This is a genomic window from Mitsuokella jalaludinii DSM 13811 (genome assembly GCF_000702905.1).
In the GTDB taxonomy this organism is placed as follows: domain Bacteria; phylum Bacillota; class Negativicutes; order Selenomonadales; family Selenomonadaceae; genus Mitsuokella; species Mitsuokella jalaludinii.
Map to the genome: position 1 here is coordinate 1 of NZ_JNKR01000008.1, position 56,925 is coordinate 56,925.

59 protein-coding genes (1 of these 59 only partly in view) are annotated in these 56,925 nt (G+C 56.6%); 7 read left to right on the forward strand and 52 right to left on the reverse strand.

Translation table 11 applies throughout. The features are described 5' to 3' along the window. Positions 1-280, forward strand: a 280-nt coding sequence (locus T518_RS11580) for a nucleotidyltransferase domain-containing protein (protein WP_428829226.1), incomplete at its 5' end; no start/stop codon positions are given. Positions 281-416: 136 nt separating this feature from the next. On the opposite strand, the gene T518_RS05715 is transcribed toward T518_RS11580, so the two are convergent. From T518_RS05715 to dgt, 6 genes are all read right to left on the reverse strand, one after another. Further along, positions 417-1,073 carry an acetyltransferase gene (locus tag T518_RS05715; protein ID WP_036376608.1) on the reverse strand — a complete coding sequence of 219 codons (657 nt, stop codon included), beginning with the start codon at positions 1,071-1,073 and terminating at the stop codon, positions 417-419. After that, complete coding sequence (locus T518_RS05720; RefSeq protein WP_155948082.1) at positions 1,064-1,654, reverse strand: hypothetical protein; 591 nt, start codon at positions 1,652-1,654, stop codon at positions 1,064-1,066. Before T518_RS05720 ends, T518_RS05715 begins: the two co-directional genes overlap by 10 nt. Next, on the reverse strand, positions 1,635-2,918 hold the full coding sequence (locus tag T518_RS05725; RefSeq protein ID WP_036376611.1) for an AAA family ATPase: 1,284 nt from the start codon (positions 2,916-2,918) through the stop codon (positions 1,635-1,637). The genes T518_RS05720 and T518_RS05725 overlap by 20 nt, the downstream gene beginning before the upstream one ends. Positions 2,919-2,959: 41 nt before the next feature. Beyond that, a complete protein-coding gene (locus T518_RS05730; protein WP_036376614.1) occupies positions 2,960-4,411 on the reverse strand; it encodes a lipopolysaccharide biosynthesis protein in 1,452 nt (483 codons plus the stop codon). 19 nt (positions 4,412-4,430) lie between these two features. After that, positions 4,431-5,372, reverse strand: a complete 942-nt coding sequence (locus T518_RS11975; RefSeq protein ID WP_072003577.1) for a hypothetical protein — start codon at positions 5,370-5,372, stop codon at positions 4,431-4,433. Between the two features lie 82 nt (positions 5,373-5,454). Further along, positions 5,455-6,738, reverse strand: coding sequence for a dGTP triphosphohydrolase (gene dgt / locus T518_RS11380; protein WP_051652212.1), 1,284 nt, complete (start codon positions 6,736-6,738; stop codon positions 5,455-5,457). A 782-nt stretch (positions 6,739-7,520) separates the two neighbouring features. On the opposite strand from dgt, the gene T518_RS05745 reads away from it, so the two are divergent. The 6 genes from T518_RS05745 (at position 7,521) to T518_RS11590 (ending at position 10,309) form a co-directional block, all read left to right on the forward strand. Next, entirely contained in the window at positions 7,521-7,958 is a 438-nt protein-coding gene (locus T518_RS05745) for a hypothetical protein (protein ID WP_036376619.1), read from the forward strand. Further along, a complete protein-coding gene (locus tag T518_RS05750) occupies positions 7,915-8,550 on the forward strand; it encodes a hypothetical protein (protein WP_036376622.1) in 636 nt (211 codons plus the stop codon). The genes T518_RS05745 and T518_RS05750 overlap by 44 nt, the downstream gene beginning before the upstream one ends. A gap of 101 nt (positions 8,551-8,651) precedes the next feature. Then, complete coding sequence (locus T518_RS11385) at positions 8,652-9,290, forward strand: N-acetylmuramoyl-L-alanine amidase family protein (protein WP_051652213.1); 639 nt, start codon at positions 8,652-8,654, stop codon at positions 9,288-9,290. Between the two features lie 191 nt (positions 9,291-9,481). Further along, complete coding sequence (locus T518_RS05760) at positions 9,482-9,706, forward strand: DUF1659 domain-containing protein (protein WP_036376625.1); 225 nt, start codon at positions 9,482-9,484, stop codon at positions 9,704-9,706. A 106-nt stretch (positions 9,707-9,812) separates the two neighbouring features. Then, complete coding sequence (locus tag T518_RS05765; protein WP_036376628.1) at positions 9,813-10,025, forward strand: DUF2922 domain-containing protein; 213 nt, start codon at positions 9,813-9,815, stop codon at positions 10,023-10,025. Between the two features lie 125 nt (positions 10,026-10,150). Further along, the gene (locus T518_RS11590; protein ID WP_072003578.1) at positions 10,151-10,309 is read left to right on the forward strand and encodes a YvrJ family protein; all 159 of its coding nucleotides are present in this window, start codon (positions 10,151-10,153) and stop codon (positions 10,307-10,309) included. Between the two features lie 109 nt (positions 10,310-10,418). Here T518_RS11590 and rfbA read toward each other — a convergent pair whose 3' ends face one another. From rfbA to aroQ, 46 genes are all read right to left on the reverse strand, one after another. Beyond that, on the reverse strand, positions 10,419-11,282 hold the full coding sequence (rfbA, locus tag T518_RS05770) for a glucose-1-phosphate thymidylyltransferase RfbA (RefSeq protein WP_036376631.1): 864 nt from the start codon (positions 11,280-11,282) through the stop codon (positions 10,419-10,421). 96 nt (positions 11,283-11,378) lie between these two features. Continuing rightward, entirely contained in the window at positions 11,379-11,948 is a 570-nt protein-coding gene (gene rfbC / locus T518_RS05775) for a dTDP-4-dehydrorhamnose 3,5-epimerase (RefSeq protein ID WP_036376634.1), read from the reverse strand. 58 nt (positions 11,949-12,006) lie between these two features. Then, a complete protein-coding gene (gene galU / locus T518_RS05780; RefSeq protein WP_036376636.1) occupies positions 12,007-12,885 on the reverse strand; it encodes a UTP--glucose-1-phosphate uridylyltransferase GalU in 879 nt (292 codons plus the stop codon). A 52-nt stretch (positions 12,886-12,937) separates the two neighbouring features. After that, entirely contained in the window at positions 12,938-13,237 is a 300-nt protein-coding gene (locus T518_RS05785) for a hypothetical protein (RefSeq protein ID WP_036376638.1), read from the reverse strand. Positions 13,238-13,335: 98 nt separating this feature from the next. Continuing rightward, positions 13,336-14,295, reverse strand: a complete 960-nt coding sequence (locus T518_RS05790; RefSeq protein WP_081828437.1) for an acyltransferase family protein — start codon at positions 14,293-14,295, stop codon at positions 13,336-13,338. A 67-nt stretch (positions 14,296-14,362) separates the two neighbouring features. Then, on the reverse strand, positions 14,363-15,460 hold the full coding sequence (gene glf, locus T518_RS05795; protein WP_036376644.1) for a UDP-galactopyranose mutase: 1,098 nt from the start codon (positions 15,458-15,460) through the stop codon (positions 14,363-14,365). 333 nt (positions 15,461-15,793) lie between these two features. Continuing rightward, positions 15,794-16,807: a glycosyltransferase family 2 protein gene (locus T518_RS11595; RefSeq protein WP_072003579.1), complete on the reverse strand. Its 1,014-nt coding sequence runs from the start codon at positions 16,805-16,807 to the stop codon at positions 15,794-15,796. Positions 16,808-16,863: 56 nt separating this feature from the next. Then, positions 16,864-18,270 (reverse strand): hypothetical protein, encoded by a 1,407-nt coding sequence (locus T518_RS05805; RefSeq protein ID WP_155948083.1) that lies wholly within the window; start codon positions 18,268-18,270, stop codon positions 16,864-16,866. Between the two features lie 48 nt (positions 18,271-18,318). Beyond that, entirely contained in the window at positions 18,319-19,359 is a 1,041-nt protein-coding gene (locus T518_RS11600; RefSeq protein WP_072003580.1) for a glycosyltransferase family 2 protein, read from the reverse strand. Between the two features lie 11 nt (positions 19,360-19,370). Continuing rightward, complete coding sequence (locus T518_RS05815) at positions 19,371-20,438, reverse strand: NAD-dependent epimerase/dehydratase family protein (RefSeq protein ID WP_036376656.1); 1,068 nt, start codon at positions 20,436-20,438, stop codon at positions 19,371-19,373. Positions 20,439-20,450: 12 nt separating this feature from the next. Then, positions 20,451-21,173 carry a 2-C-methyl-D-erythritol 4-phosphate cytidylyltransferase gene (gene ispD, locus T518_RS05820; protein ID WP_036376659.1) on the reverse strand — a complete coding sequence of 241 codons (723 nt, stop codon included), beginning with the start codon at positions 21,171-21,173 and terminating at the stop codon, positions 20,451-20,453. Further along, complete coding sequence (locus tag T518_RS11605) at positions 21,170-22,039, reverse strand: LicD family protein (protein ID WP_072003581.1); 870 nt, start codon at positions 22,037-22,039, stop codon at positions 21,170-21,172. Before T518_RS11605 ends, ispD begins: the two co-directional genes overlap by 4 nt. A 79-nt stretch (positions 22,040-22,118) precedes the next feature. Continuing rightward, positions 22,119-23,462 carry a GumC family protein gene (locus T518_RS05825; RefSeq protein ID WP_036376662.1) on the reverse strand — a complete coding sequence of 448 codons (1,344 nt, stop codon included), beginning with the start codon at positions 23,460-23,462 and terminating at the stop codon, positions 22,119-22,121. Positions 23,463-23,511: 49 nt separating this feature from the next. Beyond that, complete coding sequence (locus T518_RS05830) at positions 23,512-24,282, reverse strand: DUF4422 domain-containing protein (RefSeq protein WP_036376665.1); 771 nt, start codon at positions 24,280-24,282, stop codon at positions 23,512-23,514. A gap of 126 nt (positions 24,283-24,408) precedes the next feature. Next, positions 24,409-25,821 carry an undecaprenyl-phosphate galactose phosphotransferase WbaP gene (gene wbaP / locus T518_RS05835; protein WP_051652214.1) on the reverse strand — a complete coding sequence of 471 codons (1,413 nt, stop codon included), beginning with the start codon at positions 25,819-25,821 and terminating at the stop codon, positions 24,409-24,411. A gap of 73 nt (positions 25,822-25,894) precedes the next feature. Beyond that, a complete protein-coding gene (locus T518_RS05840; RefSeq protein WP_036376671.1) occupies positions 25,895-26,767 on the reverse strand; it encodes a polysaccharide biosynthesis/export family protein in 873 nt (290 codons plus the stop codon). A gap of 159 nt (positions 26,768-26,926) precedes the next feature. Next, a complete protein-coding gene (gene queA / locus T518_RS05845) occupies positions 26,927-28,033 on the reverse strand; it encodes a tRNA preQ1(34) S-adenosylmethionine ribosyltransferase-isomerase QueA (protein WP_036376674.1) in 1,107 nt (368 codons plus the stop codon). Between the two features lie 30 nt (positions 28,034-28,063). Continuing rightward, positions 28,064-29,272 carry a SpoIID/LytB domain-containing protein gene (locus T518_RS05850; protein WP_248617158.1) on the reverse strand — a complete coding sequence of 403 codons (1,209 nt, stop codon included), beginning with the start codon at positions 29,270-29,272 and terminating at the stop codon, positions 28,064-28,066. A gap of 100 nt (positions 29,273-29,372) precedes the next feature. Further along, complete coding sequence (locus T518_RS05855; RefSeq protein ID WP_036376677.1) at positions 29,373-30,005, reverse strand: epoxyqueuosine reductase QueH; 633 nt, start codon at positions 30,003-30,005, stop codon at positions 29,373-29,375. 19 nt (positions 30,006-30,024) lie between these two features. Continuing rightward, positions 30,025-31,002 (reverse strand): Holliday junction branch migration DNA helicase RuvB, encoded by a 978-nt coding sequence (gene ruvB / locus T518_RS05860; RefSeq protein WP_036376864.1) that lies wholly within the window; start codon positions 31,000-31,002, stop codon positions 30,025-30,027. A gap of 57 nt (positions 31,003-31,059) precedes the next feature. After that, a complete protein-coding gene (gene ruvA, locus T518_RS05865; RefSeq protein WP_036376679.1) occupies positions 31,060-31,659 on the reverse strand; it encodes a Holliday junction branch migration protein RuvA in 600 nt (199 codons plus the stop codon). Continuing rightward, complete coding sequence (gene ruvC / locus T518_RS05870; protein WP_036376682.1) at positions 31,656-32,150, reverse strand: crossover junction endodeoxyribonuclease RuvC; 495 nt, start codon at positions 32,148-32,150, stop codon at positions 31,656-31,658. The genes ruvA and ruvC overlap by 4 nt, the downstream gene beginning before the upstream one ends. 111 nt (positions 32,151-32,261) lie before the next feature. Further along, a complete protein-coding gene (locus T518_RS05875) occupies positions 32,262-32,996 on the reverse strand; it encodes a YebC/PmpR family DNA-binding transcriptional regulator (RefSeq protein ID WP_036376685.1) in 735 nt (244 codons plus the stop codon). A gap of 121 nt (positions 32,997-33,117) precedes the next feature. Continuing rightward, positions 33,118-34,326: a tyrosine--tRNA ligase gene (tyrS, locus tag T518_RS05880; RefSeq protein ID WP_036376688.1), complete on the reverse strand. Its 1,209-nt coding sequence runs from the start codon at positions 34,324-34,326 to the stop codon at positions 33,118-33,120. Between the two features lie 106 nt (positions 34,327-34,432). After that, entirely contained in the window at positions 34,433-36,568 is a 2,136-nt protein-coding gene (locus tag T518_RS05885; protein ID WP_036376690.1) for a transglycosylase domain-containing protein, read from the reverse strand. A 100-nt stretch (positions 36,569-36,668) separates the two neighbouring features. Further along, a complete protein-coding gene (locus tag T518_RS05890; protein ID WP_036376693.1) occupies positions 36,669-39,053 on the reverse strand; it encodes an endonuclease MutS2 in 2,385 nt (794 codons plus the stop codon). A gap of 34 nt (positions 39,054-39,087) precedes the next feature. After that, complete coding sequence (locus tag T518_RS05895; protein ID WP_036376696.1) at positions 39,088-41,571, reverse strand: U32 family peptidase; 2,484 nt, start codon at positions 41,569-41,571, stop codon at positions 39,088-39,090. 64 nt (positions 41,572-41,635) lie between these two features. Then, the gene (gene scpB, locus T518_RS05900; RefSeq protein WP_081828439.1) at positions 41,636-42,271 is read right to left on the reverse strand and encodes an SMC-Scp complex subunit ScpB; all 636 of its coding nucleotides are present in this window, start codon (positions 42,269-42,271) and stop codon (positions 41,636-41,638) included. Then, entirely contained in the window at positions 42,258-43,025 is a 768-nt protein-coding gene (locus tag T518_RS05905) for a segregation and condensation protein A (protein ID WP_036376701.1), read from the reverse strand. Before T518_RS05905 ends, scpB begins: the two co-directional genes overlap by 14 nt. A gap of 33 nt (positions 43,026-43,058) precedes the next feature. After that, on the reverse strand, positions 43,059-43,685 hold the full coding sequence (locus tag T518_RS05910; protein ID WP_036376706.1) for a site-2 protease family protein: 627 nt from the start codon (positions 43,683-43,685) through the stop codon (positions 43,059-43,061). Between the two features lie 19 nt (positions 43,686-43,704). Then, positions 43,705-44,256, reverse strand: coding sequence for an NUDIX domain-containing protein (locus T518_RS05915; RefSeq protein ID WP_036376711.1), 552 nt, complete (start codon positions 44,254-44,256; stop codon positions 43,705-43,707). Between the two features lie 114 nt (positions 44,257-44,370). Beyond that, complete coding sequence (gene recN / locus T518_RS05920) at positions 44,371-46,089, reverse strand: DNA repair protein RecN (RefSeq protein WP_036376716.1); 1,719 nt, start codon at positions 46,087-46,089, stop codon at positions 44,371-44,373. A gap of 33 nt (positions 46,090-46,122) precedes the next feature. After that, positions 46,123-46,578, reverse strand: a complete 456-nt coding sequence (argR, locus tag T518_RS05925) for an arginine repressor (RefSeq protein ID WP_036376869.1) — start codon at positions 46,576-46,578, stop codon at positions 46,123-46,125. Between the two features lie 78 nt (positions 46,579-46,656). Next, a complete protein-coding gene (locus T518_RS05930) occupies positions 46,657-47,511 on the reverse strand; it encodes an NAD(+)/NADH kinase (protein ID WP_036376722.1) in 855 nt (284 codons plus the stop codon). A gap of 51 nt (positions 47,512-47,562) precedes the next feature. After that, positions 47,563-48,369 carry a TlyA family RNA methyltransferase gene (locus T518_RS05935; protein ID WP_036376730.1) on the reverse strand — a complete coding sequence of 269 codons (807 nt, stop codon included), beginning with the start codon at positions 48,367-48,369 and terminating at the stop codon, positions 47,563-47,565. A 46-nt stretch (positions 48,370-48,415) separates the two neighbouring features. Beyond that, positions 48,416-50,305: a 1-deoxy-D-xylulose-5-phosphate synthase gene (gene dxs / locus T518_RS05940; protein ID WP_036376737.1), complete on the reverse strand. Its 1,890-nt coding sequence runs from the start codon at positions 50,303-50,305 to the stop codon at positions 48,416-48,418. Between the two features lie 21 nt (positions 50,306-50,326). Beyond that, the gene (locus tag T518_RS05945) at positions 50,327-51,205 is read right to left on the reverse strand and encodes a polyprenyl synthetase family protein (RefSeq protein WP_211248183.1); all 879 of its coding nucleotides are present in this window, start codon (positions 51,203-51,205) and stop codon (positions 50,327-50,329) included. 13 nt (positions 51,206-51,218) lie between these two features. Then, a complete protein-coding gene (xseB, locus tag T518_RS05950) occupies positions 51,219-51,461 on the reverse strand; it encodes an exodeoxyribonuclease VII small subunit (RefSeq protein WP_036376746.1) in 243 nt (80 codons plus the stop codon). 31 nt (positions 51,462-51,492) lie between these two features. Next, on the reverse strand, positions 51,493-52,704 hold the full coding sequence (gene xseA, locus T518_RS05955; protein WP_036376754.1) for an exodeoxyribonuclease VII large subunit: 1,212 nt from the start codon (positions 52,702-52,704) through the stop codon (positions 51,493-51,495). A 95-nt stretch (positions 52,705-52,799) separates the two neighbouring features. Continuing rightward, positions 52,800-53,240: a transcription antitermination factor NusB gene (gene nusB / locus T518_RS05960; RefSeq protein WP_036376759.1), complete on the reverse strand. Its 441-nt coding sequence runs from the start codon at positions 53,238-53,240 to the stop codon at positions 52,800-52,802. Positions 53,241-53,308: 68 nt separating this feature from the next. Continuing rightward, positions 53,309-53,554 (reverse strand): DUF2273 domain-containing protein, encoded by a 246-nt coding sequence (locus T518_RS05965; RefSeq protein WP_036376765.1) that lies wholly within the window; start codon positions 53,552-53,554, stop codon positions 53,309-53,311. 19 nt (positions 53,555-53,573) lie between these two features. Next, positions 53,574-54,149 carry an alkaline shock response membrane anchor protein AmaP gene (gene amaP / locus T518_RS05970; protein ID WP_155948085.1) on the reverse strand — a complete coding sequence of 192 codons (576 nt, stop codon included), beginning with the start codon at positions 54,147-54,149 and terminating at the stop codon, positions 53,574-53,576. Positions 54,150-54,169: 20 nt separating this feature from the next. Continuing rightward, the gene (locus T518_RS05975; protein WP_036376780.1) at positions 54,170-54,571 is read right to left on the reverse strand and encodes an Asp23/Gls24 family envelope stress response protein; all 402 of its coding nucleotides are present in this window, start codon (positions 54,569-54,571) and stop codon (positions 54,170-54,172) included. Between the two features lie 236 nt (positions 54,572-54,807). After that, the gene (gene efp, locus T518_RS05980; RefSeq protein WP_036376789.1) at positions 54,808-55,365 is read right to left on the reverse strand and encodes an elongation factor P; all 558 of its coding nucleotides are present in this window, start codon (positions 55,363-55,365) and stop codon (positions 54,808-54,810) included. A 114-nt stretch (positions 55,366-55,479) separates the two neighbouring features. Continuing rightward, a complete protein-coding gene (locus T518_RS05985) occupies positions 55,480-56,553 on the reverse strand; it encodes a M24 family metallopeptidase (RefSeq protein WP_036376797.1) in 1,074 nt (357 codons plus the stop codon). Between the two features lie 21 nt (positions 56,554-56,574). Beyond that, a protein-coding gene (gene aroQ, locus T518_RS05990; RefSeq protein ID WP_036376805.1) for a type II 3-dehydroquinate dehydratase crosses the window boundary here: on the reverse strand, positions 56,575-56,925 show its 3' portion. The gene runs 93 nt beyond the window's last position; only the last 351 of its 444 coding nucleotides appear in the window; its start codon lies beyond the right edge, outside the window; its stop codon occupies positions 56,575-56,577.

Consider the following 56,925-nt stretch of genomic DNA (forward strand, 5'->3'; position numbering starts at 1 on the left):
AACATTGAACCATACTGTATGGGAAGATTTGAAAAACAGAATTATTGATTTGCATTGTTTTGAATATACGGACGAAGGTGAAATTCTTTATGATGGGGATTGTTTTCCGGTAGAAACTTTTTCGGGTAAAGGAAGAATTGAGGAAATAGAGGTTTCCTGTATTGAACCATATAGTCAAGTAATGTTCCATCTGGGATACGAGTTTGATGAAAATGATGCACATGATGTGAAGTTATTGTGTGAGACACTTCATATCGAAATTCCAAATGAGTATAGATAACTGCAAATAACAGTTTGTAGGGGAGTTCTGATACTCCCCTATAAAAATGGCTATTTATCAACTGTTTGTTGTGACATAGCCTTTTCTAATATCCTTAGTATTCATGATACCCTTTATCTCCCTTCCGGACTCAGTATCAGGTATGAAATACCTCCCCCGTCGCACTCTTACGCAAAACATGAGCAGGATTGCCAACCATGACTGAGTCACAGTCCACATCGTGCAATACCACAGCCCCCATACCAATGATGGCACGAGCGCCGATTGTCAGATTCTCGCGGACAACGGATCCCAGACCGAAATAGCATTCTTCTCCGATCTGGAGCTTTCCGCCTAAAGCAACGTTTGCAGAGAAAACCGAATTTGCACCGACATGGACATCATGTGGAATATGTACATATGGCTGGATTAACGTGTTTTCTCCTACAACAGCATCACTGGAAACCCTCGAGTAAGGAAGGATTGAAATTCCCCCCCCAGTGAACATTGCAGAAGGTGAGATGATGACAGACGGATCAATCAGGTTTGTCAATGATATACCTGCTTCGCGAAGAATCACTGCCATTTTTTTGCGGTTCTTCGGCGTACCATTGGCCACCAAAGCTTCTACAGGCTCATCCATCTGCTGTACTTCAGTCAGACGGTGAACGCGGCTCAGATAAAATTGACGCTCCTGACGAATATCATCGATAAAAAAAATATCCGTCCACCGGCGATCTTGTTCATTGACACGCAGGGCAACATCATATAATTGTTTGCCCAGACTGCCTGCACCATATATTGCTAATTGCATTCTTGCGCCTCCCTACGTAACTGTACTTGCTCAATAAACTCATGTTGAAACTCTGACTTTGACATGACATGAACATCCTTATACAAATATCGTTTCAAATCACTCAAGCCAAATTTACCCTTCGCCCTGAAACGATTATTGATTCTTTCTCTATCCACTGTCTTCGGATCATCATTAGGATTGTTCCAGACTAAGATGAGGTCGATGTTTTCCCGAGAGAAGGAGACGTTTCCACGAAAATCAGCTCTCCGCCATTCCAGCCCCATATCATGGTCAAAGAGAACGAGAAGACTATCATAGGCCTTCTGGATAACGTTCTTTGGCTCTACCTTGCCATTCTTGAACTCAATAAAGGTAATTCGCTCATTGTCGATATAAAGTGCATCATTCGAATAAGGTGTATATTGAAGCTGTTCACGCGACGTATACTCTCCCGTCACACCATCGTAATCATAGATCGATATCGCCTCATCTTCTACCATGTATTCTTTCTTGGCGCTATCATAAGAAGCCTGCTTTAATGTTGATCGATGTTTCAGATAGATATCTCCAGCAGCCATATCAGCACCATCCTTTGCCATTCTTCACTGCATCCAGTTTATCAAACGGCTCGGCGAGGAGATGGTAAATCCTGGCAGTATCATCAGTCACATCGTCGAAAGTAGCATAGCCATCCTGCATATGGGCCAGATAGTACCTTGTCTTTTCCTTCAGGCCGTGCTTCTCCGAGAAGACTTCGATTGCTTCAAGGAAGTACGGGCTATGGGTCGTCAAGAGAATGGTCAGATTGAATGTCTTTTGCAGCAGCACGATCAACTCTGCGTAGATAAGCTGCCATTCTGGGTGAAGATGAATCTCCGGCTCATCGAGGATCAGGACGTCCTGCTCGTTGAGGTTGTGAGAGTCAAGCAAGCGTTTAATAATCGCAAACGCCTTCAGGCCAGCTGATAAATTGCCGACCGACAGGTCATCAAGCAAGCCCTTTTGACGAAAAGACAAGCCATCCCTTGTATCGACAAACTCTCCAGCAAGAACTTGATGAAGAGAATTTGTAATCTGTTCCGTTTTGTCCTTTCGCATTTGGTTAGAAAGAGAATCTGTCTCCTTTGAATATCTCATCTTCTCCAGTAAATCATCTGCCATGATGCTTCTCCACGTTATAAGATGATTATCCACAAAATCATCAATAACAAAAGGATCATCGATATATGTTGCAGAGTGCAGAATTGTTATTTCTGCAGAAGTATCTTGACATATTTCATCTTTTATGTTGATACGAATGGGCTTATTTTTTATCGTCAGCCATAAATCAGCAGGAGATGTATTTCGCTTCGAATTAGCTTGCCTAGTGAATACAGTATTAAAATCTGTGGTCAATATTGTATTCTGAATCTGCTGATTCGAATATTGATAAACAGCATTAATGTCTTTTTGGATTGCATCACGAAGATCATCCGATAAGACTACCTGTCCTTTCAAATCTGTTTTTATATATTCTTCAACAACAGTGAAACAATCTTGTGCATTATCGATTTCCTTACTATGTATAAGTCTATTTCGAATAGCTTTTCTACGCCTCCATCTTGCACTGTTAAGAAGCCTCTCACCTGGCTGGATTGTTATATCCATACTCTCATCAATATTCTGAGACACTTTATTGGCAATCGCCTCCCAGCGATTGCTTTGAATCTTCTCCTGCATATTATAAAATCCATGGAACAATGAAAAGAGTATCTTGCCTACGGTACTCTTACCGGCATTATTCTCACCTGCAATCACGGTGATACCATCAAACTGGATATCAGCTTCTCGGATTGCAGCAAAGTTCTTGATCTGGAGTCTCATCCTGCACCTTCCTTTCTTCTATATCTCCCATACAATCTATATCAACCAATTTTTCGTGCGATAAGCGGCTTGATGACCTGGAATAGGTACAGTAGCGAATCAACATGGAACAGATACGACAAGGCGAGATAGGTTACAGCTCCGACAATGACCTGCAGAGCGATGACGAGCGCTAAGTGTATCGGCAGCTGCATCATGCCGATACCATACGCCACAACCCCTGCAATCACTGCCAGCACAATGCTTGGCAACAGGTCACGTAGCTGATGAAGATATCCATACCCCAGCAGCTTGCGGTTCGGCCACGAGTTGATAATCTGGCTCAGCACGCCCGTCAAGAGCATGCCATATGCCATGGCCATGACACCGTACTGCATCGTGAAGAACAGGACACTGAGTCCTACTGCTTTTTTGATAATCTCCAGTTTCAGGAAGATATCACTGCGTCCCAGCGCATTGATAGCGTTGAGATTTGCCGTATGAACAGGCCAGAACATGTAGTTGATGCAGAAGATGCAAAGGAACGGCACGCACGGCAGCCACTTCTCCGTCAGCACGAGCGTCACGACGTTCGTCGACGAAAACGCCAGGACCATCATCATCGGCGCCATGATGAAGATACTCGTCTTGATAGCCCGCCGCGTCATATCACGCACCCGCTCACGATGATCCTGCTCACTTGCCATCGTCGGGAGCAGGATACTGTCAATCGAGGCGTTGATGTTGGTGACGATGACCTGTGGAAATTTTTGACCTTGATTGAAGAAAGCCAAACTGGAAGGAGAATATATCTTACCGATGACCAACTGCCAAAGCTGATCATAAGCATTTGATATCAACATTGCCACCAACAATTTCGAACCAAAAGAAAACAATTCCTTCAAGCGAGAAAAGGAATACGAAAAAATAGGTCGCCAAGGAACAGTCCACCATAAAACAATTGTAGCAATCAATCCATTCGACAGCTGTTGAGCCACTAATGCCCACATACCAAAACCAGCATACGCCATGCTGATACCAATTACAGCAGAAAGAACAGACGCCGTTAATGTCGAATAAAAGAATCGCTTAAATATCATATGCTTAGAGACATATGACTGCTGTACATTACGCAACCCATTAATCAGCAAAACTAAGCTGAGTACACGTATCAACCCCACTAAATCTGGCATTGAATAAAAAATTGCAATCAAAGGAGCCAGCAGATACATTATTATATACAGGCCTACTGCAAGAAAGATATTTGTATAAAAGACAGTAGAAAAATCTAAGTCATCGGGATCTTTCTTTTGTATTAACGCCGTTCCCAAGCCACTATCTGCAAAAACTTGTAAGATAGAGATAAAGACCATACACAAAGCAATGATACCATAATCTGCTGGCATCAACAATCGTGCTAAGATGATTGAAACGATGAAGGAAATTAATTGTGATCCTGTTCGTTCCATAAATTTCCATATAAAATTAACAATTACCTGATTTGTTGAAATCATATATGCGTATTACTCCGGCTTACGACAAATGAAAACATTTCTTACAGAGATTAATAAAACTTATAGTGTTCTCAAGATTAGATGATAACATCCGATCAATCCTGTCAGCAACTTTCTCCTGTGTTTGAATAGCATACTCTATCTCTTCACGATTTTCGCCATAAGCTACTCCGCAACTATGATCATCTTTTTTTAAATAATCTTTTCTGGTTTTTCCAGGTTCGGGGACGACAATAGAAATGCAACCACATAGTGCTGCGATTGATGCATAAAAAGTCTGCGTATCATATAAATAGCACTTTTCACATTTATTGAGGATACGAACTTTTTCGGTTTCTGGAAGAAGATCCAGAACAGGCCCATCAAAATGCTTCGGCAAATCTGTACGCTTACTTCCTTTGCGGATAAAATAACAGACACCATTTCGTTCTCCGTAGTTTGTTCTCTTATATAGTTCTCTATCAAAGCTAAATATCTTCAATAAATTTCCATCTGGATTTAATTGCGAATCATTAAACTGTTCACGATATGCAACAAATAAATCCGTATCAGAATACCATGTGCTATCATTGGGAAATCGATTATGATATAGCAACCATCTTACCACATGCTTGGCATGCAAAGGATTACCACGCAGAATCTCCGGATAAATGACGACCGTATCATCATCTACTACAGGAAGATATTTCTTTCTGCATCCTCGCACCGGAAGATATGCATACCCCTGATAATGACGTTTGGTAAAGTTGGATTTTGGAAATAATTTTACTAAAGAATATTTAATCGACTCTTTTGCATCATATTTCAACTGTTTATAGTAAAATTCAATTCGGTTATCCGATACTCCACCAATATTAAAAACAGACGCATCATACCCTTGTTCTTGTAAAGTCTTAGCAAGCTTATACAATACAATAGGACCGCCACCGGTTTGTTTAGGAGAAACAATAACAAATTTCATAAATCATATTGACAGGAACATAAATAACATCAAGTTATACTCCTGCCACTCCTTTCGTATATCAATTCCTTACAGCTATACATCATATATAATCTGGATAATATAACTTCTTATATGTTCTCGATGCATACTGATCTGTCATACCACCGATATGATCTGCAATTAGGCGAATAAAAAGACTATCTTTCTGCATTTCTTCTATCACCTTATCATTCAACAAATCGCGGTTAAAATCCTTGATATCAGAAGATAACCGGAAATAGCGACTCAAAACATAATCAGGCAACTCAAGAGGATGCTGATAAAAGGCCCTAAACATTTGACGGATGATGTATTCCGATTTCGAATCCGAAATGCTGATTTCTTCAGAATGGATAATTTTATCGCTCACCCATTTCTGTAATTTCTTCCGGTTTACATCAACCTCGTCGGAGAATACAATGCAGGGTTCGGTAAACCAATAGTCACCATCTTTTTTGCTAGTCTGCTCAATATATGACTTTATCTTCTTCTCAGAAGCCTTGTCGACATCCGAAATCAGGAAGCCGACAAGATGCTTGATGATGAATGAGCGTGTTTCATAGGCTGGCGTATTAGTATGCTCGTTTGCTTTAATGCCATATTGGCTCATAAAATCCTTTACAAGAGGCTGTTCAAGCAGTTCACGGAAGTCAATGATACCACTGCGCACACCATCTTCGAGATCATGGGTGCACTGCGCAATCTCGTCTGCAATTGCTACGGTCTGTCCCTCTAACGTAATAGACGGCTTATCCATTTCAATACCGTCTAGATTCAGGTTGTCACCATACTGATATGGCTTGCCTGTCTTCTTGTTTAAGCATTTCGTATGCTTCAAAATGCCTTCTCGCGTTGCAAAGGTCAGGTTGATGCCCATATACGCCTCACAACGGGATTCCTGTGTATCTAGGACGCGAAGCGACTGGAAGTTATGCTTGAAATCTTCCTGAATGGCACATACTTTTCCATCACGCAATTCAATCCCCTCGGTCAGGATCTTGCCTAAAGTCCGTTCCCCGATATGACCGAACGGCGTATGGCCCACGTCATGCCCCAATGCAATTGCTTCGACAAGCTCATCATTGAGTCCTAAATCCTTGCCGATAGAACGAGCAATCTGATTGACTTCCAGCGTGTGCGTCAGGCGGTTACGGTAATGATCCCCCTTATTCGCATTGAAGATCTGCGTCTTGTGCATCATCCTGCGGAATGCGCGGGAATGCAAGATTCTGTCGCGATCCCGCTGAAATGGATCGCGATGAACAGTCCCAGATGGATCGTTTTCCTCGGTATGCAGTCGCTGCGTCAAAAAAACCGAATCATTCCGTGCTGCATAATCTTTCATGGCTATACTTCCCCCTCAAAAAGGCACCAGTATCTCCCCTTTTGATACTAAAGTATTATGTTTTTATTATACTCCAAAACCCTATGCATTACAACAGGGTACGGATAGCGGCGTGTTGCCGGGCGTCAATCCTCTGCGGGTATCCTGTGGATATCCTGTGGACAATATGTGGATATCTACCGTGTAGCTGTGGATAAATATGGGGAGTGCTCCGCTTTGTGTGTCAGGTTGTGCGCGTTCTGTGTCCGCTCTGTGTTCTGCTCAGGCACTGTGGATAGCCGTCAGGCGTTGGCGCGGCTGGCTTCCGGGCGCTCTTAAGACGTAGCTCAAGCAAGAAACAAAGAAAAGTAACGTAGTACGGCGCGCTCCTCTGCTCATCTTCCCGTCCTTCGGCAGCGTCATCTTGCTCTCTCGTTTCTTCGAGTTGCCTCGCGATTCTGCCCGTTTTCTCTGTCTTTTCGCATGTGTCAAAAATTTTTCTCGAATGGCTGTCGCGCCATGTCTGGCAAGGGTTGACACATGTTTGACACTTCGCCTGTCTGCGTCCCGTGGGCAATCTTCTCTTGACAGAATCATACTCTCTCGGTATACTAGGAGCATAGCACGACAAAACGCGCGGAAACGCGGAACACACCTTTGCACGACCACAATCAAGACGTATGAGCTTGCTTGTCTCTCTGTAGCAGATCGGCGGCTCTATGTTCTTGAGGCCGGTCTGCGGAGGGGCGGCAAGCTCTTTTGTCTGTGCGAGGAGCATTTCATGGACTCGAAGGAGGGATTCGATGGCAAAAGAGGCGATGACGGGCTTCATCACGGAGTTCCGTTTCTTTCACCAGATGCAGCCGGTGCGGCCGGTCTCGGCCTGTGCGCAGGCGCTCTGGCACTACTTGTTCTACCGGGCAAACGCCGCGTTCTGGCAATTTCCCCTGAAGATCCAGGCCAACGAAATTGCCGGGGCGCTGCGGATCTCGCGGTCGGCGTTCATGCGCTCGCGCGAGGAGCTCCGCAGCGCGGGCTATCTGCTCTACGAGCATGACCCGGGCACGCGGACGGTCAAGTACTACCTCGTCAGCAATGTGCGGCCGCACATGCTCGTGACGCCGGCTGAGATGCTGGCGGGCACGAAGTCTTATCAGGATTTTCTCTCAGGAACACCAGTGCAGAAGGAGGTAAACCATGTTGCTTACGAATCATGCCCAGAAGCTGTATCGGGGAATTGAGGCGCTCGGCGGCGGCGTGATCCGCGAGCAGGTGCTGCGCGCGAAGGCAGGCGGCATCTCGCACGGGACGTTCATCGCGGCGCGGCAGGAGCTCTGCAAGGCGGGCTTCCTCGCCATCGAGCGCACGGCGCGCAAGCCGCACTACCGCCTCATCGACACGGAGCGCGCGGCAAAGGTCATCGCGGAGTCGGAGGCCATCTACGCGCAGGGCGAGGTCGCCGTCTTCGAGGCAAAGGCGAAAGAGTCGGCCGCCCGGGCAGAGGCACCGCCGCCGCGCAAGGTGATCCCGATCCGGATTGCTCTGGCAAAGAAGGTATCGGAAAATTCCCGGGATTCTCGCGATACGACAGACAAGATGGACGGCGTAGCGCTGAAGCTCGTGCCGATCGCGATCTTCGAGGATGGCCTGCCGCACATCGCGGGCCACTTTGCGGATTTTGCGGACTGGCACGAGGCGCTCGCGGAGGCGTTCGGCGACTTCGACCTCGATGAGGGCGCGGCGCCGCGGACGTACATCCTCTACGTGCCCGCGCGGCGCAGAGAGGACCACTACGAGGTCTGGCCGATGCCGGACGGCCTCATGGTACTTTAGCATTCATAGATTCGATAGTTGATGGGATGGGATGGAATTTGTGCAAGGTCCATCCTTTCTTTATCCCTATCCCCCACCACCTCTCTAGAAAGGAGTCTATCATGCGAATCTTCATCAACCCAGGTCATGCGCTCGGCGGCCGTCCGGACCCCGGCGCAGTCAACTGCGAGCACGGCGTGACGGAGGCGGCGATCAACGCGCGCGTCGCGGAGAATGCGCGCATCGCGCTCGAGCGCTGCGGCTACGAGACGAAGGTCGTGCAGAGCCACAACCTGCGCGGCGAGGCGCCGGGCTACCCGAATGTCACAGGCCTCGCCAACAGCTGGCCCGCCGATGTCTTCGTCTCGATCCACGCTAATGCCGGCGGCGGCCGCGGCTGCGAGACGTACGCGTTCAGCACGCACTCGTGGGGCCACGCGCTCGCGACGACGGTGCAGCAGACGCTCTGGCGCGCCGTCAGCCGCATCGACAAGAGCTTTCCGAACCGCGGCGTCAAGGTCAACCCCGACTTCACGGTGCTGCGGCGCACGGCCATGCCCGCCATCCTCGTCGAGACGGCCTTCCTCGACACGGAGGAGGACTTCCAGCTGCTCGTCAGCCACGCCGCCGTCTTCGGCCACGCCATCGCCAGCGCCATCGACCAGTTCCTGCGCGCCCACATCACGCCGGAGGGCGATCTCATTTTCGAAGAAGACGAGCCCGCACCGTTGATGTGGCGGTATGTGCCCGCTACTATATAATAGGAAGGAAATCGTCAATGACGTGTCAATTTAAGTGTCAAAACTTTCTTATAAATACCCCTTGCTTTTGACATGTCAATCCCGTACAATAAAATCAAGGCAAGGGAAAACGCTCCTGAGCCTCGGGCAGCTGCCCGGCCTCGCGGCTGCCTGCTGAGGCCCCCACCCTCTCACCTGAAAGGAGAACTATCATGGCTACGCAGCGCACGAACATCACGACTTCCCTCAAGATCAAGGTGGAGAACGGCACGACGGATGCCGGTGCCGTCAAGTACGCGACGCGCACGTTCAGCTCCATCAACCCGGAGATCAGCGACGAGGACCTGCTCGCCGTCGGCCAGGGCCTCGCCGCCCTGCAGTCGCACGACGTCGGCGACATCCAGCGCGCCGAGAACGCAACGCTTGTCACGGCCTGAACAGCTGACTCGCACTCACCCCTGCACCGGCCGCCGCGGCAGCAGCCGTGACCCTGGCCGGATGAACGGATGAACCATCGCTCACGCATCGAAAGGAGTCACCACCATGAAACGCACGCTTGAAATCGAATTCCTGCTCGACAACGCCAAGACGAAGACGCTCTCCCTGACCGACCCGAAAGATGACATCTCGGCCACCGCCGTCCAGACCTGGGCCGAGAACGTCGTCGCCAAGAAGGCCTTCCTGATTGGCGGCGCCTTCCCCGTCGCCTACAAGGGCGCCAGCATCCGCAAGGTCGACGTCGAAGAGCTCGCCTGATCCAATTTCCCCAGCTGACGGCAGCCGGGCTTCCCATCTCCGGCTGCCGCAGCTTTGCCCCACGGCTCAATCGCCCCACTTTGCCACGCCTCCGGCAATCGCCCCCTGACAAGAAGGTGACCCGCATGGAACAGAACCTCCTGACCGCAATCTCCAGCGTCGGCTTCCCCATCGTCGTGACGCTCTACCTGCTGACCAGCTTCCAGCGCTCCATGGACCGCTTCACCGAACAGCTCAGCGAGCTCGTCAAAGAGCTCCAGCACCAGCGCCACCTCACCCACTGACCCCTCCCCATAAAAAAGCCGTCCTGCAGCATCGTACCTGCAGGGCGGCTTTTTGCGCCTATACGCCTATATATAGGAAGCTTTTTGTTCCGTTTTGCTGCGGTAGACCTCAGAGGCTCAGCAGATACTTGCCGTAGTCGTTCTTCTTGAGCGGCTTGGCGAGCTCGTGGACCTGGTCGCGCGTGATGTAGCCCATGCGGTAGGCGATCTCTTCGAGGCAGGCGATCTTGAGGCCCTGGCGGGACTGGATGGTCTGGACGAAGGCGGCTGCCTGCAGCAGGGAGTCGTGGGTGCCGGTGTCGAGCCAGGCGTAGCCGCGGCGCATGGTCTCGACGTGGAGTTTGTGGCGCGCGAGGTAGGCTTTGTTGACGTCGGTGATCTCGAGCTCACCGCGCGCCGACGGCTTGACCTGCTTCGCGATATCGACGATGTCCTTGTCGTAGAAGTAGAGGCCCGTCACGGCGAAGTTGGACTTCGGCGCGGCTGGCTTTTCCTCGAGGCTCACGGCCTCGCCCTGCTCGTCAAACTCGACGACGCCGTAGCGCTCCGGGTCGCTGACGTAGTAGGCGAAGACCGTCGCGCCGTCCGTCTGTGCGGCCGCGCGCTGCATCATCACGGCGAGGTCGGAGCCGTAGAAGATGTTGTCGCCCAGGACGAGCGCACAGCCCTCGCCCGCAAGGAACTCCTCGCCGATCAGGAACGCCTGTGCGAGTCCCTTCGGCTCCGGCTGCACGGCGTACGAGATGGATATGCCCCACTGCGAGCCGTCGCCGAGCAGCCGCCGGAAGTTCGCATTGTCCTCCGGCGTCGTGATCACGAGGATGTCCCGGATGCCCGCGAGCATCAGCGTCGACAGCGGGTAGTAGATCATCGGCTTGTCGTAGACCGGCATCAGCTGCTTCGACACCGCGATCGTCAGCGGGTAAAGACGCGTCCCCGAGCCGCCCGCCAAGATAATTCCCTTAGTTATCATATATTCTCCCCCTAAAAGCCTTCCCCGCGCACGAGGAAGGTGGCAGCCACAGGCTGACGGAAGGGGTCGCCTCTCGTCAGCTGCGCATTTCCCTCATCATTTCTCTCCGTAGACGAAGTTCAGCGACGTCGCCACGCGCTCCTTGAGCGATGGCGCCTTCGTGTCCTTGTCCGACAGGATCACCGGCTCAAGCGGCCACGCGACGCCAATGTCCGGGTCATCCCAGCGGATGTTGCCGTCGCACTCCGGCGCGTAGTAGTTGTCCGCCTTGTACTGCACCTCGACGTCATCCGTCAGCGTGATGAAGCCGTGCGCAAAGCCGCGCGGGATGAAGAGCTGCTTCTTGTTCTCCGCCGACAGCTCCACCCCGACCCACTGGCCGAACTGCGGCGAACCCTTGCGGATGTCCACTGCCACATCAAAGATCGCCCCGCGCGTCGCCCGCAGGAGCTTCGCCTGGCACATCGGGTTGAGCTGGTAGTGCAGCCCGCGCAGCGTCCCCTTCTGAGCCGAGTACGACTGATTGTCCTGCACAAAATCCACCGAGATGCCAGCCGCCTCCATCTTGCGCTTCGACCAGCTCTCCATGAACCATCCGCGCGCATCCCCAAACACCTGCGGCTCCAGCATAAATACACCCTTGAGTTTCGTTTCTGTTACTTTCACGATAAAGGCCCCTTTACAAACATAATGATACCTTATTATAGCACGATGAGCATGGCAATCAAAGGCGCAGTATCAAATCCGCCAGATACGCCTGGAACGGTGCGCCGAGGTCTTTGCGGCGCAGGGCGAATTCGACGGTGGCTTTGAGAAAGCCGAGTTTGTCGCCGAGGTCGTAGCGGATGCCTTCGAAGTCATAGGCGTAGACGGGCTGACGGTTGGCGAGCACCTGCAGGGCGTCGGTCAGCTGGATCTCGCCGCCTTTGCCGGGCAGTGTATGCGCGAGGATGTCAAAGATCGCCGGTGTGATGATGTAACGGCCCAGTACCGCCATGCGGCTCGGCGCATTCTCTACGGCAGGCTTCTCCACCATATCAAGCACCCGCATCGTGCGCGCATCATCCGTCGGCTCTCCCTTGATGATGCCATATGAAGACACCTTGTCCTCCGGTACCGTCTGGCAGCCAAGGACAGATGAACCTGTCGCATTGTAGACATCGATGAGCTGCTTCAGCGCCGGTCGGCCCTCGCCGTTGTAAACAACATCATCGCCAAGTAGCACGGCAAACGGCTCATCCTGCACGAACGCGCGCGCACAGAGAACGGCATCGCCGAGGCCCCGCATATGCTGCTGACGGATGTAATGGATATCAATGGCCCCCGTCTCGCGCACCATCTTCAGAAGCTCGGTTTTCCCCTTCTTCTCGAGCTCCATCTCCAGCGCCGGTGCCGAATCGAAGTGATCTTCGATGGCCCGCTTCGCATGGCCGCTGATGATCAGGATCTCCTCAATCCCGCTCGCCAGAGCCTCCTCCACGATGTACTGGATTGTCGGCTTGTCTACGATCGGCAGCATCTCCTTCGGCGTCGCCTTCGTCGCCGGTAAAAATCGCGTGCCAAAGCCAGCTGCCGGAATGACTGCCTTGCGAATCCTCTGCATAATAAATTTCCCTCACCTTCTAAAACACGATATTCCCTTGTACTTGTAATTGTCACAAATCAAACACATGCTCAAAATTCTTCCGGATAACGGCAAACTTCTTTTTTGCCGCCGCCTCGTCCTTCTCGACAAGCGAGCAGTACATCTTGAGCTTCGGCTCAGTGCCGGACGGGCGGATGGCAATCCAGGAGCCGTTCTTCATCTTGTACTTGAGCAGGTTCGTCGCCTGGAGACCTGCGATGCCCTGGAGCTTGTACGAGGCCTGCGCGTCGTAGTAGTAGCCGTACTCCGTGTAGAGCTCGTGCAGGCGGTCGCAGAGCGTCTTGCCCTGCTTCTTGCAGCAGGCGGCCATCTCGGCGACGAGCAGGAAGTCCGCGAGCTGCAGGCCGAGCGCCAGCGCGCTCTTCTCCTCCGGGTTCGGCGACTCCGCTCTGCGTAAAAGCGATTCCCTTACTTTCGCACTCCCAAAATCAGGAATCTCAGCCAGCTGTTCTTACGTATCAAGTGCTCACTGATCCAGATGGAAAGGACAATTGCCAGTACTGTACATAGAACAAAGCTGAGCGTATAGAGATGCAGCTTATTCCAAAGGACGACGCGGCAAGGGATCTTGATAATGTCGCTGAGGATGTAGATATCCATCGACAAGATACCCCAATGCTCCAAGAGGCGGCTGAGAGACGTGAAGGCTGACTCCTGGCGGCTCAGGATGAGGGAGAGCCACAGGACCAGCACCGTGCCGCTTGTAGCGGTCAAGAGGAAGCAGGCATGCTCTTTCAGTCCCAACAGGCCATAGAGGCCAAGCAAGAATACTGTCACGGCCGCCAGGACGTGCCGAGCAGTCAGGTGAAGAACAAAATCTTTCTGCTCCCGCCGCATGTAAATGCCTAAGAGGAAGAAGAACAGGAAATTCGTAATGATGCCCCAGGGATTCCAGATCAGCAAAGCCGCGGCCGCCACGAGTCCCAGCAACGAAATGCGGAAAGCGAACAAAGCTGCTATGACGGTAATCACAAATAACGCATAGAGGAACCAGAGCTCACCGTCTGGGTTGACGCCAATGAGGATCTGCCAAATTGTGCTGATGTCATACGGCTTGTTGGCGAAGTTCGACAGCAGCATCTTGAACGGTGCATAGCAAAGACCGACAAAGACATACGGCACTAGCAAACGCGAGATGCGCTTGCGCACTAAGTCCAGCGGCTTCTGCGCCCGCGCCAGCATCTTCTGGCGCGACACCATGAAGCCCGCTAAGAAGAAGAACAGCGGCATATGGAAGGAATAAATCACGTCATGCAACCAGCGATACGCCGGTATCGATATCCCGGTTGGACTTGTCGCATCTGGGATACAATGGCCAACGACCACCAAAACGATGCCAATGCCCTTCGCGACATCAATATACGTCAGACGCTTGCTTGTCCCCCCCTAGGAGACAAAATTTCCTGCTCATTCTGCATCAGTACATACACTCCTCTTACTTCTTCATTTCGACCTTGACGCGCTCCAGGGCGCTCTTAATGACATCGTCCATGTCGTAGTACTTGTACTCCGCCAGACGGCCGCCGAAGATGATGTTCTCCTCCTGCTCGGCCAGGGCGGCGTACTGCTGGTAGAGCTTCTGGTTGCGGTCGTTGTTGACCGGGTAATACGCTTCTTCGCCGCGGTGCCAATCGGCCGGATATTCGCGCGTGATGTAGGTGACGGGCTGCGTGCCGAACTCAAAGTGCTTGTGCTCGATGATGCGGGTGTACGGGACTTCGCGCTCTGTGTAGTTGACGACGGCGCCCCCCTGATGATTCTCCTCCTCAAGGCGCTCCGTCTCGAAGTGCAGGCCGCGGTACTCGAGCTGGCCGAGCTTGTAATCGAAATACTCGTCAATCGAGCCCGTGTAGACGACCTTCCTGGCCATGGCCTGATAGGCGGCGCGCTCCTTGAGGTAATCCACACCGGTGCGGACCTCAATGCCGTCAAGCAGAGCCTCAATCAGCTTGTTGTAGCCGCCGACCGGGATGCCCTGGTAGCGGTCATTGAAGTAGTTGTTGTCGAACGTGTAGCGGACCGGCAAGCGCTTGATGATGAAGGCTGGCAGCTCCGTGCAGCTGCGGCCCCACTGTTTCTCCGTGTAGCCCTTGATGAGCTTCGTGTAGATGTCCGTGCCGACGAGCGAGATAGCCTGCTCCTCGAGGTTCTGCGGCTCGCCCTTGACGGCCTGGCGCTGCTCCGCGATGATGGCCTTCGCCTGTGCTGGCGTCACGATGTCCCAGAGCTCGCGGAACGTGTTCATGTTGAACGGCAGGTTGTAGAGATGGCCCTGATAATTCGCGACCGGCGAATTGATGAAGTTGTTGAACGTGACGAACTGATTGACATACGCCCAGACATCTTCATAGCTCGTGTGGAAGATGTGCGCGCCGTACTTGTGGATGTTGATGCCATCCTTTTTCTCGCAGTAGACATTGCCCCCCACATGATCCCGGCGCTCCAGCACCAGCACCGACTTGCCCGACTTCTTCGCCTCATGCGCAAAGACCGCGCCAAACAGGCCGCTGCCAACAATCAGATAATCATACATGATAATACCCCTCTCTCAACAAAAGCCCCTGTCGGCAAGCACGCATCACAGCTGCGGCACAAGCTCTTCAGATACTGCTTGGACTTCTTGCTATGATCTGAATAGAGCCTGCCAAACTGTACAATAAAACTTTATATCCAGCACCCTAAAACTGCTTTGTATGAGCGCTGATGAACGGAAGCTCGTTTATCCCACGCGCCGATGCCTATTCTACAATATACTGAATCGTCGATTTGTCCACGATTGGCAGCATCTTCTTCGGTATAGCTTTCGTCACTGATAGAAACGTACACCAATATCAGCTACCAGAATGGCTACCTTGCTCAATCTCACTTATTTTTCATACAATTTATCTTTTTGATGATATTCAAAATAGCCAGCAGTGTACCTCTCTTTTTGTACAGGAAAAATAATTAAAAACTTCAGAATCTGAAAAGCAAAAGCAAAATCACCTTCTAAAAATCTTTTTATAGATCTCAACCACCATAAAAAGTATATTTTCTTTATTTTTTTAGGATAATATTCTTCAATAAACAAAAAACGACTTCTCAGCATACAAAATCTGGACAGTGGAGATTGATACGAAGCTGTTGCACCTTCTTTGTGGTAAACAATTGACCTATTAGCCATAAGAATTTTAAATTTTTTTCTACTTCGAATTGTCCAATCAAGCTCTTCAAAATATAAAAAATATTTTTCATTCATTAGCCCAATCGTCTCTATAAATTTTCTCGTAATAAAAAAAGCCATTCCTGTATATTTATATAAATATTTCGGCAAAGAAATATGTCCTTTTGTAACAATCTTTTCATTGCCAGTATCGGGATTAAAATAAGCAAGCTTCCATGCTGATTGATTCGGATTATCATAATATTTGACATTCGTACTACAAATACCAGCATTCACTTCTTCTTGTAGCTTAGTAACACCTTCATAAATTGTTGTTCTTGTCACAACAGTATCATTGTTTAAAATAAACAAATAATCACAATCTATCTGTCGTAATGCAATTCTTATTCCTACGTTATTTCCAGCAGCAAACCCCCTATTATCGCCTGTTTCTACTAACAGAAGAGGTGAGTTATATTGTATATCTTTTTCTCTATCCCAATAAATATATGGAGGCCTTTCGTTAAGATGTTGTTTAAGAAAAGGCGTAGGATTTATATCTGTCAATTTAAGATTTCCATCTAACCACGATCTTATATATAGCACTGAATTGTCTTTTGAGTTATTATCACATACGATAACCTTATAATCTATATTAGTAGTCTGAAAAATAGAATCTAAGCATTCTACTGTATCTTTCCATCCATTATAATTGAGAATAATAATATAACAAGACATAATATCCCCCTTAATATTCCCCTATTGAACTATATTCACAAAATAAAAGTGTGTGTTTAACGATTTCTAGTGGATTTAATCAAAAAATCACGACGCAACATCATTACAATAAAAATAGATGGTAGTGTTATAATCCATAACCAAATCCCCACCAGTATATGCGGGATAATCAAAAAAAACAAAACTAATAATTTATCATAATTTTCTTCCGCAAAAAGCATCTTAAACCATAGGTATACTCCAAGCAATCCAGTATAAGATAAAAAAGTCATCCAACCGCTATGACAAGATTCTACGCTGAGCCCCACTCCCAGCAAGGGCCTGTCTAAAAAGTCCAATCCTGTTTCATAAATACTCATAAATCGTGGTAAAGCCGATGACAAACCACCAACCCCACGCAATCCATCTGTCGACAATAACGACAAAACTAAAAATGATGCATTTATTCGACGTCCCAAATAGGAATCATCATCTAAACCTACTGTTGCTAGATACGCAATTCCTCCCAATATAGAAATGAATAACGCAACATAGAAAACAAATCGCTTCTTTTTTGATAAAAAAGCCAGTTTATAGGCTATCAGCATACATAAGAATGAAAAAATATAAATCAATGCTGCAAAAGAGCCACTCAAAAGCATAATAAGGAACGTTATTATAATTGTAAGAACTTCCCTTTTAAAAAAAGGTTTTCTTGATAAGTATTGTTCCTTTACAAAAATAAATGTTAAAAATAAGAACAATGAAAATACATAATGAGAAGGTTCTCTTGAAAATCCCTGTAAAGCTTCAAAACTTCCGCGTTCCATTGAAGCTGTATATGTACTACTGCCGGTCCCTAAAAGCCCCCCGATTAAAGTAAATAATATCTGATTATTTATGAAGTTCTTTATGATGAACTCGAATATTCCATAGAAAAACAAAATATATAAAAATTTTATAACTTTACCAGTTATATACTGATAGTCATCAATCGTCAATTTATCTCGAATAATTACTACACTTAATAATCCTTCTAAAAAATACATTAAAGCAAAGAAAATAGTTCCATAATGTAATACTGGAAGCCCTTCAACATTTGCCCCAGCAGCATAATCATCCCACGAGTATCCTACAGTACTATAAACAACATAGCCATGAAAAGGATCTATCGTGAAATAAACTAAACCTAAAAAGATTGATAAAAAGAACAAACCTGCCCATGTAAATGTTTTGAAGTGAACTTCTGAAATGTATTTGCGGAAATAATTTATCGATATCAAAGTGAAGAATATATTCATAACTAAATCATATGGTCGTTCGTTTCCTCCTATATATACAAAATATCCCTGCATATATAGAGCATTTATTACAATTGTTAAAATCAAAAAGTTAATATAGCACGTTTTTTCATCTTTCGATACATACATTATATATCCAATTATACACACTAATATTATCGAAAATGGATTCATCAATTGCATATAACATACTCCTATACGAAGAACAATCCTGCAAAATACCTTCCTGTATTATTTCTTTTTATAAAATATATACCCAACCCGCATCAATAGTACAACATACTTAAATTTCTTAAATAGAATAAATTTTAGCCTATCTTTATAAGACAATTTACGAATATATTTCTTTTTATCAAAAAAGGAATATTCCGGCTTGGAAATCTCCTTTTGAAAATTTTCTGTAGCGCATTTTAACGAAAATGGATATTTCTTATTGGCATATTTTTGGCGTAGTAGTTCCGCTATGCATTGAAGTGTCTTACTCAACAGCACTTGTCCATATTTTTCATCTCTGCCAATTATCCGTTCTAAAATTATCAATCGTCTTCGTTCTTCTTCCTCTATGTTGTCACGATATTGAACGGTTGCAGAGTTGATATTATGAACATAATAATACCAAACAGCAGGAAAAAACATGATTTTTGTTGCGCACTTGGCAATAAGTATATTCCATATCTCATCTTCCCCCAATCGCAAATCCGTCCCAAAAGGAATCTGAATCGCTATTGCTCTAGAAACAAATCGTGCTACTGGGCCACGACTCAAATATCCATATCCTGAACGACTAAAGGTAGGTTGTCCTAATGAAATAAGTTGCTGTAGTAAAATACATTTTAAATCATCAGTAATTAATATAGGAGATACCTGCATCGACATCTCAGATGGGGAGATCGATAAGTGTCGTTTTTCAAATTTTACTAATCCATAAAGAATATCCGGTTTATGTAATTCTAAAACAGGAAGTCCATCAGATAGCATTCTAGGACTAATTAAGTCATCCGCATCTACAAATACAATGTAATCACCAGATGACACTTTCACACCATAGTTTCGAGCAGCCGATACGCCTCGATTTCGCGTATGATAAACTATACATACCGTATGCAACTTTGCAATACCATCTAGATACATCGCACAATCTCTATTGCTTCCATCATCAATAATGATAATCTCAATGGCTGAATATTGCGTAGATAAAATTGACTCTATACACCGTTCAATCAAATCCACTTCAGTATTATATACCGGAACAATAAAGCTAATTTTAATCATTAAAGTAATCCTTATTCTGCAGTTAAAATCATGCGAGAAAACATCTCATCTAAACTATACCTTGCGTACCAACCGGTTGTCCTTAATTTTAAAGTATCCAACTTCATATAAAGTTCCGGTGGATATAGCTTGCCATCATTCTTTGATTCATCGATGACAACCGATACCGGGCCATTAAATTTCTCTCGAATGATAGGCAGATTTGCTACAGTTTCTGCCATTTCTTTAATAGAGCAATAGGTATGTTCATTGGCAGCGTTATATGCTTCGCCATCTTTACCAAGCAAAAGGACGGTCAAGATAGCGGTGACAGCATCTGCCGTATAGAGGTACATGTGTTCTGTTCCTCCACGCGTAAACATAACGATATCTTCGTGATTCATGGCAGATCGTGCAAACTGCGCAAAGACACGATTGTCTTCTTTGCGCACGCCGGCACCAAAGGTCTGCGTCAGTCGAATGACCTTCGCTGGCACATGGTATTCCTCTGCATAGCAAGCACACAGAGATTCTACCATACGCTTTACTTCCGGATAGCTGCTACGCGGTACCATCGTATCAATGAAACTTGCATGATGCTCATCGACTTTCTCATGTTGATGAATCCCACCGTATACTTCCATACTGGACAGGAATAAGAAGCTCTCTGTCTTATTTTCCTTCGCCAGTTCAAGTAAATGCAGCGCACCATTCAGATTCGCTGTAATCGTCTCGACAGGATGCTCTGCAAAATATTTGCTGGCTGTCGGACTGCCTCCGTGAACAATATAATCCACATGTGCATCGATCTCTGGAATATGATCTAAGTCACCTACGACAAATTCCAGCGGCGCACCTGCCTCCAAGATCTCCTGAAAGCGGTTCTCTGCTTTTTCATGGTTGCGAACCAATGCCAATATTTTCAGCGGAATATTCTTATAGAGGTGTGCATAAGCCAGAGCAGAAACAAGATTGAAACCAATCAAGCCGGTAGCCCCCGTCACGAGAATCGTCTTGTTACGTAACTTTGCCCACGGAATATACGAAGCCTCTGTGATAGTCTCCATATCCTCTTGAAAGATTTTATTTTCTATCCACATATCAAAATCCCCTTAAACACCAACAATCTGCATATTTTCTTTTGCATCCAGCATCGCTCGGAACAAATAAAAGTCCATAGGTGTAGTAATCTTGATATTTTCCACCGGACCATCTACAGTATACAGTTTTGCACCGTAATGCTGCATGAGCATCGCAGAATCAATAAAATCCGCCTTTCCCTCTGCTTTTGCCTTTTGATGTGCTGCATAGATATCCTTAAGATAGAAGCACTGCGGCGCACGTGCCATTGTGCATCGCGAGCGGTTAAAGATCTCACCAACCTGACCGTCCTGCCCATTAACAAAGATTGTCTCAATAGCAGGAGTCGTAGTGACAGCATTACCATTCTTACGTACACAAGATAAACAAGAAGTGATGGTATCCTCATCAATCATCGGACGGACACCATCATGAATCAAGACAATGTCCGAAGCACTTGATGAATGACGGTGCGCAGCTACGAGTCCGTTATAGATAGATTCCTGACCTGTCTTTCCGCCGGGAATTACATCCACTACTTTTGTAATCTGAAATTTCGCCAAAAGTTTTTTCGCATATGGAATCCAGGGTTCCAAGCAAACCAGTACAATCTGATCAATCTCAAGATGGTTATCAAATTTTTCTAATGTGTAAATGATCACTGGTTTACCATGTAACTCCAAGAACTGTTTTGGCACAGACTTTGTATTCATACGTTTGCCAGTTCCACCGGCAAAAATGACCGCAGTATTCATTTTTCCCCTCCAGTGAAATTATTCCAATATGCAATAAATCCATGATGCGTCACACGATTTTCCTTTGGAGGTAACTTCATATAATCATGATATAAATTCTTCAAATAAAGATCATAGCAACCCATTACATTAAAATCGCGAGTTTCAAATTTGAATTTAACCATTCTTTCAAATTCATTTTTTGGCATGACTTCACGGTTTGTGTCTCGATAGCAAGAGATATTTACTGCAATATCTGAGGAACGATTATATGGTGCAATTTTTTTTGATAGCCAATTCATCAAATAGACAATCTTCGAAGTAGGAAATATACGAAACAATGTTATAGCGATATATTTTATAAATGTACGTATAATTCCTTTTGCAGGATTAGTATTTATATCAGCATAATGTATACTTTGGGTATAGGTCAAAATTGAGCCACAATAGATGACATTCAATATTTTTAACACATTGAACAGGATCTGCCTTTTCCACATACTTTTAGGAACACCATCTATAGGAAAGACATCTAAAAAAACATGCATATTATTAATTCTGAAATTTTTATAATCTATAGTAGTACGCATATCATAGACTTGTGCAGACTTAATCTTGTAATTAGGATTATTCTCGATTGAATGTACACGATAATACCTATGATTACCATTATACGTATGAACAAATCGTTCATAATCAGGTCTTGGCATCATAATGTCCACATCATCATCCCAAGGAATGAATCCTTGATGACGTACGGATCCCAATAATGTTCCTGCGCTTAAAGAATATCTTAAATCATTTTTTTCACAAAAAGTTGCAACATCAACTAACATAGCATATGCGATTTTTTTTAAATCATACTCAGCTATTTCTATCAAAGCCATTATATTCTCAATCCCTCAATTATTTATTATCTGCATTATTATAGGATATCCAAAAGCTTTATATTTCTCATTAGTGCCATTAAGACTTTTTATACGCCACGAATGAATACCCAATTGCGGCAAGCCAACCTATCACAAAACCTAATGCTGTCATAAGCTTTGGTCTAGGCCATACAGGTTTCTCTGCAAATGGTAAGTTAGCTGAATCTACAACTTGAATATCCATAGAATCCATTGCCTGCTGAACGCGGCTCTGCTCGCACTGTTTGACAAGGTTGACATAGACTTCATTCTTGATCTTTGCGTCACGTTCTAGTTCCAGATAGTCGACGACACCACTTGGCAGGTCACCGAGTTCCTTCTGTTTGCTGTCACGCTGCGACTTGATAGCAGCTTCACTAGCCTGGGCTGTGGCTACTGTTGCCTGTGCCTGAGCCTGCGTCTTCAGGAGCTCTGCCTGGGCAGGGTTCAGGCTCGTTGCATTGGAAGATACGACCGCATTGACTTCGTTAGCCAAACTCTGTTGCAGCTTACTGAGCTGGTCTTGTGCAGCGATGACACTTGGATGGTTCTCGGTATATTTCTGTTCGAGCCCGACGAGTTCGACCTGTTTTGCTACGATCTGCTTGCGGATTCCCTGAACAGTCTCATTATCGTTGATGTTATAGGCCTGACTGCCTGCCTTCATTTCATTGAGTTTCGCATTGGCTGTGTCCAGCTGTGCCTGTCCGGATTCGGCCTGGACCTGCATCTTGCTGATTGCATCATCATATGCTTGTAACTGCCCGATTAATCCTTTCGCTTGGGTCTCAGGGGCATAAATTTTGTGCTCTTTCTGATACGCAGCAAACTTTTTAGCAGCATCATCCGACTCTTGCTTGGCCTGGTCGATGCGCTCATTCAGGAACTGGACGAGGAGGCTCTGCGTCTCTTTGTTCATGCCCGTCATCATGTCGAGGAAGTTGTTCACGACATCCTGCGAGATTTTCTGCGCTTCCTCCGGGGTCTTGCCCTTAGCCGTTACCTTGATGAGATTCGTCTGCTTCGTATTCTCGATCTTGAGGTTCGACTTCGCAAAGGATTCCGGCGTCAAGAACTTTTTCTTGTCTTCTGGCCAGTCGAGATCATCAATGATCGGTTGCAGGACTGTATTGCTCTTCATGAGCTCCACATACGTGAGCGTGGGCGAGCTCACATTGCCGATTCCCAGGGCTGCAGCGGCGGCCGCTGCGCCACCGCTGGCCAGCTGTGAGCCCGTCATGCGGGTCTGGACGGTGGTGGTGGATTCGTACGTCTTTGGCCAGACGAGACCGGCCACGAGTGCGACGGCTGTGCAGCCCACTACGATGCCGCCGACCACTTTCTTGCGCTGCAGCATGATGTCTTTGAGGCGGCCAAAGTCGATGGATTCTTCTTTTTCCAAGGTGTTCTCTCCTATCTATGCCTGTAATGATTCCGGATATGATGCAATATTAATGCGAAGTCGTCAGACCGAGCTTGCGCGCGACGAAGAGGCCGCCCTTGCGCACCCAGTTCTGTTTCTCGAGGAAGGATACATTCTGTTCACGGTACGGGACCCTGTTCTTCTCCAGCCAGATGTCGAGCATCAGCTCGCTGACGAACCCGTAGATACGGGCTTCATAGGCAGAATAGCTGCTGATGTCCACCCTGTCCTCAATCTTGAACAGGATGTCGAACATCCACTGGCAGTAGGCGTCGTAGAGGTCTTTGCGCATGACGAACATGTTGAACATATGCGCCCAGGTGCGCTTCATGACGGTATCATGTGCCTCGATGTATTCAGGATAATCCGCGCGGATGATTTCGTCAAGGGCCTGCAGGCCTTCTGCATGATGGGCGTGCAGGTAATGGGATTTGTTCGATTCGATGTAATAGCGACGTTTGTCGGCCACGATGACCGGTGTCTCAGCCAGCAGTCTCTCCCAATCCGCCCGGGACAGGATTGCCGCCCGCTTGCCCTCGATCGAGCGCGCTTCCTTATTGGTGAAGTAGCGGCGGTAATGGACAAGCCCCGTATAATCCGCCTGGAGGTTCTTCCACGCCCAGTACAAGGCCGTCAGTTCGCAGTAATGCGGATTCTTGGCGCTGATGTTATCGCCGGTATTGTCACCGGTGAAGCCGATGCTTTCTTTGCCCTCACAGCCAACGTGAATCGGCATGTAGACATCATCCTGCGGCATCCAGTACGGCTTGTGCGCCGCGACCATGATTTTTATATCCACAAAATCTCTCCTTATGAAACGAATCCTCAAGAACTATTTTTCTTTCTTATGAATGAGGTTATATGCTACAGCACAATCCTCATGGAATACGAAAATATTCATGCGCCCCCAATAAAACAAACTGGATCAATAGGCGCCTTTCTTGCCGCAGACGACGCCGATGGTCTTGAAGAGCAGGACGATGTCCTGCCAGAGGCTCCAATTGCGGACGTACCAGGAATCGAGCTGGAGGCGGCCGTTGAAGCTGATGTCGTTGCGGCCACTGACCTGCCAGAGGCCCGTGATGCCGGGCGTGGTCATGCAGATGACGGGCAGGAAGTTGCCAATCTTCTCTTTTTCACGCGGCAGGTACGGGCGCGGGCCGACGAGGCTCATCTCGCCCTTGATGACATTGAAGATCTGCGGCAGCTCATCGAGGCTGTACTTGCGGATGAACTTGCCGACTTTCGTGACGCGCGGGTCGTCGCCGCGGAGCTTCTGGAATTCTTTCCACTCCTGCTCGGCTTCGGGATGCTTGCCGAGGAAGTCTAAGAGAATCCTGTCGGCGTTCTGGTACATCGAACGGAACTTGTAGCACTTGAATGTCCTGCCGCCCTTGCCGATGCGCGCGGCGTTGTAGAAGGCCGGGCCATTGGAATCGAGTCGGATCATGATGGCGATCACGGCGAGGACGGGCAGGATGCAGATGGCGATGGCGGAACCGACGATGAGGTCGAAGGCGCGCTTGAGGATCTGGTTGCCGCGGCTCTTGAGGTTGTTGCTCGTCTTGAGCACGAGCAGCTTATCGTCAAGGCTGCTCTCGATGTCGACGTTGCCGATCGGCACGCCGAAGATGTTCGGGATGACCGAGACGTTGCGGACAAACGGCTGCACGCGGTAGAAGATCTTGACCTGCTCTTTCTTGGAAAGGCCCGGCGTCGCGAGGATGACTTCCTGCACGGGGTGTTCCCGCAGGATCTGCTCTGCCTCATCGAAGTTGCCGAGATGCGGGTACTTCTGCAGGAGCGGACGCGTCGTGTCGTCCTCGACAAAGCCGACGATGTTGTAGTTCATCGAGAAGGCCTTGACGAATTTCTCGGCTGTCTTGCCCGCACCGATGACGATAGCGGTGCTCTGCCAGATGCCGATCCGGCGCAAGATGATGCGCGCGATGAAGCGGTCGAGGCAGATCATGGTATAGCTCAGGGCCCAGTAGCACATCAGGAAGCCACGCGAGATCATGCCATTATTGCTGTGAACGATGTAGTCGAGCACGATGACGGTCACGATTGTGTAGAAGGACGCCTTGAAGATGCGTCCGGCGCACTCGCGGAAGATGCGCCGCGTGCGGTAGAGGCGCGACGGCACCATGTACAGGATGTAGATGCATGGCAGGAGCGTATACCAGGCGCGGCCAACGTGGAGCGTTTTCCCCAAGATAGGCTCCATGATGGCGACGGACAGGTAGACGGCACCGTAACAGACGAGAACGTCCAGGATGAGCAGCACGACGGGTGTGACGTACTGGTTCAGGCTGATTCGCCAATTCTGTTTATTCAATGACATGGAAGCAGTTCCCCTCATTTCTTCTTCGAGCATGTCTCAAAAATCCCCCTATTTCTTCTGCCTGCCGTCAGTCGGTCAGGTTTTTGTAGAGCGCCCAGGCGTTGACGTACGGCAGGATGTCGGTGTCGAGCTTGATGCCGTTGGAGCGCGGCACGTAGAGAATGTCGCCGTCCTCGATCTCGACGTTCTGGGTGAGGTCGTGGCGGACGGTGTAGGCTTTCATGTTGAGCGTGCGGTAGTACATGGTGCCGTCGACGACGCGCATGATCTGGATGCGGGTGCTGCGGCCCTTGCGCGCCCAGCCGCCCGCGGTGGCGAGTGCGGCGTAGGCGTTCATGTTGTCGATGCCCATGGTCTGGACGCCGGGCTTGTTGACCTCGCCCATGACGTAGACCTTGCGCGGGCCGTAGCTCGTGATGACGAGCGAGAGGTCCGGGATGCGCAGGTACTGGGTCAGGGAGTCCATGAGGACGGCCTTGGCCTCGTCGAGCGTCAGGCCCTCCATCTTGACGCTGCCGACGTACGGCAGCTGGACGTAGCCGTCGAGGCCGACGGTCAGGCTGTTGATGCCGATGCCATCGGGAAAGCCGACGGCGAGGATGCTCAGCGTGTCGCCGCGGAAGAGGCGGTAGCTCGGCGAGACGGTCGTGTGGCGCAGGGATGCCGTCTTGAACATCTCCTTGGACTCGACGTAGCGCGCGCTGTCATCCTCGTCGTCGGCGGCAGCCTCGCGGACGGCGGACGGCTCTGCCTGCACGGCGGACGGCGCTGCCGGTCTGGACTTGGATACGCGTGTCGGCGCCGCCGCAGGAGCCGCGAGCGTGCCCGCAGCCGTCTGCGCCGCGACGTCCGCGGCCGTCGGAGCCGCAGGCGCGGCAAAAACGGCACTTCCAGACAGCAGGAGCGCCGTGATGGTGAAAGCCGGAAGGCTGTACTTCATGATTCCAAAACCCCTTGTTTTCATATTTTCGTAATCGATGCTAGATATACGATATCAGTTTAACACTTTGTGCTAAGAATGGCAAGACAGGCAGGCAAAAACAGGACGTATCCACAAAAAGCCCTCCCGTGCCATGCATGGGAAGGCTTTTCTGTTGCCTTATTCTTTTTTCTCGGCTTCGCGCTGGCGGTCGAGTTCTTCGAGCTCTTTGAGCTCTTCTGTGCGCTCGGCGAGGGGCTGGGGGCGCTGGAGGAACATGGCGTCGCCGAAGGAGAAGAAGCGATACTTCTGTTCGACGGCTGTCTTGTAGGCGCTGAGGATGAAGCTGCGGCCGGCGAAGGCGCTGATGAGCATGATGAGTGTGGATTTTGGCAGGTGGAAGTTGGTGATGATGGCGTCGACGATCTTGAAGTCGTAGCCGGGGTAGATGAAGATGCCGGTCCAGCCGCTCTTGCCGGCGATCTCGTTTTTGGCGGTGGCGGCGGACTCGAGGGTGCGGATGCTCGTCGTGCCGACAGCGATGACGCGGTGGCCGGCCTTCTTGGTCTCCATGATGAGCTTGGCGGTCTCGTCGGGGATGCAGTAGTACTCCTTGTGCATCTCGTGCTCTTCGATGTTGTCGACGCTGACGGGGCGGAAGGTGCCGAGGCCGACGTGCAGGGTGACGAAGCCGAGGTTGACGCCCATCTCGCGCAGTTCCTGCATCTGCTCTTTGGTGAAGTGCAGGCCGGCGGTCGGGGCGGCGGCGGAGCCCTCCTCGCGGTTGTAGACGGTCTGGTAGCGCTCCTTATCCTCGAGTTTCTCGTGGATGTAGGGCGGCAGCGGCGTCTCGCCGAGGCGGTCGAGGATCTCCTCGAAGATGCCGTCGTAGTGGAACTCGACGATGCGGCCGCCGAAGTCGGTGTGCTCGGTGACGGTGCACGAGAGCTCCGCGCCGAAGCGGATGACGTTGCCGGGCTTGGCTTTCTTGCCGGGCTTGACGAGCGTCTCCCAGTGATTGGCGTCGAGGCGGCGCAAGAGGAAGACTTCGACTTTACCGCCCGTCTGGTCGCGGTGGCCGATGAGGCGGGCCGGCATGACGCGCGTGTCGTTGAAGATCAGGGTGTCGCCGGGCTCGAGGTATTCCTTGAGGTCGTAAAAGTGGCGGTGCTCGATGGTCTTCTCTACGGGGTCGAGGACCATGAGGCGCGAGGCGTTGCGCGGCTCGATTGGCACCTGGGCGATGCGCTCTTCTGGCAGGTCGTAATCAAAATCGGATAATAACATGGTAAAAACCTCTCTGTCTATCTCTATATATTAGTAGGAATCGGTCTGCAGGGTGACGCCGGTATAGTAGTGGTGCAGGATGTCGGCATAGGATTTGCCCGTCTCGGCCAGCCGCTTTGCACCCCACTGGGAGATGCCGAGGCCGTGGCCGGCGCCAAAGCCCGTGAAGGTGACGCTGTCTTTGGTGAGCTTGGCATCGAAAAGCGCGCTCTTGAGGCCGAGCAGGCTGCGCCAGGCGGTGCCGGAAAGCGTGACACTCCCCTTCGTGCCCGTCACGGTCATCGCCTTGACGCGGCCAGAGGCCGTGCGGTCCTTGGCGGCGCGGCCGACGGCGAGCGGCGAGAGCTCGATGGCGCGCAGCCTGCCGATATTGTGGCCCTTGGCGGAGAGCTTCTTTTCGAGGTCGGCGGTGCTCATGGTCTTGGTCCAGGGCATGGTGCCCAGCGGCGTATCGCAGACGGCGCGCAGGTACGGCACACGGCTCCCCCAGACGTCTTCGCTCGACTCGGTCATGCCGCCGCTGTCGGTGTGGAACAGGGCTTCGATGGGCTGGCCGCCGTACGTCAGCACCTCTCCCCTCGTCGCGCGGACGGCGGCCGTCGAGGCTGTCTTTTCGGAGGCAATGCCCTTGTAGAGCTGGCAGTGCGTCGTCGTGCAGAGGTCGTAGCCCTCAGCGGCATGGCGACCGCGGCTCTTGAGGGCAAAGCTGCGCGCGGCGACGCTCTGCGCCTTGAGGGCCTCGGCGGGCCAGTCGGTCGGCATCTCCTCGGGCACGACGCTCAGGAGATAGTCGTCGACCGGCACGATGTTGACGGCGATCAGGCCCGCGCCCCTGTGGCGCAGCTCGAGCACGCCGCGGTAGCGGCGGCCGTCGAGCGCCAATCCCCCATCCGACTTGTCGGATGGGCGGATGATCAGTATCTCGCCGCGCAGCTTCTCGCGGCCGACGAGGAAGGCACCGTTCTGCCAGCGAATCTCATACGATGCCGTGGCGGTGAGCGCGACGGGCTTGGCGGACTCGGTCCGGGCTTCTGCCCTGCCGCCCGCTGCGACGGTGACGCTCGGCTGGCCGCTCGTGAGGCCGATGCGCAGGAGAGGCGCCTGCTCTGCGGGCTGGGCCGCTGCTGCGGAGGCTTTATCCGCCTTCGGTGCGGCGGGCGCATGATGGCGGGCCATGGCCGGGGTGGCGGCGGACAGCACGAGTGCGGCGGCCAGCAGGGCTGACAAAAATCTTCGCATTCTAGACACTCCCTTCACGATTGCATGGACCCCTTCCGCCTCGGGGGCTTGGCACCTTCCCCAGAGGGGAAGGCGGCGCTTCATAGCGAGGCTCCTGCTTTCAGGGGTTGCCGGCGGCTTCTCTTGCCGCGCGGGCTTCTCGTTCGAGGCGGGCGCGCTTCTTGGCTTTGTTCTCTTTCTTGCGCTGCTTGCGGATCTCGCGGGAGTAGCGCTCTTCTTCGCTGAAGATGCAGCCGCAGTAGGGCTGGCGGTAGAGGCCTAAATCGTGGCTGATGTCGATGCCCTCCTGCCAGCCGGGGCGGAAGTCTTCGTAGTGGAAGGCGACGCCGTACTCTGCCGCAAAATGTTCTGCGGTGCGGCGCATGAGGTCGTGCTGCTGGTAGATGCTGTAGAAGAGCGTCGAGGTGAAGGCGTCGAAGCCGTGCTCCGCGGCAAAGCGGGCCGTCTCCTCGAGGCGCCAGGTGTAGCACATGGTGCAGCGGCCGTTCGGCAGGGCTTCTGCGGGCAGGGCTTTCTTGAGGAAGTCGCGCAGGCGGTAGTGCTCGTCGGCGTGGAATTCCATGCCGACTTTCTCAGCGAACTCTTTAGCGGTCTTGAGACGCATGTCCCACTCCTTGTAGGGGTGGATGTTGGGGTTGAAGAAATAACCGGTGGGCTCGATGCCCTCTTCCCGCAGTTTCTTGACGGGATAGCAGGAGCACGGGCCGCAGCACATATGGAGTAACAGTTTCAAGTGGCTCACCTCTCTTATCTTATTTTTCGGGATATGGGATGCCCAGATGGCGGTAGCCGGCCTCGGTGACGACGCGGCCGCGCGGCGTGCGGTTGATGAAGCCGAGCTGGATGAGGTACGGCTCGTAGACGTCCTCGATGGTGTCGCGCGCCTCGCTGATGGCGGCGGCGAGGGTGTCGAGGCCGACGGGGCCGCCTGCGAACTTCTCGATCATCGTGCGCAGCATGCGGCGGTCGGTGTGGTCGAGGCCGGCCTCGTCGACTTCGAGCATGCGCAGGGCCTTGTCGGCGATGGCGTTCGTGATGACGCCGGAGCCCTCGATCTGGGCGACGTCGCGCACGCGCTTCAAGAGGCGGTTGGCGACGCGCGGGGTGCCGCGGCTGCGGCGCGCGATCTCGAGCGCCCCCTCGTCCTCGATGGCGATCTCGAGGATCTCAGCCGCGCGCTTGATGATGTGCACGAGGGCGTCGGGCGTGTAGTACTCGAGGCGCGAGATGACGCCGAAGCGGTCGCGCAGCGGCGCGGCGAGGGCGCCGGCCTTCGTCGTCGCGCCGATGAGCGTAAAGGGCGCGATGTCGAGGCGGATGGAGCGGGCGCTCGGCCCCTTGCCGATGATGATGTCGAGCGCGAAGTCCTCCATCGCGGAGTAGAGCACCTCTTCGACGCTGTGCGAGAGGCGGTGGATCTCGTCGATGAAGAGCACGTCGTGCTCCTGCAGATTCGTCAGGAGTGCGGCGAGGTCGCCGCTCCTTTCAATCGCGGGGCCGGACGTCTGGCGGAAGTTGACGCCGAGCTCGTTGGCGATGATGCCGGCGAGCGTCGTCTTGCCGAGGCCCGGCGGCCCGTAGAGCAGGACGTGGTCAAGCGCCTCGCCGCGCGAGAGCGCCGCCTGGATGAAGATGGAGAGGTTCGCCTTGACCTTCTCCTGGCCGATGTACTCGCCGAGCTTGCGCGGGCGCAGGCTGTACTGCCAGTCGTCGCTGTGCTGCTCGTCCATGGAGACGATGCGGTCCTCGTCGTAGGAATCGAATCCGTCCAAAATGACACTCCCTTCTTACATGTGGCTTAGTTCCTTCAAAGAAGCCTTGATGATGGCTTCTGTCGTCTTGTACTTGGCCGTCTTGCGGATGACGGGCGCGATCTCAGAGGGCGTGTAGCCGAGCGACTGCAGCGCGGCCATGGCCTCCGAGGCGGCATCGTCGCCGACTTCTTCGTCATTCTCGATGGTCAGGAGCTCCTCCTCCCCGCTGTCCCTGAAGGCGACCTTGTCCTTGAGCTCGAGGATCAGGCGCTCGGCCGACTTCTTGCCGATGCCGGGCAGCTTCGTCAGGACGCTCGCCTGCTTGTTCTGGATGGCGCGGCAGAGCCCTTCGACCGTGATGGCGGAGAGGATGCCGAGCGCGACCTTCGGGCCGATGCCGGAGACGCCGATAAGCTGCAGAAATAGGTCATATTCTTCTTCGGTGGCAAAGCCGTAGAGCACGATGGCGTCCTCGCGCACGCTCGTGTAGACGAAGAGGCTCGCCTCCTCCTTGAGGCGCAGCTTCGTCCGCGTCGAGTTCGCGATGAAGACGCGATAGCCGACGCCGTGGACGTCGAGCAGGCAGTGGTCCGTGTAGAGCGCGATGACCCTGCCGTGAAGATATCCGATCATAGCTGATTCCTCCAAGTGATGCTATTCAGGCAGTGCGTCGTGCAGATGGCGATGGCCAGCGCGTCGGCCGTGTCGTCGGGCTTCGGCGGCTCGGGCAGGTGCAGGATCTTCGTGACCATGTAGATGACCTGGTTCTTGTCGGCCTTGCCGTAGCCCGTGACATCCTGCTTGATCTGCATCGGCGTGCGCTCGACGAGCCGCAGGTTGTTCTTGGCGGCCGTCAGGAGCACGATGCCGCGCGCCTGGCCGACGGGGATGGCCGTCGTGACGTTGCGGTTGAAGAAGAGCTTCTCGACGCCCATGACGTCGGGCTGGTACTTCTTGATCAGCGCGTCGAGCTCATCGTAGATCTTCATGAGGCGGTCCTCCATCTTCATCTTCGGCGAGGTGAAGATGGAGCCGTACGCGTGCGGGATCAGCCGGCTGCCGCGCGACTCGACGAAGCCGTAGCCGCAGATGGCCGTGCCGGGGTCAATTCCTAGTGCTAACATAAATTCCCCTAACATAAAACGTATGAGAAATGCGAAAACAAGCCCCTACAAATCAAACGTTCGAATCGTTCGAATCGTAGAGGCTTGCCTCAAAAGCCCGTCCCCAGTCTATTACTCTTCGTCGTCCGACTCGTAGTTGCTGTAGACGTTCTGGACATCGTCGTTCTCTTCGAGGGCGTCGATGAGGTTCTGCATCTTCTCGGCATCCTTGCCGGCGAGGTGGACAGTCGTGTCCGGGACCATCGTGACTTCGGCCGAAGCCGTCTCGATGCCCTTCTCGCCCAGTGCCTTCTCGATGTCGTCGAAGGCGTCCGGCTCAGCCGTGATCTCGAAGACCTCGTCCTCTGCCTTCATGTCCTCGGCGCCGGCGTCGAGGACGATCTCCATCAGGACGTCCTCGTCGTCGAACGTCTCCTTCTCGACGATGAAGACGGCCTTCTTCTTGAACATCCAGGCAACGCAGCCGTCCTGGCCGAGGTTGCCGCCGAACTTCGAGAAGAGGTGGCGCACATCGGCAGCCGTGCGGTTGCGGTTGTCCGTCAGGATGTCGAGCATGACAGCCGTGCCGCCCGGGCCGTAGCCCTCGTACATGAGCTCTTCATACGTGCCGCTCTCCGTGTTGCCGAGACCTTTCTCGATTGCACGCTTGATGTTGTCCTTCGGGATGTTGTTGGATTTCGCCTTCGAAAGAGCCAGCTTCAGGCGCATGTTGCCCGTGGGATCTGCGCCGCCCATGCGGACTGCGATCGTGATCTCACGGCCGATCTTCGTCGTGATCTTGCCGCGGATGGCATCGTTGGCACCTTTCTTGCGCTTGATATTGGCCCATTTAGAATGTCCTGACATAAAAGAACACCGCTCCTTCAAACTAGATTACACGCTATCGTGTGATAACTTACTTATCTTATCATAAAACGCGCCATCCCACAAGCGTCTGGCGCGTTTTTCTCATCTCAGATCACTCGGCTCACTTCACGAGCTTGAAGTACTTCTTCTTGCCCTTCTTGACGATGGCCTCGCCGTCCGTGAAGTCGCTCTCCTGCAGGATGTAGTCGACATCCTTGACCTTCTCGTCATTGAGGGAGAGGCCGTTCTGCTGGATCAGGCGGCGGCCCTCGCTCTTGGAGGCGAAGACTTTGCCGGCCGTCAGGACATCGAGGAGCTTCTTGCCCGTCTCGGCGGCGATCGTCGGCATGTCGGCCGTGTTGCCGGCACCGCCGAAGAGCGCCTCGGCGGCCTTCTTGGCCTTGTTGGCCTCTTCTTCGCCGTGGACGATCTTCGTGACCTCGTAGGCGAGCACGCTCTTGGCCTCGTTGATGGCGGAGCCCTCGAGGCTGCCGAGGCGGCGGACCTCGTCCATCGGCAGGAAGGTCAGAAGCGCGAGGCACTTCTCGACGTCGGCGTCATCGACGTTGCGCCAGTACTGGTAGAACTCGTACGGCGAGGTCTTCTCGGCGTCGAGCCAGAGGGCGCCGCCCGCCGTCTTGCCCATCTTCTTGCCGTCGCTCTTCGTCAGGAGCTTGTTCGTCAGGCCGTAGACGGCCACGTTGTTCTTGCGGCGGTTGAGCTCGACGCCGGCGATGATGTTCGACCACTGGTCGTCACCGCCCATCTCGAGCTTGCAGCCGTAGCGGCGGTTGAGCTCGAGGAAGTCGTAGGCCTGCATGACCATGTAGTTGAACTCGAGGAAGGTCAGGCCCTTCTCCCAGCGCTGCTTGTAGCACTCGGCGGCGAGCATGCGGTTGACGGTGAAACAAGCGCCGACGTCGCGCAGGAGGTCGATGTAGTTGAGCTTCCGGAGCCAGTCGCCGTTGTTGACCATGATGGCCTTGCCGTCCGAGAAGTCGATGAAGCGCGCAATCTGCTTCTTGAAGCACTCGCAGTTGTGCTCGATGTCCTCGTCCGTCAGCATCTTGCGCATGTCGGTGCGGCCCGTCGGGTCGCCGACCGTGCCCGTGCCGCCGCCGACGAGGCAGATCGGGCGATGGCCGGCGCGCTGCATGTGCGCCATCGCCATCAGGGCGATGAAGTGGCCGGCGTGGAGGCTGTCGGCCGTCGGGTCGAAGCCGATGTAGAAGGTCACGCGCTCCTTGTCGAAGAGCTCGCGAAGCTCTGCCTCATTCGTGCACTGGGCGATGAAGCCTCTCTCTTTCAGGGTGTCAAATACATTTGCCAAAGATCTCTCTCCTTTGTACAGGTGTTATCTGCTTATCCGGTTATCGGAAAACAGCACCGTCATGCGATGCTGCTCTCTCATTCTATGCTGTTAGGCAGCTCTGCGGTCAGTTGCGTCCCTTGGAGACGCTGCTGCCCGGCTCAGGCGCGGCACCGCCGCCACCGCCGGCAGAGGCCGGAGCACTCGCCGGGGCCTGGCCCTGCGGCGCTGCGGGCTGCTGGCCCGGCTGCTTCTTGCCTTCGTCCTTGGACTTCTTCTCGGCGGGCTTCTCTTCCTTCTTGGCCGGTGCGGCGCTCTTCTTGGTGACGGCCGTGCTCTTGTCGTCCTCGAGCGAGCCGATGGAATCGCCGCCTGACGACTCGGAGCCGTCGAAGTCCTTGGCCGGCGTGCCCTTCAGGGCCTCGGTCATGAAGTCCTTCCAGATGGTGGCCGGCACTGTGCCGCCGTAGATGCCGCCCAAGGAGGTGTTGTCGTCGTTGCCGATCCAGACGCTCGCGACGAGGTCGGGCGTGTAGCCGACGAACCACGCGTCGTGGTAGTCACTCGTCGTGCCCGTCTTGCCGGCTGCCGGGCGGCCGATGCTGGCGCGGCGGCCCGTGCCGGCGCGGATGACATCCTGCAACATGCTCGTGAGGTCGGCCGCGCTCGACTCGCTGATGACATTGTGCTGCTCGGGGTTCGCCTCGTCGATGACCTTGCCGTTGCGGTCGAGGACCTTGACGATGACGACGGGGTCGACGTGGACGCCCTTATTGGCAAAGGTGCCGTAGGCGCTCGTGAGCTCGAGGGGCGTCACGCCCTTCGTCAGGCCGCCGAGGGCCGAGGCGAGGTTCTTGTCGTTGTGCGGGCCGTCCATGACGAGCGTCGAGATGCCCATCTCCTGCGCGTAGTAGAGCACCTTCTCGATGCCGAGCTTCTGCGCGATCTTGACGGTCGGGACGTTCATCGAGTGCTGGGCGACCTGGCGCATCGTGACGGGGCCGCTGAAGGTGTGCTCGTCGTTCTGCGGCTCCCAGTCGCCGATCTTTATCGGGCTGTCGTTGATGACGGTCGACGGGGAGAACTTGTTCTCGAGCGCCGCCGCAAAGACGAACGGCTTGAAGGCAGAGCCCGGCTGGCGCTCGGCCATCGTCGCGCGGTTGAACTGGTCCGTGCCGCGGCCGCCGACCATCGCCTTGACGTAGCCCGTGTGCGGGTCGAGGGCGACGAGGGCGCCCTGCGGCTGCACGACGCCGTTTGCGTCCTTGCGGCCGTTCGGCAGGCCCTTCATCGCCTTCTCGGCGGCGCGCTGCATGTCCATGTCGATCGTTGTGTAGACCTGCAGGCCGTCCTTGTAGACGGCGTCAGCGCCGTACTTGTCGATGAGCTTCTGGGTGACGTAGTCGACGAAGTACGAGGCCTCGCCCTTGTCGTCTTTCGCCGGGTCCGGCTTGACGAGGTCGGGCTTCTCCTGCTTCGTCTTCTCCGCCGTGGCCGAGTCGAGGTAGCCGTACTTGACCATCTGGTCGAGCACGGTCGCCTTGCGCTCCTGCGCGGCCTGCAGGTTGTTGAGCGGCGAGTAGTAGTTCGGGCTCTTCGGGATGCCGGCGAGCATCGCGCACTCGTTGAGCGTCAGGTCCTCGACGTCCTTGCCGAAGTACGTGCGGGCTGCGGCCTGCACGCCGTAGGCGCCCTGGCCGAAGTAGATCTGGTTGAGGTAGAGCTCTAGGATCTCGGACTTCGTGTACTGGTGCTCGAGCCGCAGTGCCAGGAAGACCTCCTGGATCTTGCGCTTCAGCGTGCGGTCCTGCGTCAGGTACGCGTTCTTGGCGAGCTGCTGCGTGATGGTCGAGCCGCCCTCTGAGACGGTGCGGCCGCGCAGGTTGGCCCAGATGGCGCGGGCGATGCCGCGCGGGTCTACGCCGATGTGGTCGTAGAAGCGGTTGTCCTCGACGGCGACAAAGGCGTCCTGCAGGTTCTTCGGGACCTGGTCGAGCTTGACGGGCATGCGGTTCTCCGCCGCGTGGATCGTCGCGATCTCGTTGCCGTCGCTGTCGTAGACGAGCGAGGATGCCGGCGGGCGGATGTCGTCCGCCAGGTCGGATTTCGTATTCATGCTAGCGGTCAGGAAACCGCAGCCGATGCCGGTCAGCATGACCAGGAAGACAATCGCAATGCCGATGAGAGTCTTGTGCTTGGCGGTGTTGCCGCCCTTCTTCGGACTGCGTTGTTGTTGATGGCTTCGTTGGGAACGTTTTTCCATAAGGCGCCTCCTTCAAACATATACGGCTCCTATTTTACCACACTTTCGCGGAAAAGCCTATGCCTGATGTCATTTCCGTCCATCTGCCGCATACCGCGCATCACTTGAGCTCGACGACGGTCGCGCCTGTGCCGCCCTCGGTGATGTCGGCGAACTGGAAGCTCTGGACATTCCGGTGATGCTTGAGATACGCGTGGATGCCCTTGCGGAGCGCGCCCGTCCCCTTGCCGTGGATGATGAGGACCTGCGAGAGGCCGGCCATGACGGCATCGTCGAGGAACTTGCCGACTGCGACCTCGGCCTCGTCGACCATCATGCCGCGGATGTCGATCTCGCGGCCGATTGTCTGCGTCTTCTGCATGAAGGCGTTGGACTGGCGGCGCGAAGATGAAGCGGCCGGCGCGCCCGCCGCCTTTGTCTCTTTGGGCGCATGGTCGAGGAAGCGGCAGGCGGAGGCCTTGACCTTCGTGTGGAGGCTGCCGATCTGGACGGTCAGTTCCTTGCCCTGGACGGAAAGGACCGTACCCTTCTGGTCGAGCTTCTTGACGTAGACGATGTCGCCGGGCTGTATCGTCTTGAGGCTCACGGCCTTGCCGACGCCCTTCTGGGCCATGATGCCGGGGCGCGACTTCTCGAAGGCCTCGTTGAGCTTCGCGCGGGCGTCCTGGATGGCCTGCTGGCGGCGCTTGATGCCCTGGTCGTCGAACTGCTCTTTGAGCTCCTTGATGATGGCCTCGGACTCGCGGCGCGTGCGGCGCACCATCGCGGCGCTCTGCTCGCGCGCCTTGCGGATGAAGTCGCCCTTCTTCTTGGCGAGCTCTTCCTTCGTGCGCGCGACTTTCGCCTCGAGCTCGGTGACGCGCTGCTGGCGCTCGAGGATGTCGGCGTTGCGCTGCTCGTACATCATCTTCTCGTTCTCGAGCTCGTTGATGACGTGCTCGAACTGCGCGTGGTCGGCCTTGACGAGCTGCTGCGCGCGGAGGATCAGGGATTCTGAGAGGCCGAGGCGGCGGCTGATGGCAAAGGCGTTGCTCGCGCCCGGCATGCCGATGAGCAGCCGGTACGTCGGCCGCAGTGTCTTGACGTCGAACTCGACGCAGGCATTCTCGATGCCCTCGCGCGAGTAGGCAAACGTCTTGAGCTCGGAGTAATGCGTCGTGGCGACGGTCGTCGCGCGCAACTGCAGGAGCTTCTCGAGGATGGCCATGGCGAGCGCCGCGCCCTCCTCGGGGTCGGTGCCCGCGCCGAGCTCGTCTAAGAGCACGAGGTCGTCCTCCTCGACGCGCTTCAGGATGCGCACGATGTGCGTCATGTGCGCGGAGAAGGTCGAGAGGCTCTGCTCGATGCTCTGCTCGTCGCCGATGTCGGCGTAGATGTTCGGGTAAACGGCGATGACGGGGTCCGGCGCCGTCGGCAGATAGCAGCCCGACTGGGCGAGCAGCACCATCATGCCGAGCGTCTTCATGCTGACCGTCTTGCCGCCCGTGTTCGGGCCGGTGATGAGCAGCATGCGGTAGTCCTCGCCGATGCGGATGTCTATCGGCACGACTTTGTCCTTCGCGATGAAGGGATGGCGCGCCTCGCGAAGATCCGTGCGGCCCTCGCGGTTGAGCTCCGGGCGGTTTGCCTCCATCATCTGCGCGAGGCGCGCCTTGGCGAAGGCGAAGTCGAGGTCGCCGAGGATGCGGCAGTTCTCGGCGAGCGTCCCGCTGTTCTTGTTGATCTCGGCGGACAGGTGGCGCAGGATGCGCTGGATCTCCTGCTGCTCGGCGAGCGTCAGCTGCTTGACGTCGTTGTTGAGCTCGACGACGGCCATCGGCTCGATGAAGAGCGTCGCGCCCGTGGCCGACTGGTCGTGGACGATGCCCGGGAAGCGCGAGCGGTACTCCTGCTTGACGGGGATGACGTAGCGCTCGTCGCGCACGGTGACGATGGCGTCCTGGAAGAATTTCTGGTACTCGGCATTGTGGAGGATGCTCGAGATGCGCTCCTTGATGTGCGCCTGGGCGGCGTGAAGCTCGCGGCGGATGCGCCGCAGCTCGACGCTCGCGTCCTCGCGCATGGCGCCGTGCTCGTCGACGGTGTTGTCGAGCAGGCGCTCGAGCTGGCCGAGGATCTCGATGCTCCTCGCCCACGAGCGGAGCGTCGGCGCCTCCACCTCGCTGTCGCGGAAGAAGTGCTTGATATTTCGCATCGCGTAGAGGGTGCTCATGATGCTCGTGATCTCGTCGAGGTCGAGCACGGCCCCCATCTTCACTTTCTTCAGATGCGGCCGGATGTCGAAGATGCCGCCGAACGGCGGTGTGGCCGTCGCGAGGACGGTCACGGCCTCTGTCGTCTGCTGGATCCACTCGACGGCTTCGTCGAAGTCGCTCGTCGGCAGCATCGTCTGGGCGCGCTCCTTGCCGATCAGCGAGGAGGCACAGCCCGCGAGCATCTCCCGGACCCTGTCGTATTCCATGATCTTATAGGTTTCTTGTTCCATCAGTTACCTCTATCTCAATCTACATCTGGGGAAATCAGAGCACGCCGCGGAAGTAGTGGCCGCGCGTGATGTCTTTGCCCTCCTGCTCGTGGATCCAGGAGAGCTGGGCCTCCGCGGGCTCTTCGGGGAAGGCCATCGCCTTCCGGTAGGCCTTGACGATGGCCGCGATCTCTTTCTCCCCCATGGCCTTGGCCTCAATCTGCATCGTCTCGATGCCCGCGGCGCGAAACTTCATCGCGTGCGGCATCATCGAGAGCACCTTGCTGTTGAGCACGTGCATGTGGCAGAACTGGTCCATCGCGAGCGGGAAGAGCGCATCCTTGCGGTCCTTGAGCGCGAAGTGGCCGCGCGTGCACGGCTGGGTGCAGGGGCCCTCGCCACAGCCGCCTAAAAAGCTGCCTGTCACGCAGTAGTTCGAGACCATGAGCTCGAGGCGGCCGTGCACGATGCACGTGAGCGGCAGCGGGCTCTCCTTGGCGAGCTGCCGGATCTCCTTGGCCGTGAGCTCCGGCGAGAGCGTCGCGCCAGAGGCGCCGTAGTCCTTGAGGAAGGCGAGCGTCTGCTTGTTGTAGGAGATCAGCGAGTAGTCGGCGTGGATGGCGAAATCCGTCAGGCGGCGCACGAGCGCGAGCATGGCGATGTTGTGGACGTGGACGGCGTCGGGCGGGAAGGCGGCAAAGGCGGCGAGCAGGCGCTCAACGTGCTTCTGCTGGCCGTCATGCACGATGCGCGGCGTGTTGAAATCGATGCGCGCGCCGGCCTCTCTGGCCATCTGCCAGGCCCGCTCGTACTCCTCCGGGGCGATGACGCGGTGCTCGTACGACTCGCCGCCGAAGAGGATGCCGTCGGCGCCGGCCGCGAGGGCCGCCTCTGCCTTGCCGAGCGTGTCGACGGCGACGAGGAAGTCGGCCTTCTTGGGGATCGGGCGCGCGATGCGGTCGGTGAACTTTGGCTCGGGGCGATGCTCACGCGCTTCGATCTCCTTGAGGCGCAGCGCGTCGAGCGCTTCGACGGCCTTGCGGCGCGCCTCGTTGATCTCGCTCATTGGCACCATGACCTCACCCGCGATCTCGCAGGTGAGGCTCTGCATCTCATAGACGCTAGTGCCAAGGCGGCTGACCTGCTTGCGGATAATCTCCTCCGAGAGCGGCCGCTTGCGCGCGCTCTCGCCGATGAAGTCGGTCCTGCCTTTCCCCCGATGCCCCTCTGCATCGCAGAGGGTGACGGTCAAGGGCTCGCCGATGGCGGCGCGGACCTCGATCGCGACGGGGATGCGGCGCACAGGAGCGCCCGACGCATACGTTTCTTTCGCGCGCTCCATCAGCCTTGCGTCGTAGACCTTGAAGACGCGGTCGTGGTCGCGCACGGCCGAAGGGATGGCAAAGGAGACGGTGTCGCCCGCCTGCCCCTCCTCGACTGCGCGCCCTTTCGCATCGGTCAGGGCGGAGATGGTCGCCGTCACGCGGCCGCCGACCTTGACCCAGAAGTCGACCTGGTCGCCGAGGCCGAGGCGGCCGCTGAGCTTCACGGTGACGATGCGCGCGTCCCAGTCGTAGGCCGTGACGCGGCCGATGAGCAGGCCACGGTTGTTCGGGCGGCGGTCGCTCATCATCGCCTTGCCCGGGCGTCCCTCAAGGTAGGCCGTCGTGAAGTCGCGGTTGAAGATCTGCGCGAGATCGTCGCGCTCTTCCTGCGTGACGGCATAGCCCTTGCCCGCATAGTACGTGTCGATGGCCTCGCGGTAGGTGCGCACGACGGTCGCGACGTACTCGGGGCGCTTCATGCGGCCCTCGATCTTGAGCGACGAGACGCCGGCCTCGATGAGGTCGGGGATGACGTCGATCGTGCTGAGGTCGCGCGGCGAGAGCAGGTAGGAGCCGGCCTTGTCGCCGAGCACGTCCTGCCCCTTCTCGTCGACGAGCGTGTACGGCAGGCGGCAGGGCTGCGCGCAGCGGCCGCGGTTGCCGCTGCGGCCGCCGATCATGCTGCTCATCAGGCACTGGCCCGAGTAGCAGACGCAGAGCGCGCCGTGCATGAACGTCTCGATCTCGACGGGCGCATGGGCGCAGATATGGCGGATCTCCTTGAGCGAGAGCTCGCGCGCGAGCACGACGCGCGTGAAGCCGAGCTCCGCGAGCGCCCGCACGCCCTCGAGGCTGCTGACCGACATCTGCGTGCTCGCGTGGAGCGGCAGGTCGGGCACCGTCTCATGGGCGACACGCGCGACGCCGAGGTCCTGCACGAGCACGGCGTCGGCCCCTGCCTCGTAGAGGAAGCGCAGGTAGTCCCTGAGGGGTCCCATTTCCTCGTCTGCCACGATCGTGTTGACCGTCACGTGAATGGCGACCTTTCGCAGGTGTGCGAAGTGGATGGCCTCGCGCAGCGCCTCGCGGTCGAAGTTACTTGCATAGGCGCGCGCGCCGAAGGCATTGCCCGCCAGATAGATGGCATTGGCACCGTTCTCCACCGCAGCCACGAGTGCCTCGCGGCTGCCGGCGGGTGCTAAGAGTTCTACCAAGATAATTCCTCCTGAAAATCCGAAAAAACAGCACGGGAAACCGCGTGCCGCTTTTCAGTCGATGTTATTCGTGTTGTTCGTTTTCGTGTTGCGCGCTGCCGCCTCCAGGCGACGGCTCTGCTGGCTCTTCTGGCCCGTCTGCTTGCCCGGGCTGCTCGGGCTGCTCGGGAACATCCGGCAGCTGCGGCAGGTCGTCGAGCGAGTCGAGGCCGAAGCAGCGCAGAAAGGTCGCCGTCGTGCCGTAGAGGATGGGGCGGCCGATGACCTGCTTGCGGCCGAGCTCGCAGATGAGGTCGAGCTCCAGGAGCTTGGCGAGGGCGCGCTCGACGCGCACGCCGCGCAGCTGCTCGATCTCGGGCTTGGTGATGGGCTGCTTGAAGGCGATAATGGAGAGCGTCTCCATCGTCGGCGCCGAGAGGTGGCGGTCCGTGACCTGGCTCAGCCGCTCGACCGTCGCATAGGTCTCGGGCCGCGTGACGAGCTGGTAGCCGCCCGCGACGCGCTGGACGGTCAGGCCGCTGCCTTCGGAGGTCAGCTTTGCCTGCAGGTCACGTGCGAGCTCGACCACGTCTGGCTCTTCGCAGTCCATGATGGCGGCCAGGCTCGCGAGCGGCAGGGGATTGCCCGCAGCAAACAGCACGGCCTCAAGCGTCGCCTCGCGGCTCAGTTCCGCCTGACGGTCGGCTTCATTCTCTTTCATCCTCTTCCACTCTCCTTTCGTTCCGCCAGACAATGGTGATTGTCCCGAAGAGATGCGACTGCTGGGCTGTGACGCTCTGCTGCTTCATAAGCTCAAGCAGGGCCAGAAATGTCACGACAAGCTCGCCGCGCGTGCCGCGCTCAAAGGCATCCTCGAAGCGCATGCGTCCGCCGCGCTCCCGCAGCAGCGCCTCGATCTCTTCCATCTTGTCCTCGATATGGTAGGGCTCGGGCCGGACAATGGCGGCCGGCAGCCCTGCCTCCTCTTCTTTTACATGCATGACCTCGCGAAAGGCCGTCAGGAGCAAGTTGAGGTCGAGGCTCTCCGGCGGCAGATGGCGCACGGGCAGGTCGAGCGGCGCGCGGCCGACGAAGTGCTCCTGCAGGTCGGCCATCGAGCCGAGGACCTCGCTGATCTCCTTGAAGCGCCGATACTCGAGCAGGCGCTCGACGAGCTCCTGGCGCGGGTCTTCCTCGCTCTCCTCTTCCTTCGCCTTCTTCGGCAGCATCATGCGCGACTTGATCTGCAGCAGCGTCGCGGCCATGACGAGGAAGGCGCTCGTGACCTCCATGTCCATCTCGCGCATCGCCTCGAGGTAGTCGAGGTACTGGCGCGTGAGCTCCGCGATCGGGATGTCGTAGATGTCGATCTTGTTCTTCTCGATGAGGTGCATCAGGAGCTCTAAGGGGCCGTTGAAGGCGGCGAGGTGAAACGTATAGTCTTTCTTTGCGTTCGTGTCGTTTATAACGTCCATGCTATCTCAACTATCTCAATCCGCTCAAGGCGCTCAGAAGAACGGCATCAGGAGCAGCACGAAGATCTGCCAGATGAGGCGCTGCAGCGGGATGAAGATCATGCTGAGGACCGGCGTCATGATGAGCGCGATGAGGATGAGGAAGCTGTAGCGCTCGAGGCGCGCGTAGCGGTAGGCCAGCCTCGGCGGCAGCAGCTGCATCAGGACGTGCGAGCCGTCGAGCGGCGGCAGCGGGATGAGGTTGAAGATGGCGAAGTTGATGTTGTAGATGATGATGAGCTGGAAGACCTGGTAGACGCCGAAGCTCAGGTGGCCCATGGTGCTCTTGAGGACGAGCAACGCGACGAGCGCGAGGAAGGCCGTCACGAGGTTGGCCGCGGGGCCTGCGAGCGAGACGAGGATGTCGTCGCGGCGCGGCTTCCTGAAGTTGCGCGGGTCGATGATGACGGGCTTGGCCCAGCCGAAGCGCACGAGGAAGAGCATGATGAGGCCGACCGGGTCGATGTGGGCCGCGGGGTTGAGCGTCAGGCGGCCCATGAGCATCGGCGTCCTGTCGCCGAGGGCGACGGCCACGCGCGCGTGCGCGTACTCGTGGATGACCATCGCGATGATCAGGCCCGGGATGCCCGCGATGAGGTCGAGCGGATTGAAATCAAACATAGATTCTCCTTTACTTGCTTCACTTGGCGGCTTTCTGCTGGGCGGCGAGCATCAGGATGGAGATGACGGACTTCGCGTCGACGATGCGGCCGTCCTGCGCCATGGCCACGGCTTCTTCCAAGGGCACCTTGACGACGTTGATGAACTCGTCCTCGTCCGTGTGCTGCTTGCCGGCCGTCAGGCCCTCGGCCGCGTAGAGGTGGATCTTCTCGTTCGAGAAGCCGACCGTCGTCGCGATCGTCGTGAGCTTCGTGATGCGCGCGGCCGTGTAGCCCGTCTCCTCCGAGAGCTCGCGCTCGGCGCAGACGAGCGGGTCTTCGTCGGGTGCGTCGAGCTTGCCGGCCGGCACCTCGAGCGTCACCTCGCCAATCGGGTAGCGGTACTGGCGCACGAGGATGATGCGGCCGTCCGGCAGGATGGGGATGACAGACGATGCCCCCGGATGCTTGATCCACTCGCGCGTCGCCTCCTTGCCGTTCGGCAGCTCGACCGTGTCGCGCTTGACGTGGAGCAAGACGCCGTCAAAGATATCTTCGCTGCTGACTTTCTTCTCGATCAGATCCTCATACATAACCATTGACCTCCTAAACAAGACTATCTATCTTACTTATCAATCTATCAATCATGCTTCACATGACTCATTGCCCGTATCATACCATCGCAAGATGAGAAAAAGCGGGAAAACTCACGAGCTGGCCTCCCGGCGGAAGGCGTCCTTCTTCATCTTCGCGTGCGAGACCATCTCGCGCGCGTTGTCGAGCGAGGCGGTCGTCATGTCGGCGCCTGAGGCCATGCGCGCGATCTCGCTGATGCGCTCGCGCTCGGAGAGCGGGCGGATCTGCGTCGCCGTCGTGCCCTCCTCGGTGCGCTTCGAGATGTAGAGATGCGCGTCGGCCATGCAGGCGATCTGCGGCAGGTGCGTGATGCAGAGCACCTGCTTGTACTGCGCGACGAGGGCGATGCGCTCGGCGACCATCTGGGCCGTGCGGCCGCCGATGCCCGTGTCGATCTCATCGAAGACCATGCTCGGCACGGACGAGTCGCGCGAGGAGGCGACCGTCTTGATGGCGAGCGCGATGCGCGAGAGCTCGCCTCCGGAGGCGACTCTCTGCAGTGGCTTTTCCGCCTCGCCGGGGTTGGCCGAGAAGAACATGGCGACTTCGTCGCGCCCCCGGGGGCCGTAGTCTGCGGCCGGCTCCACGCGGATGGCGAGCTGTGCCTTCGGCATGCCGAGCGCGAAGAGCTGCTCTTCGATGGCCGAGGAAAGGTCCTTGGCCGCGGCTCTGCGCAGCTCCGTCAGGGCAGCCGCCTTCTTCCCCAGCTCCTTCTCGAGCACGGCGATCTCCTTTTCGAGCGCGGCGATGTCCTCGTCGTAGTTCTCGATCTCTGAAAGCTCGCGCTCGACTTTTTCCTGATGCGCGAGCACATCGCCAAGCGTCGCGCCGTACTTCTTGCAGAGGCGGTAGATGACGTCCATGCGGCTCTGCAGCTGGTCGAGGCGCGCGGGGCTGAACTCGACGCTCTCGCCGTAGTCGCGCAGCTCGTACGAGGCCTCCTGCAGGGAGATGTAGGCCTCCTCGACCATCTTCTGGGCATTCGCGAGCGCATCGTCGAAGCGGCTGATGTCCTCGAGGTCCTTCTTGACCTGCGAGAGCGCGGGCAGGACGCCGAGACCGCTGCCGCCGCCCCCCTCGAGGAGCTCGTACGATTCCTCGATGGAGCCGACGATCTTCTCGGCGTGCGAGAGCTTGCGGATCTCCGCCTCGAGCGCTTCGTCCTCGCCCGCCTTGAGGTTGGCCTCGGAGATCTCCTTGTCCTGCCAGTGCAGCATATCGAGGCGCTGCGCGTACTCGCGCGAGGCCTGCTGCTTCTCCTCGTAGGCCTTCTTCTTCTCGCGCCACTCGCGGTAGGCGCACTCATAGGCGGCCAGCGCCTCGGCGACGTCGGGGTCGTAGCCGTCGAGCAGATGGAACTGGTTCTCCTCCTTGAGAAGCGCGAGGTTCTCGTTCTGCCCGTGGATATCGACGAGGTAGGCGCCGATCTGGCGCAGGATGGCCAGCGTGACGTGGCAGCCGTTGACGAGCGCCGTGCTGCGGCCCGCCCGCGTGAGCTGCCGCGTGATGATGAGCTCCTTGTCCGAGTCGTCGATGGCCTGCTGCGTCAAAAGCTCGTGCAGGCCGAGCGACTCGTCCTCGAGTGAGAATACCGCCTCAACGCGCAGCCAGTCGCAGCCGGAGCGCACCATGTCGGCCGACATGCGCGCGCCGAGCACGGCGCCGAGCGAGTCGATGAGGATGGACTTGCCCGCGCCCGTCTCGCCGGTCAGGATGTTGAGGCCGGACTGGAACTCCACCTGCACGTGCTCGAGCAGCGCGAAGTTCCAGACCGTCAGTGATTTCAACATAGAATGTACTTCCTCCTACTATGCCCTGCCCGCTCAGTCCTGCAGCATGTCGAGGATGCGCTTGCGGACGACGGGGGCCGTCTCCTTGGGCTTGATGACGACGAGGATGCTGTCGTCGCCGGCGACCGTGCCGATGATCTCCGGCCACTTGCAGTAGTCGAGCGCGGCGGCCACGGTGTTCGCGCCGCCCGGCAGCGTGCGCACGACGAGGATGTTCTCGCTGTAGTCGCAGTCGACGATCGTGTCGTTGAAGACGCGGCGCATGCGCTCCTTCGTGAAGGCGTAATTCTCCTGCGCCGGCAGCGCGTAGCGGTAGCGGCCGTCGCCCGTCGGCACCTTAATGAGCATGAGCTCCTTGATATCGCGCGAGACCGTCGCCTGCGTGACGGCGATGCGCCGCTTGCGCAGCTGTGCCGCCAGCTCGTCCTGCGTCTCGATGATCTCATGGCGGATGATCTCGCGGATCAGCTCCAGTCGTCTTTCTTTCATCAACATACCTGCCTTCCTTCTTTATGCTTTATGCATTTTCTTTACGCACTTTACGCAATCTTGCGCAGTCACAGGGGTCTACTCGCCTGCGGGACGCCAGAGCTTCGTGCGCAGGATCTGGTAGTAGTCCTTGTCCTCGAACTTGATGATCTCCGCCTGTGCCTCCGACTTCCTGACGACGACCTCGTCGCCCGGCAGCAGCCGGTAGCAGACCTGCCCGTCGAAGGTGACGATGATGTCCTGCGGGATGGAGGCGATCGCGACGTGCACGGCGTCGTCCTCCTGGATGATCAGCGGGCGGATGTTGAAGGTGTGCGCGCAGATCGGGGTGACGATGAGCGCGCGGACATTCGGGTTCACGATGGGGCCGCCGGCCGACAGCGAGTAGGCCGTCGAGCCCGTCGGCGACGAGATGATGATGCCGTCGGCCTTGCAGTCGAGCAGATGGCTCTCGTTGATCGAGAGGCCGAGGTGCAGCATGCGCGCGACGCCGCCCTTGACGACGATGTCGTTGATGGCGTGGCCGAGGAAGCGCTCCTTGCCGCCCGAGATGACGGAGCCCGCGAGCAGCAGGCGGTGCTCGATGCGGTAGTCGCCGTCGAGGAGTTTCTGCAATTTCTTCTCGAGCTCGTGGAGCTCGATGTCGGCCATGAAGCCGAGCGTGCCGATGTTGACGCCGCAGACGGGCACGGCGTGGTGGCTGTAGCGCCGGCAGACGCCCAAGAGCGTGCCATCGCCGCCGATGCTCAGCGCGATGTCTGTCTTGATGTTCTCGATGTCGGTGACGCCGTAGCCCGCGTGCTGGAAGATGCGCGCCTCCTCCACCGGCATGATGATGCGCACCGCCTTGTCCGCATAGAAGTCGAGGATGCGCTGCAGGACCCGCGGGGCCTCCGGCTTATTCGTATTCGGGAAAACTGCTATCGTCAGCATAGAATCTCCTCTCTGCCATGGCCCAGCTCCGCTTGGGCGTCTGGCAATGGATTAATGATCCAGGTCCGCATGGGCCTCGGCGACGACTTCCTGCAGCCGCTCCTCTGTCACCGTGTCTTCGCCTGCTGCGCGCGTGAGGTAGATGAGGTACTCGATATTGCCCTCGGGCCCCTTGACGGGCGAGTACGTCAGCGCGAGCGGGCAGAAGCCAATCTCTCGCGCGAAGGCCGTGACCTTGCGGATGACTTCCTCGTGGACGGCGGGGTCGCGCACGACGCCCTTCTTGCCGACGTTCTCGCGGCCCGCCTCGAACTGCGGCTTGATGAGCGCAACGATCTCGCCCGTCTCCTTGAGCAGGGTGTAGGCGACGGGCAGGACCTTCGTCAGCGAGATGAAGGCGACGTCGATGGAGGCAAAGTCGAGGGGCTCGCCGATCATCTCCGGCGTGACTGTGCGGATGTTCGTGCGCTCCATGTTGCGGACGCGCGCGTCGGTGCGCAGCTTCCAGGCCAGCTGGCCGTAGCCGACATCGATGGCGTAGACCTTCTTCGCGCCGTTCTGCAGCATGCAGTCAGTGAAGCCGCCCGTCGAGGCGCCTATGTCGGCCGCTGCCTTGTCCTGCAGCCGCACGCCGAATTCCTTCATCGCCTTCTCGAGCTTGAGGCCGCCGCGGCTGACGTAGGGGATGTCGTGGCCGAGCAGCCGTATCTCGGCCTCGGCCTTGACCGTCGTGCCGGCCTTGTCGATCTTCTGCCCGTCGACGAGGACCTCGCCCGCCATGATCATGCGCTTCGCGCGCTCGCGGCTGCCGGCCAGTCCCCGCTCAACGAGCAGGATATCCAATCGTTCTTTTGCCATTCGCTTACCCTTCTCTTTCTCTCAACTATCCTGTATCATGCCTGTATCATGCGTTCTCGTCCAGCTGGCTCAGCCGCTCGCGGATGCGCTCGGCCATCTCATCGGGCTGCAGGCCGCAGAGCGATAAGAGCTCACAGCGCGTGCCCTGCTCGATGAAGCGGTCGGGGATGCCGAAGCGCAAAAGCGGCACCTCGATGCCGTGATCCGCGAGGTATTCGGCCACGGCCGAGCCGAAGCCGCCCGCGAGCACATTCTCCTCGGCCGTGATGAGGAGCCTTTTCGTCCGGGCCATCTCGCCGAGCAGCTCTGTATCGAGCGGCTTGATGAAGCGCATGTTGACGACGGCCGCCTCGATGCCCTCCTCTTTGAGGATGGCGGCTGCTTCCTTTGCCTTCTCGACCATCGTGCCGACGGCCAGGAAGGCGATTGTGCCCTCCTCCTGCAGCACTTCGGCCTTGCCGACGGGCAAGGTCTCTAGCGAGTCCGTGAGCGGCACGCCGAGGCCGGCGCCGCGCGGGTAGCGCACGGCAGCGGGCCCCTCTATCGCGATGGCTGTCGCGAGCATATGGCGAAGCTCCTCCTCGTCCTTTGGCGCCATGACGCACATGTTGGGCATCTGGCGCAGGTACGAGAGGTCGAAGACGCCGTGATGCGTCGGGCCGTCCTCGCCGACGAGGCCGGCGCGGTCGAGGCAGAGCGTCACGGGCAGGTTCTGCAGGCAGACATCGTGGATGAGCTGGTCGTAGGCGCGCTGCGCGAACGTCGAGTAGAGCGCGATGACGGGGTGCATGCCCGCGGCCGCCATGCCGGCGGCCAGCGTCATCGCGTGCTCCTCGGCGATGCCGACGTCGAAGAAGCGCTTCGGGTACGCCTGGCCGAAGGCCTTGAGGCCCGTGCCCGACGGCATGGCCGCCGTGATGGCGAGGATGTCGGGGCGGTCCTTCGCGAGGTCAATCAGCGCCTTGCTGAAGACAGAGGTGTAGGAAGGCGCACAGCCCGCCTTCTTCGCGGACTTGCCCGTGCTCGGGTCGAAGCAGCCGACGCCGTGGAACTTCTCGGGCGCCTGCTCGGCCGGCTTGTATCCCTTGCCCTTGACGGTGTGGATGTGGATGAGCACGGGGCCCTCCATCTCCTTGGCGCTCGCCAGCACTTCCTCTAAGAGGCCGATGTTGTGGCCGTCGATCGGGCCGATGTAGTGGAAGCCCATCTCCTCGAACAGGCTGCCCGGCACGAGCACGGAGCGCACGCCGTCCTTGAGGTGGCTCGCCGTCTTGTAGACCTTGTCGCCGATGTGCGGGATGCTCATGAGCAGGCTGCCCATGTCGCGCTTGGCGCGCGCGTACTGCGGCGCGATGCGGATGCGCGAGAGGTACTCGCTCATGGCGCCGACATTGGCGTCGATGGACATCTCGTTGTCGTTGAGGATGACGATGAGCTTCGTGCCGAGGTCGCCGGCATTGTTGAGCGCCTCGAACGACTCGCCGCCCGTCAGCGCGCCGTCGCCGATGACGGCGATGACCTGGTTCTTCTCCCCCTTGGCATCGCGCGCGAGGGCCATGCCGAGGGCCGCCGAGATGGAGGTGCTCGCATGGCCGACGCCGAAGGCGTCGTAGACGGACTCTGAGCGGTTCGGGAAGCCGGTGATGCCGCCCTTCTTGCGCAGTGTCTTGAACGCATCCCTGCGGCCCGTGAGGATCTTGTGGGTGTAGGCCTGATGGCCGACATCCCAGACGAGCTTGTCCTCGGGGAACGAAAAGACGCTGTAGAGCGCGAGCGTCAGTTCCACCGTGCCGAGGTTCGGCGCGAGGTGGCCGCCGTTCTGCGAGACGGTATCAATGATGAAATGGCGCAGTTCGGATGCCAGCTGCTCGAGCTCGCGGACCGTGAGCGCCTTGACATCCTCGGGTTTCTCTATGCGGTTGAGCAATGCATACATGGAAACACTCCCCATCAATTCTCAATTCTTTCGCTCGAGCATGTAGCGGACGAGCTGGCGCAGGAAATCGGCTTCAGGGCCGAAAACGGCGAGCGCCTTGACCGCCTTGTCCACGGTCTCTTCGGCGAGGCGCTGGGCCTCGTCAAGCGAGGTCAGCGTCACGTACGTCGACTTCTCGTTGCGGATGTCGCTGCCGACCGGCTTGCCGATGAGCTTCTCGTCGCCCGTCACATCGAGGATGTCATCCGTGATCTGGAAGGCAAGGCCGAAGCCCTCGGCATACGAGGTCAGGGCCGCGAGCTGACCTTCCGTGGCGCCCGCGAGGATGGCGCCGCTTCTTAGGGCGGCGCGGAAGAGCGCGCCCGTCTTGCCCATGTGCATCTTCTGGAGCTCTTGCATCGGGATGCGGTGGCCCTCCGACTCGAGGTCGATGGCCTGGCCGCCGACCATGCCGTTCATGCCGGCCGCCGTGCTGATCTCCTGCACGACGCGCAAAAGAGTTGCCGGGTCCGTGTGCTTCTGGCGTGCGATGACCTCGAAGGCGAGCGTCAGGAGCGCATCGCCGGCGAGCACGGCCATGCCGTCGCCGTAGACCTTGTGGTTCGTCAGCTTGCCGCGGCGGTAGTCGTCGTTGTCCATCGCCGGCAGGTCGTCGTGGATCAGGGAGTACGTGTGGATCATCTCGAGGGCGCAGGCCGCCGTCAGGTAGTCCGTGCCCTTCGCGCCGACGGCATCGGCCGCCGCCATCAAGAGGATCGGGCGCAGGCGCTTGCCGCCCGCCATGAGGCTGTAGCGCATCGACTCGGCGAGGCGCGCGTCGAGAGGCGGCTCCTGCTCCAGTTCACGGACGAGCTGCTCTTCGACCAGCTGCTGACGCTCTTTCCAAAGTTCCTTCAACATATCATCATTCCCCTTATCCCTCAATATCAAGCTTGCTCTCTTCGACCTTGCCCGTCGCTTCATTCTCCTTGACGAGCAGGTCCATCGTCTGCTCGGCGCGCTCGAGGGCGCCCATGCAGTTCTTGGCGAGGCCGACGCCCTCGGAGTAATGGCTCATGAGGTCCTTGAGCGTCAGGTCGCCGCCCTCCATCTCCTTGACGATGGCCTCGAGCTTTTCCAGTGATTCCTCAAACGAGAGCTCTTTCTTTCTTGGCATATGCAACTTCTTCCTTTCTTTTCCCGCCGGCTCACTGCTCCTGGTTGTCCTCTCCCTGCACCTTTACGGCGCGCGCCGGGATGCGGCCGTCCTTCAGGGTGATGGTGAGGAGGTCGCCTGCCTTTACGGCGCGGACGCTCGTCAGGGGCGCCCCCTCCTTCTCGACGATGCCGTAGCCCTGGCGCAGGATGTGCACGGGGTTCAGGTAGTCGAGCTGCTGCAGCACGATCTCGAGCGCGTGGCGCTTCTCCTTCATCTGGCCCTTCATCTGCGACTCGAGCGCGGCAATTGCGCGGTCAAGGCGCTGGGAGCGGCCTGCGAGCAGGAGCTGCGGGTTCTGCAGGGCGGCGCTGCGGAGGCAGGCCGCGAGGCGCAGGCGCTTCTCCTGCAGCTGGCGCCTCTCCTGCTGCGAGAGGCGCGCCATCAGGCTCTCCGTGTAGCGCAGGAGCTCTGCTCTGTCCGGCACGGCGAGCTCGGCCGCCTGCGAGGGCGTCGCGGCCCGCTGGTCGCTCGCAAAGTCGGCGAGCGTGAAGTCCGTCTCGTGGCCGACGGCCGAGATGACGGGAATCTTCGAGGCGTAGATGGCGCGCACGACGGGCTCCTCGTTGAAGGCCCATAGGTCCTCCATCGAGCCGCCGCCGCGGCCGACGATCAGCACGTCGACGGGGTACTTCTCGTTGAAGAAGGCGATGGCCGCGGCAATCTGCGCGGCTGCCTCCTCGCCCTGGACGAGCACGGGGCGCAGGACGAGCTGCACCGCGGGCCAGCGGCGCTTCGAGACGTGGTAGATGTCACGCAGCACGGCGCCCGAGATCGAGGTGACGATGCCGATGCGCTTTGGGAAGCGCGGCAGGGGCTTCTTGTGCGCATCGTCGAAGAGCCCCTCAGATGCGAGTCTCGCCTTGAGCTGCTCGAAGGCGAGCGCAAGGTCGCCCGCGCCCTCCGGCATCATGTGGTCAGCGTAGAGCTGGTAGACACCGTCGCGCTCGTAGACCGAGATGCTGCCGCTGACGACGACCTGCATGCCGTTCTCCGGTCGGAAGCGCAGGCCCTGCGCGCGGCTCCGGAACATCACGCACTTGATGGCCGACGCGGCGTCCTTCAGCGTGAAGTAGCAGTGGCCCGAGGCGTAGCAGCGGAAGTTCGACAGCTCCCCGCGGACCTGGATGCAGCCGAGCACGGGCTCGCGCTGGAACATCCGCTTGATATAGTTCGTGACCTCACTGACGTTGTGTATCCCCACGGCAGCAATCCCCCTTCTCCTGCCTTCTCCTGTCTTTCTTCAGATTCCCGTATTACAAGAAAGAAGCCAGACAAAAAGTCTGGCTCCTGTCTGCGTCACTCTGCGCTCTTCGCGCTTTTCATGATCGCGCCGAGAATCCCGTTCACATAGCGGCTGGAGTCATCCGTACCATACTTCTTTGCCAGTTCTACCGCCTCGTTGATGGCGATGTTCGGTGTGAGCTTCTCTTCGGCAAAGCACATCTCATACGTTGCCATGCGCGTGAGGTTGCGGTCGACGGCCGCCATGCGCTCCACCTTCCACTCGCGCGAGTTCGCGGCGATCTGGGCATCGATGGCCTCTACGTTTGCGCGCGTGCCGTGCACGAGCTGCGCGGCGAACGCGCGGTCATGCGCACTCATCGCCTCGGCCTCGCCGAGCGCCGTGTCGAGGGCGAGCGTCTCCTGCATCTCTTCCTGAGCGGCCGTTTCCGCCGGGTTCAGGTCTAACTGGAAGAGCGCCTGCAGCGCGACTTCCCTTGCTTGTCTACGACTCATTCCTAACCTTTCCTAACCTTCCTAACCTTCCTAAAATCATGTATCGTGATGGCCGTTTCCGCCGCCCGCTAGCCGCGCAAGCGGTTGATGCGGTCGAGCAGGTCATCGGCAATCCTGCCGAAAAAGTCCTCTTCGCGGTCGGCTTTCCTGCCGATGCAGAGGCCGACGACGCCGCACAGCACGATGAAGGCCGTGCGCCAGAAGCCGATCAGCAGGATCATCAGGGCCAGGATGATGCCGGAGGCGAGGCCGAGGCACTGCCCCCGGTCCTCCTGCCAGATCATCGCCAGCCATTCCTTGAATTCTTCTTTCATTTTTCCACCGCCTCACGCCTCAGACCACGCGGCGCTTGCCCGCAGGCACAGCGTCCGAGAACGCCGTGATGTGCGACTCGACGGCGACGTCCTCGAGTCCCATCGTCTCGCGGAGTTCCGTGCGGATGGCCGCGGCGGCTGCCTCCGTGAGCGATGCGACGGGCGTGCCGCGGCTGACCGTCAGGTCGAGCACGAGGCGCAGAGTCTCAGGTGCGTTCTTCGAGGCCCTGACGCGCTGGACGCGCACCTTCGCCATGCGAATGCCGTGCAACGAAAGGAGCGTCCGCTCGGCCATCGCGCGGATGGCGGGCAGGGCGACGCGGACGCCGCCCTCTGCCCCCTGCAGCAGGATGAAGTCGCCGCGCTCGTGCGTGCGCTCCGCACGCCCCCGCAGGGAGACGCCGAGCAGGTGGAGCGCGACCAGAAGGAGGACGACCGAGACGGCGACCGTCTCGCGGCGGGACAGGATGTAGTGGATCTCATTGAGCCAGACCGACTCCGGCAGGACTCCCATGCAGAGCACGAGCACGAGCACGGAGAGCAGGGCCAGGCCAATCATCGAGACAAACAGCAAAAAACGGTTGATAATCCCCATAGTATCCGCCTCGCTCCAGATCAGCGCACGCGTACCTCATCGGCCTTCGCATTCTCCTCCGGGAAGCCGACGCCCTGTACGTGGACGTTGACCTCGACGACGGAGAGGCCCGTCATCGTCTCGATGGCCTGCTTGACGTTTTCCTGCACCGCGAGGGCGATGTCCGGGATGCGCACGCCGTACTTGACGATGATGTAGAGGTCGACAGCGGCTTCCTTCTCGCCGACTTCGACCTTGACGCCCTTGGCGAAGTTCTTGCGGCCGAGCATCTCGGCAATGCCGCCCGCAATGCCGCCGCTCATGCCGGCGATGCCGTCGACTTCCGTAGCAGCCAGGCCCGCGATGATGCTGACGACCTCATCCGCGATGCGGATCGCGCCGAGACTCGAATCTTTTTTGACGATTTCTTTTTCGTTTGCCATGATAAAGGCCTCCTTGCCTGGGGCAGCCCATGGGACTGCGCATAAACGGTAATCCGCACGAGAGGGCGTATAACATGCCTCTCCCATGCATATTTATACTGTACTATTCGCGGACTCGAACGCTTTTTCCTGCCAAGAACGAAAATAAAACAAAATAAAAATGAAAGAAATGCAGCTGCTGTACCAGTTGCATGAACATGCCTGGCGCAGCAGCTGCCAAGAGAAGCAGATGTTTCTTATGCGCGCTCGATGTAGTTGCCCGTGCGCGTATCGATGCGGAGCGTATCGCCCTCGTTGACGAAGAGCGGCACGCGGACTTCGTAGCCCGTCTCGACCTTGGCGATCTTCGTGGCGCCCGTAGCCGTGTTGCCCTTGACGCTCGGCTCGCACTCGACAACCTTGAGGTTGACGGAGTTCGGCAGCTGGATGCCGATGATGCGGCCCTTGAACGTCTGCAGCGAGACTTCCATGTTCTCCATGAGGTAGTTCAGCGCATCGCCGAGCTGGTCCTTGTTGAGCTCCGTCTGCTCGTACGTCTCCGTGTCCATGAACGTGTACATGCCATCAGCCTCGTAGAGGTACTGCATGTTGCGCGTCTCGAGGTGAGCTGCCGGCATCTTTTCATTCGGATTGAAGGTACGTTCTACCACTGCACCCGTCTCAACATTCTTGATCTTCGTGCGTACGAAAGCAGCGCCCTTGCCCGGCTTTACGTGCTGGAAATCCACGATCTGCCAGACACCGCCATCAATTTCAATCGTTAAGCCCGTGCGGAAATCAGTACTGTTAATCATTCTACGCCCTCCAAAAACTTCATTATTTCATTTCTGATTCAAATTCAAGATACGAAACGTATCATAACATTCTTTATTATAATCAACTTGCGGCCCATCGTCAAGCACTGCGCATCAGCGGATCTCGACGAGCTGCTTGGAGGACTTCGTCAGGCGCTCGCTGCCCGTCGCGGTGACGAGCACTGTGTCCTCGATGCGCAGGCCGCCCCAGCCCGGCAGGTAGACACCCGGCTCGTCGGTGATGAGCATGCCCACCGCGAGGTGCTCGCAGGTGCTCGACGGCGAAAGGCGCGGCTCCTCGTGGATCTCGAGGCCGAGGCTGTGGCCGAGCCCGTGGCCGAAGTACTGCGCGAGGTCGTACTTCTTGAGGAATTCGCGCGAGGCGGCGTCGATCTCTTTGCCGGATTTCCCCGGCGCGATGAGCGAGAGCACGAGCTCCTGCGCACCGAGCACGGCCCCGTAGACCTCGCGCTGGCGCGCCGTCGCCTCGCCGACGCAGACGGTGCGCGTGATGTCGGAGCAGTAGCCCTGGTACTTCGCGCCGTAGTCCATCGTCACGAAGTCGCCCGCCTCGATGACCTTCTCCGTCGCCGTGCCGTGCGGCATGCTGCCGCGCAGGCCCGAGGCGACGATCGTGTCGAAGGACGGCTTCTCGGAGCCCGCTTCGCGCATGACCTGCTCGAGGCGCGCGGCCACCTCAATCTCCGTGCGGCCCGGGCGGATGAAGTGGACGATGTCCTCAAAGGCCTTGTCGGCAAAGGAGCAGGCGCGGCGGATGCAGGCGATCTCCTCCTCGTCCTTGACCTGGCGCAGAGCGTCGAGGTCGAGCATCGTGCCGAAGTCGATGCCCGCGAGCATGTCCTTGAGCGCTCGATAGTCGGCGTAGACCATCGAGCAGCCCTCGAAGCCGACGCTGCGGCAACCGAGCTTTGCGATGAGCTCCGCCGTCTTCTTCAAGAGTCCATGACGGTGCTCGACGACGGTGAAGAGCGGCGCCTGCTTCTCGGCCTGCTCCGTGTAACGGTTGTCGGTGACGAGCAGCGCCTCGTCCTTCGTGATGACGAGCGTCGTGTCATCGCCGCGGAAGCCGCTGAAGTAATGAAGGTTCACGTATTTTGTCACGACGACTGCGTCGAGCCCCTTCTCCTGCAGGAGGCTGCGCAGTGCGGTCAAACGGTTTTCATTCAAAGGATCATCCCCCTAATCTGATTACTCCGCCCGGTTGAGCTTGTAGATGATGGCCTCGAGCGCGGCGAGATAGCTCTCGACGCCGAGGCCGCAGATCTGGCCCATCGCCACTGGCGCGAGCACCGACGTGTGGCGGAATTCCTCGCGCTGGTGGATGTTCGAGATGTGCACCTCGATGACCGGCACGTCGATGGCCGCGATGGCATCGCGGATGGCGATGCTGTAATGCGTGAAGGCCGCCGCGTTGAAGATAATGAAGTCGAACTTGTGGTTGGCCTGCTGGATGGCGTCGACGAGGTCGCCCTCGTGGTTCGACTGGTAGAACGCCGTCTCGATGCCGGCCTCAGCCGCACGCTCCGCGATCATCTCGTT

What these genes read in the sequence shown, in the direction of transcription:
- T518_RS05715 (WP_036376608.1), bottom strand. Translation starts at nt 1,073, where the DNA reads ATGCAATTAGCAATATATGGTGCAGGCAGTCTGGGCAAACAATTATAT.
- T518_RS05720 (WP_155948082.1), bottom strand. Translation starts at nt 1,654, where the DNA reads ATGGCAAAGGATGGTGCTGATATGGCTGCTGGAGATATCTATCTGAAA.
- T518_RS05725 (WP_036376611.1), bottom strand. Translation starts at nt 2,918, where the DNA reads ATGAGACTCCAGATCAAGAACTTTGCTGCAATCCGAGAAGCTGATATC.
- T518_RS05730 (WP_036376614.1), bottom strand. Translation starts at nt 4,411, where the DNA reads ATGATTTCAACAAATCAGGTAATTGTTAATTTTATATGGAAATTTATG.
- T518_RS11975 (WP_072003577.1), bottom strand. Translation starts at nt 5,372, where the DNA reads ATGAAATTTGTTATTGTTTCTCCTAAACAAACCGGTGGCGGTCCTATT.
- dgt (WP_051652212.1), bottom strand. Translation starts at nt 6,738, where the DNA reads ATGAAAGATTATGCAGCACGGAATGATTCGGTTTTTTTGACGCAGCGA.
- T518_RS05745 (WP_036376619.1), top strand. Translation starts at nt 7,521, where the DNA reads ATGGCAAAAGAGGCGATGACGGGCTTCATCACGGAGTTCCGTTTCTTT.
- T518_RS05750 (WP_036376622.1), top strand. Translation starts at nt 7,915, where the DNA reads ATGTTGCTTACGAATCATGCCCAGAAGCTGTATCGGGGAATTGAGGCG.
- T518_RS11385 (WP_051652213.1), top strand. Translation starts at nt 8,652, where the DNA reads ATGCGAATCTTCATCAACCCAGGTCATGCGCTCGGCGGCCGTCCGGAC.
- T518_RS05760 (WP_036376625.1), top strand. Translation starts at nt 9,482, where the DNA reads ATGGCTACGCAGCGCACGAACATCACGACTTCCCTCAAGATCAAGGTG.
- T518_RS05765 (WP_036376628.1), top strand. Translation starts at nt 9,813, where the DNA reads ATGAAACGCACGCTTGAAATCGAATTCCTGCTCGACAACGCCAAGACG.
- T518_RS11590 (WP_072003578.1), top strand. Translation starts at nt 10,151, where the DNA reads ATGGAACAGAACCTCCTGACCGCAATCTCCAGCGTCGGCTTCCCCATC.
- rfbA (WP_036376631.1), bottom strand. Translation starts at nt 11,282, where the DNA reads ATGATAACTAAGGGAATTATCTTGGCGGGCGGCTCGGGGACGCGTCTT.
- galU (WP_036376636.1), bottom strand. Translation starts at nt 12,885, where the DNA reads ATGCAGAGGATTCGCAAGGCAGTCATTCCGGCAGCTGGCTTTGGCACG.
- T518_RS05785 (WP_036376638.1), bottom strand. Translation starts at nt 13,237, where the DNA reads ATGGCCGCCTGCTGCAAGAAGCAGGGCAAGACGCTCTGCGACCGCCTG.
- glf (WP_036376644.1), bottom strand. Translation starts at nt 15,460, where the DNA reads ATGTATGATTATCTGATTGTTGGCAGCGGCCTGTTTGGCGCGGTCTTT.
- T518_RS11595 (WP_072003579.1), bottom strand. Translation starts at nt 16,807, where the DNA reads ATGTCTTGTTATATTATTATTCTCAATTATAATGGATGGAAAGATACA.
- T518_RS05805 (WP_155948083.1), bottom strand. Translation starts at nt 18,270, where the DNA reads ATGCAATTGATGAATCCATTTTCGATAATATTAGTGTGTATAATTGGA.
- T518_RS11600 (WP_072003580.1), bottom strand. Translation starts at nt 19,359, where the DNA reads ATGATTAAAATTAGCTTTATTGTTCCGGTATATAATACTGAAGTGGAT.
- T518_RS05815 (WP_036376656.1), bottom strand. Translation starts at nt 20,438, where the DNA reads ATGTGGATAGAAAATAAAATCTTTCAAGAGGATATGGAGACTATCACA.
- ispD (WP_036376659.1), bottom strand. Translation starts at nt 21,173, where the DNA reads ATGAATACTGCGGTCATTTTTGCCGGTGGAACTGGCAAACGTATGAAT.
- T518_RS11605 (WP_072003581.1), bottom strand. Translation starts at nt 22,039, where the DNA reads ATGGCTTTGATAGAAATAGCTGAGTATGATTTAAAAAAAATCGCATAT.
- T518_RS05840 (WP_036376671.1), bottom strand. Translation starts at nt 26,767, where the DNA reads ATGAAGTACAGCCTTCCGGCTTTCACCATCACGGCGCTCCTGCTGTCT.
- queA (WP_036376674.1), bottom strand. Translation starts at nt 28,033, where the DNA reads ATGTTATTATCCGATTTTGATTACGACCTGCCAGAAGAGCGCATCGCC.
- T518_RS05850 (WP_248617158.1), bottom strand. Translation starts at nt 29,272, where the DNA reads ATGCGAAGATTTTTGTCAGCCCTGCTGGCCGCCGCACTCGTGCTGTCC.
- ruvB (WP_036376864.1), bottom strand. Translation starts at nt 31,002, where the DNA reads ATGGACGAGCAGCACAGCGACGACTGGCAGTACAGCCTGCGCCCGCGC.
- ruvA (WP_036376679.1), bottom strand. Translation starts at nt 31,659, where the DNA reads ATGATCGGATATCTTCACGGCAGGGTCATCGCGCTCTACACGGACCAC.
- ruvC (WP_036376682.1), bottom strand. Translation starts at nt 32,150, where the DNA reads ATGTTAGCACTAGGAATTGACCCCGGCACGGCCATCTGCGGCTACGGC.
- T518_RS05875 (WP_036376685.1), bottom strand. Translation starts at nt 32,996, where the DNA reads ATGTCAGGACATTCTAAATGGGCCAATATCAAGCGCAAGAAAGGTGCC.
- T518_RS05885 (WP_036376690.1), bottom strand. Translation starts at nt 36,568, where the DNA reads ATGGAAAAACGTTCCCAACGAAGCCATCAACAACAACGCAGTCCGAAG.
- T518_RS05890 (WP_036376693.1), bottom strand. Translation starts at nt 39,053, where the DNA reads ATGGAACAAGAAACCTATAAGATCATGGAATACGACAGGGTCCGGGAG.
- scpB (WP_081828439.1), bottom strand. Translation starts at nt 42,271, where the DNA reads ATGAAAGAGAATGAAGCCGACCGTCAGGCGGAACTGAGCCGCGAGGCG.
- T518_RS05905 (WP_036376701.1), bottom strand. Translation starts at nt 43,025, where the DNA reads ATGGACGTTATAAACGACACGAACGCAAAGAAAGACTATACGTTTCAC.
- T518_RS05910 (WP_036376706.1), bottom strand. Translation starts at nt 43,685, where the DNA reads ATGTTTGATTTCAATCCGCTCGACCTCATCGCGGGCATCCCGGGCCTG.
- T518_RS05915 (WP_036376711.1), bottom strand. Translation starts at nt 44,256, where the DNA reads ATGTATGAGGATCTGATCGAGAAGAAAGTCAGCAGCGAAGATATCTTT.
- recN (WP_036376716.1), bottom strand. Translation starts at nt 46,089, where the DNA reads ATGTTGAAATCACTGACGGTCTGGAACTTCGCGCTGCTCGAGCACGTG.
- argR (WP_036376869.1), bottom strand. Translation starts at nt 46,578, where the DNA reads ATGAAAGAAAGACGACTGGAGCTGATCCGCGAGATCATCCGCCATGAG.
- T518_RS05930 (WP_036376722.1), bottom strand. Translation starts at nt 47,511, where the DNA reads ATGCTGACGATAGCAGTTTTCCCGAATACGAATAAGCCGGAGGCCCCG.
- T518_RS05935 (WP_036376730.1), bottom strand. Translation starts at nt 48,369, where the DNA reads ATGGCAAAAGAACGATTGGATATCCTGCTCGTTGAGCGGGGACTGGCC.
- dxs (WP_036376737.1), bottom strand. Translation starts at nt 50,305, where the DNA reads ATGTATGCATTGCTCAACCGCATAGAGAAACCCGAGGATGTCAAGGCG.
- T518_RS05945 (WP_211248183.1), bottom strand. Translation starts at nt 51,205, where the DNA reads ATGTTGAAGGAACTTTGGAAAGAGCGTCAGCAGCTGGTCGAAGAGCAG.
- xseB (WP_036376746.1), bottom strand. Translation starts at nt 51,461, where the DNA reads ATGCCAAGAAAGAAAGAGCTCTCGTTTGAGGAATCACTGGAAAAGCTC.
- nusB (WP_036376759.1), bottom strand. Translation starts at nt 53,240, where the DNA reads ATGAGTCGTAGACAAGCAAGGGAAGTCGCGCTGCAGGCGCTCTTCCAG.
- T518_RS05965 (WP_036376765.1), bottom strand. Translation starts at nt 53,554, where the DNA reads ATGAAAGAAGAATTCAAGGAATGGCTGGCGATGATCTGGCAGGAGGAC.
- amaP (WP_155948085.1), bottom strand. Translation starts at nt 54,149, where the DNA reads ATGGGGATTATCAACCGTTTTTTGCTGTTTGTCTCGATGATTGGCCTG.
- T518_RS05975 (WP_036376780.1), bottom strand. Translation starts at nt 54,571, where the DNA reads ATGGCAAACGAAAAAGAAATCGTCAAAAAAGATTCGAGTCTCGGCGCG.
- efp (WP_036376789.1), bottom strand. Translation starts at nt 55,365, where the DNA reads ATGATTAACAGTACTGATTTCCGCACGGGCTTAACGATTGAAATTGAT.